Source organism: Actinomycetospora cinnamomea (genome assembly GCF_003096675.1).
GTDB lineage: Bacteria > Actinomycetota > Actinomycetes > Mycobacteriales > Pseudonocardiaceae > Actinomycetospora > Actinomycetospora cinnamomea.
The window spans coordinates 1-57,671 of sequence record NZ_QEKW01000010.1; the positions used below are offsets into that span (position 1 = coordinate 1).

Here is a 57,671-nt window from a genome sequence, read left to right on the forward strand (position 1 = left end):
GCTGCTCAACCTGCCCGCACTCCGGCAGATCGGCTTCCCCGCCAACCGACGCCTGCTCGACGTCCAACGCATCAGCCACGACCCGATCCGCGGCGCGGAAACCTTCACCGAGCTCACCGCGCCCATCGTCACCGACTCCGGCACTCGCATCCCCGGACTACGTTTCGGTCACCCCCGCGTGCACGCGCTACTGCAAGCCCTGCTCATCCACCGGCTCTTACCCCACGGCTTCACCAACCGTGAGCTGCGCACCCTGATCGCGCCCCTCCTCGGCACCACACCCCAGGACATCACCGCCGGAAAGATGACCTACGACCTGCGTCGCCTGCGCGCCCACGGGCTGATCACCCGGGTACCTCACAGCCACCGCTACCAGGTCACCAACATCGGCCTGCAACAAGCACTGCTCTTCACCCACGCCCACGACCACCTGCTACGCACCGGGCTCGCCGAGACCACCGACCCCCACCCACCCGCCCGCCCCGTCCCGACTCCGTGCCGCCGCCCGCGCCTACCAAGCCGCCTTCGACGACCTCGCTCACCGCGCCCACCTCGCCGCCTGACAACAGCCCCCCACACGACCAGAAACGACGCGAACCACACTTGACTCGATCATGACGCCGTCCCCGGCTAAGCGAGCTAAGAGGACGAGACCGTCCACCCTCGACGCTGCGCAGGGGCCGCCCCGTGTTGCTGATCAACGCAACACCATGGGTACGTACGAAGAGAATGACGGTACCGACACGACTAACGGACGGTTCGAATCGTCAAGTACAGGGATCGCGTAGAACGAAGGATACAATTCCTAAGGAATGACCTCGAATGCCTCGAGTACGCCAAGCCCGCCGTTGCACGTTACGGCGCAGCAACGGGTTTGCGGTGTCGATGTTCCGCGATTGTTGGCGGAGCGTGTGCCGAGTACCCTCGGCCTCGACCTCGCCGCTGGTCCGCGACGGGCTCCGGTGCGGCCGGCGGGACCGGTCCCCCAGAGCGGCTACACCAGCCTCGTCGAACCGATCTCTCCGCCGTAGACGGCCTGCCGCGACACGCCGTAGCGCTCGGCGACCTCATTGACCGGCGCCCCGTCGCGCACCTCGAGCCCCGCCCGGTAACGCTGCTCCACCCCACCAGTCGGACCGGCGCCCCGTCGCGCACCTCGAGCACCGCCCGGTAACGCTGCTCCACCCGCCCACCAGTCAGCGCCATCGCCCACTCGATCTCCTCCCGCCGAGGCCGGCGGGCACAAGATCATCGAAGGGGCTGGGCGTCAAGCATGTCCTGAGCACGAACTGTCAACGACCTTCTCGATCCGAAACTTCAGGTCGGGGACGGTAGGCGCGGGTCGGGGTGAGGGCGCCGGCTGGTGTTGGTCAGACGAGGTGATGCACAAGCCCAGCGACAAGAGCGCCAGGCACTCGATGCCGCTCTGGGGGGGCCTTCTTTCTCGCCCGGTCGCTGTGGAGCCAGGGCGCTCGTAGGGGCGCACAGGCCCGACGAGCGCCCTGGCGGTGAGGTGATCGAACGTTTTCACAGCTGCTCGGCGATGTCCCACCTCTGGCTAGCGTTCTGCTGGCGAGGCCTGGTCACCATCGGTCGCGAAGGCGGCTGATGGTGGTGACCGTCTAGGAACCGCGCCGAACTCAGCTGCTGGATTGAATGGGTGAAGCCGCCGAGGCGACGCACAACCCAACGCTGGGTGTCGTTGTGTTGTGGCGGTCGAGTGACGACCGCGAAGTCCCCGCTCTCGTGGGCGTCGAGCAACTTCCCGGAGTCAGCTTGCTGAATCGTGTAGACGCCGCCGACAACGTCAAGCAGCCATCGCTGGGTCTCGTTGTGCTGCGGCGGTCGAGTGACGACATCGAAGCCCCCACTCTCATAAGCATCCAGGAAGCGGCCAGTGCTCACCTGCTGCAAGGAGATGCCCTCACCGGTGCTGCTCAACTTCCACTGTTGGCTGTTGTTGTTTTGCGCCTCTCGGGTGACGACGGAAAAGGTCTGACCCTCATGCGCGTCAAGCCGCCTGGTCGAGCTCAGCTGGTACAGGGTGTAAGTCGAAAACGACCCATAGGACGGTAGGGCCACCCACCTCTGGGTATCGTCGCCCTGCCCGCCGCGAGTGACGGCCGAGAAGCTTCCACCCTCGAAGGCGTCCAGGAAGCGATTCGAGCTGCGCTGCCGAACCGTGCACACGGCCCCGACCGGTGTAAAGTACCAACGCTGGCGCTGACTGCCGTGCTCGACTTCCTGAGCAGCCAGACCAACCGATCCTGTGCCCACTGAATTATCCCCGGTCATGTAGTACCCCGTGCCCTGCCGGACCCAATACTCGCCCGCCTGGAGAGGCAAGCTCGCAGGGGCAACAAGATCGTCGAGAGTTGAACTTGACATAGCGACTCTCCTCTGGTTGAGGCGCCCGTGCTTGTGTGGCACCGGCGTGTCCGATAGCTCGGACGAAGTTGCCCCGCCTCCGGGCGGGGTAACGACGCCCTGCCGTAAGGGTGGGGGAGCGGTGGGGGGTGGCACGTCGGTGCGCGTACCTGGATTTGAGCGATGGTCTTCAGTGCGGGCCCTGATGACAGGAGCTAGGCGATCGGAGATGCTGCGACGATGGCGGGAGCTGGGGCGGCGCGGCGCAACCTCGTGCCCCGGGAGGAGCCGCGCTTGCGGGTCGCGCTGATCGAGGACGCGGCTCTGTTCCGCGAAGGCGTTGCCAGCCTGCTCACCGGCGCCGGAGTCGATGTCGTCGCCCAAGCCGACAACGCCCGCGGGGTCACCAATCTGGTGCGGGACACGAATCCCGACCTGGTCATAATGGACATCCGGCTACCCCCGAAATACCAGGACGAGGGCCTCATGGCCGGCCTCGCGCTGCGCCAGGCGCGGCCCAGCCAGGCGCTGCTGTTCCTGTCCCAGTACGTCGAGTCCGGATACGCCGTCGAGCTCCTCCAGGACGACCCCCGCGCACTCGGCTATTTGCTCAAGCAGCGGGTCACCAACCTCAACGCCCTGATGGACGCCGTGCGAAGGGTCGCCGCTGGCGGCACCGTGATCGACCCCGAGGTTGCCACCGTGTTGGTCGGGCGCCGCCGCCGGAACAACCCCCTTGACCGACTCACGGCACGAGAACACGAAGTGCTGCAGCTCATGGCCGAAGGCCGCTCCAATCAGGGCATTGTTGACCGGCTCTACCTCAGTCCGAAAACCGTAGAAACTCACGTCCGCTGCATCTTGCGAAAGCTCGACATCTCCGATGAACCCGATGACCACCGACGAATCCTCGCCGTGCTCACCTACCTCCGTAACCTCGACCACCAACCATGATTTGCGGCGTACCACGGCGCAGTTCGTCCGCTGAACTATTGCCGCGAGAGTGTCCTACGAAGGATGTAGCGGGCGTGGATGAGTCAGTTGTTGGTTGACGGGGCAACACGTCCGCGGAACGTGCTCTCGACGCGATTGGGGTCGTCTCCTGGCGGATCGACCAGCGGGCCCGACCCTTCCCGGTCGGGTTGGTAAGGCCACCCGGCATCTCCTCGTCGACGTTATCGGTGATCTTCGAGATGGTGGCCCGGCTGGCCTCCGTGCCTTAGACCTCGGCGACGCGCGTCGCCACCTCGCCGGTGTTCATCCCCGGCCAACCGCGACAGCACGCTCGCTCTCACCGATGCCGTCCAGCCGGCGTTGACGCCTCTTGACCATCACCGGCTCGGAGTATCAGTGGGCGGGCGCGAAGCTGAGTTCCAAAGCTGGTGACAGCGCCAGGTTGGCTCAGCCATGCTTCCACCGTGGCGGCTCGGGGTCTGCGAGAAAGCGTGTTCGCCGCGGTAGGTGTCGGCGGACTCGCCATCGTCGCGACGGTCGGGTACGTGCTGCTCTGGACGCGCCCGACGACCCTCACCATAAGCTCGGCGTCAGCTCTGGCAGATGTCGTTGTCGGGCTGTTATGGCTGACGGCGAGCTTAGTGGTGTTGCTGGGGAGGCCCGGCAACCGGATTGGGTGGCTGCTGCTGGCTGCCGGCGTCCTGTGGTTCGCGCAAACAGCCCGATTGAGCACCATCGGCTCCTTGTTCACGATCGGTGTCGGCCTACTCGGCAGTCACCTTGCAGTGGCTCTGCACATCGCACTCGCGCTACCAGATGGACACCTGCGAGACCGATCAGCACGCATGCTCGTGGCGGCTTCGTATGGAACGACGCTACTGCTAGCACTCGGGAAGCTCATGACGAGAGCGGTGTGCGACGGCTATCTACCGGGGTGCCCAGGTTCACGGCTCCACGTGGAAGAGCTAGCCGCCTATAGCGATACGTTCGAGATGGTACGGCTGTGCGTGTTGGGCATTCTTACGGGGGTCGGCGTCGTCCTACTGGTTCGACGACTCAGGCGTAGTGATCCGGTGACTCGGCGCGCTATAACCCCTTTGCTTGTTGCTGGTGTCGCGACGGTGCCAGTCTTTGTCGCGGGGATTGTCGACGTTCCCCCACAGGCCCCTTTGACTGTCGTCGCGGGGTACGTGTTGGCGGGGCTGCCGCCAGTAGCGGTGGTGGCTGGGTTGGCGTGGGCACGGATGCGACGCACCGAAGTCGGGCCATTAGTGCTCGCTCTCGACCAGGGCTTGGGAGCGGATGGACTGCGGGTTGCGTTGACCCGCTGCCTGGGGGATCCGAGCTTGGTCGTGGCGTTTTCAGACGGCGCCGGTGGTTTCGTCGATGGTGATGGTCGGCCGTTCCACCCGAGTGGCGACGGGTCGCGGGTGTCGACGCCGGTGGCGCGCGACGGGCGGACGATTGCGCTGCTCGAGCATCACCCCGCGCTACGCGATGATCCTCAGTTGCTCGACAGCGCGGTCGCGGCCAGTAGGCTGGCACTGGACAACGCCCGCTTGACCGCGCAGGTGCGCGCGCAGCTCAGCGAGCTGAAGGCGTCACGACGCCGGTTGGTCAATGCTGTGGACGCCGGACGGCGCCGGCTGGAGCGCGACCTCCACGACGGCGCCCAGCAACAGCTGCTCGCCGTGGCCATCGACCTGGCCCGCGTCCGTGACGCCACGCACACCGGCAACGACGCCACCTTGCAGAAGCTGCTGATCGAGACCGAGGAACACCTCGACGAAGCCATGACTGAGCTGCGCCGTCTGGCCCGTGGCATCCACCCCGCCATTCTGACCGAACGCGGCCTACCCGCCGCCGTCGAGGCGCTGGCCGACCGGGCTGCTCTGCCAGTTGAGCTCCGCGGCACCTGCCCACGGCTACCCAACGCAACAGAGGCCACCGCCTACTTCGTGATCAGCGAGGCCGTGGCCAACGCCATCCGACACGCCCAGGCCCGCTACGTCAGTGTCGATCTTGACCGTCAGGACCGTCTGCTCGTCATCGAGGTACGTGATGACGGACGGGGCGGGGCCAGCTTCGGCGACAACTCAGACTCGCCAGTCAACGGCGGCCTACAGGGCCTGGCGGACCGCGTCGCAGCCGGGGACGGACACCTTGCGATCATCAGTCCACCGGGTAACGGCACGGTTGTGCGCGCAGAACTCCCCCTGCCAGGTGCCACCGAGGCGACGAATTCTGACGAGGATGAGTGAACCTGCAGATGCACCGTGTACGCGCCTCGGAGGGCGATCCATGCTTGGTCAGCCGGCGCCCGAGCCGGGCCGCGCCGTTGACCCATAGAACTGGCACTCGGAATTGACCAAGGCGCCACGATCGCGCGCCGTATGGCATGCGACGTCGTCAAGCCCGTGGGTATCATTGTCCCGTTCGGGATTGGCGTCACCAGCCACGCGACCAGGGGGCTTTCCCGGCCGGCACCCGTAGCGAAAGGCGCGAACCCGTGGCACGACGGACTGTGGTCACCCTCCTCGATGACCTCGACCAGAGCCCCGCCGATGAGACCGTCGAGTTCGGGCTCGACGGCGTGACTTACGAGATCGACCTGTCCGCGCAGCATGCGGCCACCCTGCGCGACGCCCTGCGTGACTACGTCGAGCACGCCCGCCGCACCGGCGGGCGCCGCCGCACCAGCACCGGCGGCTCTTCGGGAGGCCGCTCGGCGACGGGTGGCGACCGCCGCAACGGCACCGGCGGGCGCGCGTCGGTGGACCGGGAGCAGAACCAGGCGATCCGGGAGTGGGCCCGGAAGCAGGGCATGACCGTCAGCGAGCGGGGCCGCATCCCCCGCGAGGTCACCGACGCCTACCACCGCAGTCACTGACCCCGCTCGATGGCCGAGCGACCGACGACACGCTCGACGCGCGGACAGGCTCCTGATCAAGCTAGACGGTAGGCCAGTCTGAGAGAAACGCGAGTGTCTCCCTCCTGCTTCACCGCGGCCGATGAGCCGTTCGAGCCCTGTAACGGCGAACGCCTCGGGAGTTCGCCTCTGGGTCTTCCTCACGCGCCGGCCGCGTCTACGTCACGCCGAACCGCAGGGCCGGGGCGTCCACGTCGTCGATGCCTTGCTGGCGGGCGTCATCGTGGCCGGCCTGGATACGCGCCTCGATCGAGGCGCGGGAGAAGTCGGCGGCGTTGGACAGCTCGGGCGGAAGGCTGGAGGTGACCACGTTCAGGTGATCGATCTTGCGGTGGCCGCGCAGCCGCTGAAAGACCGCGTCCTGATGGATCGTGCTGTCGGCGGGGAGTTCGTCCTCGATCCGCGCGAGCAGGTCGACGACGTCGTTGATCTCGTCGAAGAAGCGGCTGTCGAGGGCGAGCCGGCTGGTGTACTGCAGCTGCGCCACCCGCTGCATCACCTCGGGGAAGGTGCGCGGGATCGGCGCGTTCATCGGGAACAGCTCGACGACGATGAGCTCCCTCTCCACCGCGCGCGACCCCCCGCCCGCCTCCTCGAGAGCGTTGATCGCCGGGCCGAGCGGGGTGTTGGAGAACAACCCGCCATCCCAATAGCGCGCATCAGCGATCGGGGTCATCGGGAAGCTCGGCGGCAGGCTGGCGCTGGCGGCCACGTGCTCGAAGGTCAGCCCGCCGGGCTGGCCGCTGTGGAAGTAGTCCATGAGACCGGTGGCCACGTTGATCGCGCCCACGATCACCCGCGGCGCGTCGGCGTCGAGGCGCTGCGGGTCGACGAGGTCGGCGAGGGTGCGCTGCAGCGGTGCGGTGTCGTAGACGCTGGTCAGCCGCCACGGGGTCGTGAACAGGCTCGCCTGCGGCCAGTACATCCCCGGGTTGCCCCACAGGGCCAGCGACTGGTCGAACGGGACGGGACGCCGGCGTTGGCCCGACCACTGACGTTCCTGGGTCGCTGCCTGGCCGGTCGGGCCCCGCCCCGTGTTTCCTCGAACCCACTCGACTCTCCGCGGGTGGGCTCGACGGGCCGACCCGGTCCGTCGTTGTTCCACCCGGCCCCGGTCGGACCGACGGACCGGGCGTGCAGTGTCGTAGACGCTGGTCAGCCGCCAGGGCGCGGCGAAGGTTGAGAAGGTCGGACAAAACCGGCTCTTCGGGAAATGGAGTGCAGGTGACGGCGTGACAGTCCCGGGAGGTGGGGTCCGCGTTCCCTAAGTGAAGTGTCTGTTGGATTTCACTTGGGAGTTGCTTCTCACTAACCGGCTGCGAGACAGTTGGTCCACGGTAGGAACGACGTTCGTCAGGACGAGGAAGGTCGTCCATGGGTCAGCCGGATGATGACGAGCGTGGTACTGACACCATGGGAGTTCCGCCGGTACCTCGGGACGTGCCTCTCGTGCAGCCTCCGTTGACATCTCCGCCTCGGAACTCGCAGTCCCATCGGACATCTGAGCAACCTTGTCAACATTGGGTGCCGTGGGGACTCGGCGCCGTCGCGTCATTCGTGGCCTTTGTCCTCGGCGTAGCGGTCGGCGACTCTGGGCCAGTTGATCAGGCGGCATCGGACCCACCGACCCTGTCGTATTCAGCCCCGCCTTACCTACCTGGCTCTCACGCCTCGACGCCCGATGGGGCACCGTCGGCTTATGAGGACGGCACCTACGAAGTCGGTCTCGCGTCTGGCGAGATCGCGCCGGGCCGCTACAAGACCAGCGGCTCAGGAAGTGTTTGCTATTGGGCTCGTCTGTCCAACACCGACGAGCCGTCCATCCTCGTCGATAAGCTATTCCGGGGAACGGACCGTGTGAGAGTTCGCCGCAGCGACACAGGGATCCAGTTCCTGGGGGGCTGCAACTGGACACGTAGCGGTTCCTAATCAGCACGCATGCTCCCCCTTCTGCCCGCGTCAACCTCTGGTGTCGGCCTGCCGTGTTCCGCATACAACGCGCTGAGCTGGAAATGTAAGTGACGACTGACGCCTCTATCACACGACTTAAGGGATGGCAACCCCCCTGTTTGTTCGGGCGGCCTGGCATTCGGTGCGGGCAGCAGCAGGCGCGCCGTGAAGTGGCCGCGGAGCTGCTCGGCGTGCCCGATTCGAGCCCACACCTCATCGGGAGCACCGATTCTACTGGAGGACCACGTCCGCCGCGTCGTGGACCGCCGCGGGCCCGACCCATCGAACTGTCCCGCGCCGGTTGACCCATGGAACCGGCACTTTGGATCTACACTGGGCACATGGCTCGAGTGCGCCAAGCCCGCCGCTGCAGCGCCCGGCGCACTGATGGCAGCCAGTGTCGATGTTATGCCATTGTTGGCGGAAAGGTGTGCCGGGTGCACGGCGGCGCCGCCCCTCAGGTACGGGTCGCTGCCGAGCGGCGAATCCTGCAGGCCCGGACTAACGTGATTTGCGCCCGGGAGAACGCTCGCCATGAGCTGGACCTGATTCTGTGGCAGCAGGCGCGACGTGAATTGGTCGCGCAGCTACTCGGCCTGCCGGTCGACCAGGTGACCCGCCGCGATCTTCTCTGGTCCAACCTCCGGTTCGGGCGGCTGCCGCTGGCTCGCGAAGCCCCCGCACCGCGATGGCAGCGCGAAGCCCAGACCTCGCCGCCGGAGGCTTAGCCGGCTGGCAGCGGCATGGTGCGGAACGATCCGCCACGAGCGCGCCGCGTGCACTTGGGAAGAAGGGGCGCGTCATCACGCTGTCGATTGAGGCACGTACAGCTTGGTCATGGCGCAGTCGGTCCCGTGAATCCAAGCTGCGGGCGCGCCGGTTGCATCGACGACGATACGGCAGTCGAGCAACGCCCCAGGGAACGAAAAGACTGCAAAGCTCGGGCTTCCCCTCGGCCACCAGTGAGTACGTCCTTGGCAGGCCGAGCGCCGCTGGTGTCCAGCCCTCGGACGCTTCAACAAGCTCACAGATTTAATCATTCGATCGAGCCCTACGCCGCGATGACAAAGCCCTGGCCGGTGCGGCCGGTACCGCCAGGGCCTTGGTCGCGGCCAAGCAGTGCCAGGCAGGGGCCAGCGGCGTGGCCCACCGAGACCACGTGGCCGCAGACGGCACGCTACGGGTCGCGGTGAGACCTGCCCGACACTCACGAGCGGTGGGCCCTCGACGTGTAGCCAGGCGCACGGGTCCCGCTACTGCGCCCTCGCACGCAACTGGGCGCGAACCAGGTGTCGATGCGCGGGTGCCGCATTAGGACCGGTAGAACGCTGGCGTGCCTCAGAGACCCCATGGCCCCGTGGGCCGCCTCGACGGGGACGAAGCGGACCGTCGTTCACGGCAGTGGGAGCTGTCTCCCGAGGTGGCGGTGGGTGGACCTGGGCCGCCACGACGGCGACTTCGGCGCCCACTCGCTCCGCCGCGGCCTGACTGGTCGGTGCCGCGCGCAACGCGGTCGCTTGCGCGGCGTCACTTCAGCACTATCAGCAACGCGGTCACAGCCACGGCGACCGGCATTAGCAGCACGAGCAGGCCGAGCAGACGTGCGTACAGCTTGGTGTCGGCCAGCAGCCTCACCACCAGGTCCGTCCAGGACACGAGAACCCCCTCTGCGGTAGATGGCCGCCCAGCGCGGCCCTCGGTGCCCATCGTTCAATCGTCGACGGCTGAGATCGAGGAAGTGAGCCAAAGGGAGCCGGAGCGATCCGTTGTGAGCCGCAGCGAGCTGAACTGAGTCGGACATCCTTCCCGTGGTTGCGACGCCTCCGCCCGGCACCGCTGGGCCATACCAAGTCCATGACAGCTCAGCAGAGAGACCTCAATAACATTAGGGCAGGCGGTGACTATTGAACGATCGCTTTGGGTGCAGAAACTGCAAGAGTTGCAGGCTGTCTCTGGCAAATCATTCGCCCACCTTGCTCGTGAGGCAGAGAAAAAGAAAATCGCGGGACTGTCGAAAGCTACCGTGCAGCGAACCATCAGCAACGGGACGCTGCCGCGTTGGAAGGAGGCGTTCCTAGGTCTCGTAAAACTCCTCGAAGTCGAGGACAAGGAGATTGACGCGTTTTGGGAACACGTTCGGAAACAGGAGAACCTTCGCAGGAGGCACCAGGCCCAAGCTGTTGACGATTCGCAGTCCCTCCTGGAGGATACCGACCCTCTGATGGAGCCCGGAGAAGAAGACTGCGTGTACGTGTTCGAGGGCGACGACACGGGCGACGAGGTCCCGGTGCCAGCTCGCCCCGAGGCTCAGGCCATCGGCATTGAGTACGAGGACGACTGGCCCTACGGAGCCGACGACACCGAAATTCAGGAGAGGATGATCGCCTGGGCCCGGGCCCACCGGCTGCGTCTCGAGAAAGACCGAGTTTGTGTCAAGTGGCTACAGACAGGCCGGTGCCCGCACAGTGCGCATCTAAAGCGGGAATGGACCGACCACGTCACTGGCTGGACGCGACGCGGTGGCCGACGGTCCTTGTTTCGCAGCCGTATGGCGTTGACGGAGGGGCGCTCGCCGAGCTACTCGACATCGAGGGCACTGGTCTCCGGGTCCTCATCGACGGCACCGGCTGGTATGGACACGGAACTACTTTCATCACGATCTGGCGCGACAACCCGCAGCGGCAGATGCAGTAGAACGGGCCCCTTGGGCCCCCGTGGCGATCCGCCGAGCCCCGGCCCCGTCCCCCGACCGGCGGCTCATGCAGGCCCGCAGCAACCTGATCTGCGCCCGGGAGAACGCTCGCCAGATTCTGTGGCAGCAGGCGCGCCGCGAAGTCGCTGGGCAGCTGCTTGGCCTACCGGTCGACCAGTACCCACCGCGACCTTGTATGGGCTCATCGCTCCTCCCGCTGGTCCAGCAGGTCGTGCACTTCTTCGACGAGTTCGTCCTGAAGCATTCCGTCGTCCTCGGCACCGGCCGCTTGGAACACGGCGGCCCAGGCGCCACCTTCGGCGATTTCTTCGGCGATCAGGGCCAAGCGCTCGCGGACCGCGGTGTCGATGACGTCGGTGTGCTGTGCGATCAGCTCGAGGCGGGTGGCGGCCGGCTGGCCGGGCTCGTATCCGTCGTCACCGTTGCGGATGTGGAGATGGCCAGCTCTCCGGTCTCCTCTGGGGTCGGCGAGGTCGTCAATCGCCCGGACCTGCTCGGCCAGGGAGGCCACAGGCCGAGCCAGATGCTCTTCTTCGTCGATCACTGCTCGGGCTCCTTCTTGATTGGGCGTCCATCAGCCGAACACCTGCCTGGGGCGTGGCAAACCGGCCCCAGCGGTCGCCGAGCACCTTCGGCTGTGGCGGATCGGGGACGCCGTGAACGGCGTCGGTACGGAGGTCCTCCAGGCCCGCGGAGGCGGCTGCGGCCTGGAACTCGGGACCCGAAGGGTGCGGGCGGCACCGAGGCGAGGGAGTGGATCGAGCTCGGCGAGGGCCCTGGCCATCTCGTCTCCGCAGCGGCTCCTGGCCTGCGAGGAGGCGTCGGACCTGTCGGACGTGTCGGACGCGCGTCCGACACCCTCCCTCGTGCTCCGACCCGGAAATGCTCACCGAGCGCGCACGACGAGGGCTGTAGCTACACGGAGAGTGAGAGGGAGGGTGTTTCTCGACTCGCGCGGTGGGTTGGTGGGCGGGGGAGAGCGTCGGACGCTTTCGTCCGACAGGCGTCCGACACTGACGTGCAGGTCGTCGGACATCACGCCCCCTCGGGGCGGACTGCCCCGGGCACGTACCCGTCGTCGCCCTTCGGGTCGATGAACCCGCGCTCGATCGCCCGTTCGATGGCCACCTCGGTCAGCTCGCTCCCGTACTCGGCCCGGTACCGGGACGAGGTGGCCCTGTCGAGGTCCCGCCTCCTGCAGCCGCCGTGCTTCCAAACCCGCCGAGCGACTGTGACCGTGGCCGCGGCCTCAATCTTGGCCAGCCGGGCGTCTCGGGCGCTGATCTCGTCCTCGCGGATCAGGCGTTGCTCGACGACCTTGCGGTGGGCGTGCCGGGCGTGCTCCTGGGCCGCCGCGTGTTTCACCTCGGCGAGCACGGTCTCCCGGACCTGGCACGAGCTTTCCCAGACCTGCCGGGCGAGGCCCCAGTCCTCCTCGGTGACGTGGGCGCGGCCGTCCAGCAGGGCCAGTAGCGCGGACACCTTGACCAGGTGCAGGGGTTGGTGGGCGTTGAGGTCGGCGCGGACCAGCTCGCCGGTGTTCACCGCGCGGTCCTCGGCCCGCAGCCGCGCTCGGATCGTGTCGTCCATCGTGATCGTCTGGGAGCACGGCGGGAGCATCGAGGTGATCAAGCCCGGGAACTCCACCACGTCCTTGGGGATGGTTGGGTCCGAGGTTGACGCGAACAGGAACCGCTGGGGTGTCCCACCGGCCGCATCGTCGAACAACGGCCCAGCTTTGGTGGGCTGGAGCCCGACGACGAGCCCGAGGCTGTACCTGCCCGCGGGGATGATTCGGGTGGTTTCCTCGCTGGCATTGGCCTGCCCGATCGTCTCCGCGACCCAGGCGGAGCGAAGTGTGGGCATCAGCGTGGACCCGGACCGCTCCGCGAGCCGGAACATCTGCTCGCCCTCATCGACGTGGGCGAAGACGTTGAATCGAACCTGGCCGCGGCGCTTGACCAGCTTCGGGGAGCCGTCCTCGTTTGTCGCGGTCGGATGCCTCTCGGCCGTCATGCCCATGTACAGCTCCGGCAGGCCCTCCCCGGAGCCGAGTGGAATACCGTCGCGGTAGCCATCGCCGCGCAGCCCGTGAATCTCGACCGGAGCCTCGATGAGGTCGCGGGCGATGGCGATCCCGCTGGTTTTCCCGGCGCCGGACGGCCCGACCGCGCACACCATCATGTTCAGGCTCGCCGGGCCGAGACCAGTGTCGACCCGAGTCTCGTGGTGCTGCAGCGAGGCCAGGCGGGCGAGGACGGACAGCAGGACCACCTCGGCGCTGCGGTTGCGGGCATGGGCCGCCTGCCGAATGTTGGCCAGGACCGGTCGGGCGCTCCAGAACGACTCGTCCAGGCCCCGCGGCACGGCAGCGCCGCTCTCTCCTCGCCCGGCCGTCTCCACCACGCTCGCGCCCTCGCCGTCGTCGCTGCCCGGGTCGGCCCCAGATGGTGGCGTCGCGGCGACGCCGCCCCCGGCTTGCGCGATCTCCGGCCGCGTCCGCGACGGACTCGTGCCGGTCCACACGCCGGCGAACAACTCGGCGGGGCTGGGTTTGCCGTCATGGCGCTGGAGGCGCGCGATGCAGGCGTCGCGGGCCACCTCGAGCGCCTGGGCCACCGCCCACTGCACGATCCCGGCGTGTTCGGCGCGGGCGCCCGCGGCATCGAGAACCCGGCGGCTGCCGCCTGCACCGTCGGCCATCGCCGCCACGAACACCTCGGCGAGCGCGGCGAAGGCGTCCGCGGCCGGGTAGGCGTCGGCCAGGGCCTCCCGCGCCGCCCAGCAGCACGCGGTGACGGCCGCCGTGTGCCGGGAGCCCCCAGCGGCGACCTCCCGCTGGAAGCCTCGCACTACGGCCGCAAATCCACCCGGGCTGCGGGCCGGGGTGGTGTGCTCGGCGCAGAACGCGGCCACCGCGGCGGCGCTGGACGCCTCGGCCGTCTCGCCCGCGTCGGGCAACACCGCGGCGACCGCCGCGGGCAGCTCGGGGATGGGCCCGGTGCGTTGCCAGCGGTACCAGCCGTCCGGGTCGGGATGCCGACCCGCGACCATAATCACGCCGTTGCCGGCGCGGACGTCGCAGCCGGGCAGGGCCCCGGCCGAGAGCCCGAAGCGGCGTCCCGGGGGCGCGGTGAAGACGTAATGGCCCCGTCCCGGCACGCTGCGCCGCGTCGACTGGAACGGCGCCGCCAGACTGCCGAGCACCGCCACCGCCAGCGCCGGGGCGCCTTCTGCGAAGGCCTTCGGGTTGTCCACGTCGATGACGACGAGATCCCTGGCCCCGGTGAGCAGCGCCGCCCCGTGGTCGGTGCCGGCGAACCACTCGGCGAGCTGGTGCGGGTCGCCGGATGCCTTGGCCGGGTAGCCCGCGCCCACCACGCTGCCGGGATTCTTCGTCCCTGCCCGGACCGGCAGGACCTTGTGGCCCGCGGCCGCTAGCGCGAGGGCAATACCCAGGGTGCCGATGTCGGCGTTAGCGACCTCGTCCGGAATGGCTACCGGGCCATCCCTTCTGAGGCTGCTCAAGCTCGAACCCTCGGGCGGTCGTGGTGCCCACAGACCAACTCCACGCGCGTCGGGGCTGCCCCCGCCCTCGCCCCGCGCTGTCGCTCGTCCCATAAGTGGCCCCGTGCGTGTAGGTTCGATGCGGCCGGTCCGGGGTCAGCGACGTGGCCGCCTCTAGGTGATGGCTGTGAAAGTGTCCGGCTGGCCGGCGGTCGGGGCCGCGCGCCCTGCCCCCGCGCTCGCACCGGGGCGCCGCGAAGGCCTGGGCTAAGTCGTGCTACTTGCGGTGCAGTTCGTTTCGGCGCGCCTGCTGGACCGCGTCGCCGATGATGTCTTGCACCTCGCCGCAATTTCTGCGGACCATCTCGAGCCGGGCGCCCGTCTCCTCGCAGAAGTCGCCCAGCTGCGCCAGGCTGAGGCCCAGGAGGACCGGGAAGTGGTCCTGGGCGAACACGAGCAGCTCGTCCGACTTCTTGTCGAGGTCGACGCCACGGTCGGCGATGCCGAGCAGGACGGGCTGCTGCTCCCCGGTGGCCTCGAGCTGCATCGACTTTGGCGGGAGCGCGGGGTTGCTCACGGGCTGCGAGCGCAGCGTGGCGATGACCTCGGCACCAATGGTGGCCACGGTGTCGAGGCGGGCAGTCACCGCGCCGATGACAGTGTCGATCGCCTACTGGTCGAGCTCCTCCGGCACGTGCCGGGCGTGGTCGATGAGAAAGGCGCGCAGGTTGTCGGCCTCTTTGGCGACCCGCTCGGCCCGCTGGATGACGTCGACGGCGTCGCCTCGGGCGTAGGCCGGACCGGCGTCCTCGGCGGTCTGCGGATACCATTCTTTGGGGGTTTCGGGGACGTCGTAGGTTCGCATGGACATGGGTATCTCCTCGAGAGTTGAATTCGTTGCGGGGCGCGCCCCGCCGACGGCTCGAACCTCGGTGCCTGCCTGCCTGCTGGGCGGGTGGGGCTGAGGTGGATCAGTCCGGGGCTTGTCGTTTGAGATCCCGGCGCCGGCGCTCTCCTGGCCTTCTTCGGCTCGGGCTCCGCGGGCTCGGACTCCGGCGGCTAGTAGGTGACCTAGCCGACCATCGGGGCTTTTCTTGCCCTCTTGGGGGCCGTCCTTGACGTATCTGATGCGGATGGTCGGTCAGCTCATGCGCCGATACCGCTCCTCGTCGCGGGCGTCCTCGATACGGTTATACAAGATCCGGTACGCATCGGCGGCGGCGACCATGAGCTCGTTGAGCTTGTGCTCGTGAACCGGTTCTTCGAGGAAATCGGTTGAGCCGAGGGCGCGGGCCAGCGCGGCACCGAATCTGGGGTAGTCGTCGCCGTCCCACCTGTATCTGCAGTAGAGCTCGGCCAGGCCGTCCGTCAACCCCACCACTTCCTTGGCGACGTCACGGGCCTCCTGTTCGATCTGCTCGTCGGTCTTGTCGGGGCTGATCATTGGCCTTTCCTTTCGCTCGCATGTTTCATCGCGCGCATTTCCTTCTTCTGGCGGTGCAGGGTTGGCGTCGTACTTCTGCCGCGCTGCATCCCGGGCCCCGCGCGTATGGGGCGGTCGCACGCGACGTCCCGGCCGGTGGGCGTGGCCCGCAGTAGGACCGCGAGCCGGTCGCGCTGCTCCCGGGTCAGGGGCGGGGCGGCGGCCACGACTCGGCGGATGCGCTCTTCGAGTCGGGCCGCGACGTGGTGGGAACACCGCTCGCACGAGGGTTCGCGATCGGCGTGATTGCGGCGGGAGGGCCCGCGGGAAGAGGCGGGATCGTGTTGCCGCCCCTCCGAGTCCGCGACCTTTCGGGCCGTAGGCGTCGTCGGCGGCATCGGCGCGCCCGCTTTCATGGTGAAACCTCGACGTCGAGCGCGGCCAGGCGGCGGAGCAGAGCGGGTTCCGGGCGAGGTTGTGCCCTTTCCCGGTCGTGGGGCTTCCCGTGCGCTTCGTTGGCAGACCGAAGTAGGACCGCGAGCCGGTCGCGCTGCTCCGGGGTCAAGGGCGGGGCCTCGTCGACGACCCGCCGGATGTAGTCCTCGACCTGTTCCGGACCCCGAGGTTGCCGCGGGGTCGGGGACGCCGTCACCCGTGCCATCACGCACCGCTGCGGCTGCGCAGCCAGGCGTCGACATCCTGCGGGCGGTAGCGAACGGCGCGTGCGCCCACCCGCACGGCGCGCGGCCCACTCCCGCGACTCCGTAGACGCCGGACCGTGTCCAGACTGACCGCGAGTCGACGCGCCACCTCCCGCTCGGTCAGGAGCGGGAATTCTGCCTGTGTCGCGCTTCTCGCCGACAGGATTGCCACAGCAGCAGCATGCACGGCGTGGCTTGCCTCTGCAAGCGGGGGGGCTATACTTGCTTGTGTGGCAAGTACTGCTGAGCGAGAGATGCCGTGGCCCCAGCGACTCACCGCACAGATCGGGCGCCAGCTCAAGTACTGGCGGGCGCAGCGGGGGATTACCGCGCGTCAGCTCGCGGATCGTTGCGAGCAGCTGGGGTACCGGGTCGAGTACCAAGTGATCGCCAACATCGAGGTTGGGCGTCGCGCCTACGTCGGCGTCGCCGAGCTACTGGTGTTCGCCGCGGCGCTCGCGGTTCCACCCGCTCTGCTGCTCTTCCCGGTGGGTACGGGGGAACGTGTCGAACCCGTCCCGGGGGCCAGCCAGGGTGACGGCTGGGACGCCTACCGACTGTTCACCGGCGAGCTCGGCGTGTCCGTCCTGAGCCAGCGGGCCGACGAGACAGCGATACCCAGCGTGCAGCGCTACCCCGATGACGGGGTCCTCGCGGTGTACCGGCGCCACGACCGTCACGTCCGCGATTGGGCCCGGCACGCCCACCACAACCCCGACGCCGCGGCGGCGACCCTCGAGGCGCTCGCGGCCGTGCGCCGGGAGATGACCGCCCATGGATGGGTGCCCCCCGTCCTCGATCCCGACGTCACCTCGGCCCTCTCTGCGGTCGGCCAATGAGGCGAGAAGACCCGGATTGCCGAGGCGGTGCCTCGGGCGGGACATCTCCCTGGCCACGTTCGCGCAGCCGGTGGGCCCCCGCGCCGACCATGCGGCGCGAGCCGACTCACAAGCTGCTGGTCACGGGTCCCGATTTCCACTCGATCTCGACGGTGTCGGGGGTGAAGCGGCGGGCTCCGCGACCCGAGCGCTGCAGCGTAACGGTCATCAGGGTGTCGATGACGGCGCGCTGCTGGCTGAGCGGGAGCTCGTCCCACACGGCGCGGACATCCTGCGCGGTCACCAGCGGGGTCAGGGCACTCGTCTGGCCGGCGTCGGCGATCTGCTGCTCGACGTCGGCCAGCTTGGTGCGCAGTCGCTCGGTGGCGGCGCGGAGCTGCGCGCTGGTCAGTGTCCCGTCAGCGAATTCGGTGGCCAGCACTTCGAGGCGGGTCCGTAGGGCCGTTGCTTTGGTGCTGAGCGCGGCCACGTCGGCACGGTCGTGTGCGCCGAGGAGGTCGCGGGCGTCGTTCCGGGACAGTCGCTCCAGCACGATGCTGGTCACGTAGTCGTCGACTCCGGCCGCGCGACGGTGGATGTGGTGGCCCTCGGCGCAGCGGTACCCCGGCTGCCCGTGTCGCGGGTTGCCTTCGATCGGCCCACCACAGACCGCGCAGGTGGCGAGGCCGCCGAGCAGCGACCGGCGGGCATGCGGGGGGCGGGCGCGACTGGGGTCGGTGAGGATGTCACGCACGGCCCGCCAGGTCTCCTCCGCCACGAGGCCTTGCCATGCGGCGGGGCCGGCGACCTCGCCGTTGTGCTCCCGGAACCCGGCATACCGCGGCGAGCACAGCGCCCGAGCCACCGACGAGGACGACCGCCACAGCGCCGGGTGCGTGCCCAGCGACCGCCACCGCCGCCCGACCTCTCCGAGCGCGCCTCCGGCCAGAATCAACGAGTAGGCCTCAACAACCGCGGGCGCTTCCTGCGGGTGAGGGGTGACCCGGTCATCGAGGTAGCCGAACGGTCGAGTCCGGCCCCCGTGGTGGGGCAGACCGCGCTCCGCGAGCTGCGCGTAGGCGGCCTTCTGGCGCGCGGACTTGCGCTCGACCTCGCCGCGAGCCACTGACGCGAGGATGCGCGCCACCAGCCGGCCCTGGTCGGTGGACAGGTCGAGGTCGCCGCTGACCGTGGCCAGCTTGACCCCCGAGCGTTCGCAGCGAGCGATGACGTCCTCGAGGTCGACGAGTCGGCGCACGAGGCGGTCGGCGGCCCAAACCACCACGACGTCGACCGCGCAGGCGTCAATCAGTCCCAGGAGTCGCGCGAACCCGGGGCGGCCGCCCTTCGTGGCGGAGACGTCGTTCTCGACGATTGTGTCTATGAGGGTCCACTCGCGGGCGGCGGCGAGGGCGGCGCACTCGCGTCGCTGGCGCTCGACGCCCAACCCCTCGCCGGTCGCGTCCCGGCTGATCCGCACATAGATAACAGCCCGCATGGCGGCAGCGTAGCGCAACATGCATGGTTCATGGACGTTCGCAGGACTCGCCGGCGCCCCGCACGTCGCCGCGGTGATCACGAACCTGGCCGACGACCTCGGCCTCGTCGACCGGATGCAGGACGCGCTCGCCGGGGAGATGCAGCGCCGCCAGGAGATGCTGCGCGCCGCGGGCAACCTCGCGAACGTCGGCGAGTACGAGCGCGCCCGGGAGAACGGCGCGCCCCTCGAGCCGCTGCCGACGCTGTTCGTCGTCGTCGACGAGTTCTCCGAGCTGCTGAGCCAGAAGCCGGACTTCGCCGAGCTGTTCGTCGCCATCGGACGCCTCGGACGGTCGCTGCAGATCCACCTGCTGCTGGCCTCGCAGCGCCTCGAGGAGGGCCGGCTGCGGGGGCTCGATTCGCACCTGTCGTACCGGATCGGGCTCAAGACCTTCTCGGCGTCGGACTCCCGCGCCGTGCTCGGGGTGCCCGACGCCGCCGAGCTGCCGCCGGTGCCCGGCTCCGGCTACCTCAAGACCGAGTCCTCGACGATGGTCCGGTTCAAGGCCGGCTACGTGTCCGGGCCGCACCGGACGGCCGAACGGGTCGCGCCCGACCCCTCGCCGCGGCCCCGCGAGGTGCGCCCGCGCCCGTTCACGGCGGCGTGGGTGGAGCCCGCGGAGACGGAGCGCAGCGGAGCTCGACCATCCGGGGGCGCACGGACGGTGCTCGAGGCCGACGGGTACGACGGCGACGGGGCCGGTCTCCCCGGGCCGCCCGCGGTGATCGGCCCGCACGGGCCGTCCCGGCCCCGGACCGGCGGGGCGCCGTCGGTGCTCGACGTCGTCGTCGAACGGCTCCGCGGCCAGGGCCCGCCGGCGCACGAGGTGTGGCTGCCGCCGCTCAGCGACCCGGCCACGCTGGACGCCCTCCTCCCGCCGCTGTCCGAGACCCCGGACCGCGGGCTGACCGCACCCGGCTTCCCCGCCAACGGGCGGCTCGCAGTGCCCGTGGGGATCGTCGACCGGCCCTACGACCAGCGCCGCGACGTGCTGTGGGCCGAGCTCGCCGGCGCCGCGGGGCACGTCGTGGTCGCGGGCGGCCCGCAGTCGGGCAAGTCGACGCTGCTGCGCACGCTCATCGCCGCCGCGGCGCTGACCCACACCCCGGCCGAGGTGCAGTTCTACGCGGTCGACCTCGGCGGCGGCACCCTCGCCGGGCTCGCCGGGCTCCCGCACGTCGGTAGCGTCGCCGGACGCGGCGAGCCCGACCTGGTCCGCCGCACCGTGGCCGAGGTCGCCGCCCTGCTCGCCGCGCGCGAGCGGTGGTTCCGCGAGGCCGGCGTCGAGTCGATGGCCGACCTGCGGGCCCGCAGGAGACGGAGCGGAGCGGAGCTCGACCATCTCCTCCGCCTCCGCGGCGACCTCCCGCCCGGCGCGGGCGGCAGCGACCTCCCGGGTGACGTCTTCCTCGTCGTCGACGGCTGGCACGCCTTCCGCTCCGAGCACGAGCAGCTCGAACAGACGGTGATCTCGCTGGCGACGGGCGGGCTGTCCTACGGCGTGCACGTCGTCATCGCGGCCAGCCGGTGGGCCGAGCTGCGCCCGGCGCTCAAGGACCTCCTCGGGACGCGGTTCGAGCTGCGCCTCGGCGACCCGTCGGAGTCCGAGGTCGACCGCCGCGTCGCCGCCGTGGTGCCGGCCGGGCGGCCGGGGCGCGGGCTGTCCCGGGACAAGCTGCACGTGCTCACCGCGCTGCCGCGGCTCGACGGGGTCGCCGACGTCGCCGACCTGGGCCGCGCCACCGGCGAGCTCGTCGCCCGTGTCGCCGCGGCGTGGGGCGGGCCGGGGGCGCCGCGGGTCCGGCTGCTGCCCGACCGCGTCGACGTCGAGGCGCTGCCCGGGCCCGACGAGGGCGCGCCGCACCTGCTGCCGCTGGGCCTGTCGGAGGAGCGGCTGGAGCCGGTGCTGCTCGACGTGGCCGCCGACCCGCACTTCCTCTGCTACGCCGACGCCGAGGGCGGCAAGACCGCGCTGCTGCGGGCGCTGGCGCACCAGATCGTGGCCCGGTACCGACCCGAGCAGGCCCGGCTGGTGATCGTCGACTACCGACGCTCGCTGCTCGGGGCCGTCGCCGGCGACCACCTCATCTCCTACACCTCGTCGTCGGCCGCGGCGACGCAGGCGATGGGCGAGCTCGCCGAGTCGCTGCAGCGCCGCCTGCCCGGCCCGGACGTCACGGCCGACCAGCTGCGCGCGCGGTCGTGGTGGACGGGCCCGGAGGTGTTCGTGCTCGTCGACGACTACGACCTCGTCGCCGGGAGCTCCACCAACCCGGTGACCGCGCTTCTCGACCTGCTGCCCCAGGCGCGCGACGTCGGCCTGCACCTCGTCGTCGCCCGACGCACCGGCGGGGCGGGCCGGGCGGTCTTCGAGCCGGTGCTGGCGCGCCTGCGCGAGCTGTCCTCGCCGGGCATCGTCATGAGCGGCAGCCGCGACGAGGGCGTGCTGCTGGGCACGGTCCGGCCCGGACCCCAGCCGCCGGGCCGCGGGTGGCTGGTCGGGCGGCGCCACGGCGAGCGCCTCGTCCAGGTCGGCTGGCGCGCGCCCGACCCGCCGATCACCGAGCCCGCGCGCCGCGACCCGCCGGGCGGTCCCCCGGACGGCGGCCCGTGAGCGACGGCCCCGCGATCGCCGTCGACCTCGGGGTGACCACGGTGGCGGCGGCGGTCGACGTCGCGCCCGCGGGCGACCTCGCCGACGGCCGCACCCCGACGGAGTCCGTCGAGCCGGTCGACGTGCCCCTCGACCTCGCGGCGGTGTTCGTCCCGGCCGACGGGTCCGCGCTCGTCACCGGCGCCGCGGCCCGCCGGCGCGCGCCCGCCGACCCGTCGCGCTACGAGCCGACGCCGCGGCTGCGGGTGGACGAGGCCGACCTCCTGCTGGGCACCCGCGCCGTGGGCGTGGCCGAGGCGTGGGGAGCCGTGCTCGCCGGGGTGCTCGCCCGCGCCGGCCCGCTGCTGCGCGGGGGCCGCCCGCGCCACCTCGTGCTCACCCACCCCGCCGGCTGGGACGCCGGGCGTCGCGAGGTGTTGCGACGGGCCGGGTCGGGGCTCGCCGCGGAGCTCACCCTGCTCGCCGAGCCGGTCGCGGCCGCCGCCCACGCCGCCTGGATGCGTCCGCGGGGGGCCGGTGGGACCCGGCCCGCGCCGCTCGCCGTCCTCGACCTCGGCGCGCGGGGCGCGGCGGCGACGGTGCTGGCCCCGTCGGCGCAGCGCTGTGGCGGTGCCCGGGTCCTCGCCCGCCGCGCCGACGACCGCTTCGGCGGGGACGACGCCGACGAGCTCCTGCTCGGGCACCTGCTGTCGACACTGGACGAGGACGCTCCCGCGGGGGATCCGGCGGACCCCGAGGTCCGGCGGGAGGCCGACCGGGTCCGCGAGGTCGTCGCCGCCACGACGCTGGCCGACCGCCGCCATCGCCAGGTCCTGCTCGACGACGTGCGCGCGGCCAAGGAGACGCTGTCGGACGCCGAGCAGGCCGCGGTCCCGCTGCCCGGGCGCACGACGGCCGCGTGGCTCTCGCGCGGCGAGCTGACCGACGTCCTGCGCCCGGCGCTGCGCGGGGTGGTCGACCTGCTCGCCGAGACCCTCGCCGACGCCGGCACCGGGCCCGAGCACCTCGACGGGGTGTGGCTGACCGGTGGCGGGGCGCGGATGCCGCTGCTCGCTGGCCTCGTGCACCGCGAGCTGGGCGTGCCGGCCACTGTGGCGCCCGAGCCGCGCCTGGTCGTCGCCCGCGGGGCGCTGGTGGTCGCCCGCGAGGACGAGGCGTCGCGGCGGGGCGGGGCGGCGCGCGCGCCCAGGGTGGCCTCCTGGGCCGCCACCGCCACCGCCACCGCCACCGCCAGAGCCACCGCCACCGCCACCGCCGCGCCCTCCGCCGTCCGGGACCCGGCCCCGGGATGGCTCCCGCCGCACCCGGGCCCCTTGCTCGACCCGCCCACGGTGGAGCTCCCCCCGGCCGAGCGCGCAGCTCCCCGGCCCCCGGCGCCCGACCCGGAGCCGACCGACGACCTCGGCCCGCCCCACGACGACACGGCCTGGGTGACGCCGACCTCGCCCGGCCCCGCCGGCCCCGCGCCGCGCGGCGAGGACGCCACGGCGCCGGGGGCGCCGGTCCGCGTGGCCGGTGACCCCCACCGGCTCCCGGCGCGGCGCCCGCGTCCCCCCGCGTCACCCCGGCGCGGGGTGGGCGTCGGCGCGGTCGTCGCCGCGGTCCTCGTCGTGCTCGCGCTGGTCACCGGCGTGGTGCTCGGGGTCCGCGCCCTCGGCGGCCCCACCGGCACTCCCACCGGCGTGGGCGGCCAGGTCTTCGTCGCCCCGGTCGGCTGGGTCGCCGCCGGCGGCGACGCCACCGCGCGCCGGGTCCTGCTGCGCCCCGCGGGCGCGCCGCGGGGGACCGACCTCCTCGCCGTCCAGGAGAACCCCCTGGACGCCGCGGCGGCCGAGGACCCCGAGCGGGCGCGGGCCCAGCTCGCCGCCCGGTACGAGGCCGCACGGGCCGCGGGCGACCCGGTGTCGGGCTACGAGCCGGTCGCGCGCTTCGGCGAGCGCCAGGTGGCGCGCTACCGGCAGGACCCCGCACCCGGCGTGCGCGTCGACTGGTTCGTCGTGCTCTCGCCGCCGTCGATGGTCAGCGTCGGCTGCCGCCACGCCACCGACGACGCCGACACCCGTCGCGTGCTCGCCGCGTGCGCGCAGGTCGTGGGGACGCTCGAGCCCGCCGGCTGACCCGCGGGTCCGGATTCCCCGAAACGGCCACCACGGCCCCGGAGCGGTCGTCATGCTCGATCCGTCCGCAGGACACGGGGCGATCGGCCCCCGACAGGAGAGGAGAGCGACGATGGCCGGACAGTTCGGCACCCAGACCGACACGATGATCGCCGCCGGGCAGCGCATCCAGGACATCCAGCAGTCCATGCAGGGCCAGATGCGGTCCCTGCAGTCGCAGCTCGCGCCACTGGCGGGCACCTGGCGCGGCCAGGCGTCCGTCGCCTTCCAGCAGGTGATGACCCGGTGGAACGAGGACGCGGCGCGCATCAACACCGCGCTGGACGACATCGCCACCAAGGTGGCCGAGGGCGGGCGCCACTACGCGGCCTCGGACGAGGAGAACCGCCAGGCGATCAACCGCCTCGGCGGGGCCGGCGGCGGGGCCGGCCCGACGGGCGGGACGGCACCCGCCGGTGGCGGCCTCGGCCAGTACCTCTGACCCACCCACAGCACCGAGAACGGAGCCACCATGAGCGAGATCCGGGTGTCGTTCGGCGAGATCGAGGGAGCCCAGGCCAGCATCGCCCGGGGCGCCTCGGCCATCGAGCAGCAGCTGGCCGACCTCGACGGCGCCATCGCCCAGCTCCAGGTCTGGGACGGCGGCGCCGGCGACTTCTACCGGCAGCGTCAGCAGCAGATCCGGACGTCGTGGGAGGACATGAAGGCCCTCCTCGCGCAGATCGGGACCCAGACCGGCACGGTCAACGCCAACTTCCAGCAGACCGAGGGCGCGGTGCGCAACATGTTCACCTGAGCGCCGCACCGCGCTCCCGTCCACCCCGGCAGGGGGCGGTCGGCGTCCCCCGCGAGGGGACGCGTACTCTGGACGATCGTTGCGCGGTGCACGTCCCGCGCCCGCTCGACCACACCCGGCCCCGAGCCGACCGCCCAGCCGTCCGTGACGAGGTAGCTTCCGTGCGCACGTTCAGTCCGAAGCCCGGCGACATCGATCGCGCCTGGCACGTCATCGACGCGTCCGACATCGTGCTCGGTCGCCTGGCCAGCCAGAGCGCCCAGCTGCTGCGGGGCAAGCACAAGCCCACGTACGCGCCGCACGTCGACACGGGTGACTTCGTGATCATCGTGAACGCGGAGAAGGTGGCCCTCACCGGCGGCAAGCGCGACGACCGCATGGTGTACCGCCACAGCGGCTACCCGGGCGGCCTCAAGGCCCGCACGGTGGGCGAGGAGCTCGAGCGCTTCCCCGCGCGGCTGGTGGAGAAGGCGGTCAAGGGCATGCTCCCGAAGAACCGTCTGGGCCGGGCGATGGGCAGCAAGCTCAAGGTCTACGCGGGGCCCGAGCACCCCCACGCCGCGCAGAAGCCGGTGCCGTACGAGATCCGACAGGTGAGCCAGTGACCAGCCCCGACGACCAGCCCGACCTGCCTGCCGAGGACGCCGCGCAGACGCTCGCCGAGGCTGCGGACCTGCCCGAGGGCGCCGTCGGCGGCACGCCGACCGCCGCCACCGACGACCTGGGCGCCGACGACCTGGGCGCCGACGCCGACACCGACGCGGATGCGGACGCCGACACCGACGTCTTCGGTGAGGCCCCGGTCGCCCCGGTGTTCGCCTCCATCGACCGGCCCATCCAGACCGTCGGCCGGCGCAAGGAGGCCGTCGTCCGCGTGCGCCTCGTCGCGGGCAGCGGCCGCATCGTGTGCAACGACAAGGCGTTCGAGGAGTACTTCCCGAACAAGGTCCACCAGCAGCTCATCCGCGAGCCGCTGGTGACCACCGAGCGCACCGAGCAGTTCGACGTCTTCGCCACCCTCACCGGCGGCGGCACGTCGGGCCAGGCCGGCGCCCTGCGCCTGGCGCTCGCCCGCGCCCTCACCGAGGTCGACCCGGACGACCGCCCGGGCCTCAAGAAGGCCGGCTTCCTCACCCGTGACGCGCGGGCCAAGGAGCGCAAGAAGTACGGCCTCAAGAAGGCCCGGAAGGCGCCGCAGTACTCGAAGCGCTGATGGCGAGGCTCTTCGGCACCGATGGTGTCAGGGGCCTGGCCAACGCCGACCTCTCTCCGGAGCTGGCGACCGCGGTGTCCGCGGCGGCCGCGGGCGTGCTCGCCGAGCACGCCCGCGCCGGTGGTCGGCGGGGCGCCGGGCCGGACGACGCGACCCGGCGGCCGGTGGCCGTCGTGGGTCGTGACCCCCGGGCCAGCGGCGAGATGCTCGAGGCGGCCGTCACCGCCGGCCTCAGCGCCGCGGGCGCGGACGTCCTGCGGGTCGGCGTGCTGCCGACGCCCGGCGTCGCGTACCTGACCGGCGCGCTGGACGCCGATCTCGGTGTCATGATCTCCGCGTCGCACAACCCGATGCCCGACAACGGCATCAAGCTCTTCGCCGCGGGCGGGCACAAGCTCCCGGACGCGGTCGAGGACGAGATCGAGGCGCACGTCCGCGAGGCCGCCGCTCACCCGCCCGTCGGCGCGGTCGCGCGTCCCACCGGCCGGGGGATCGGCCGGGTGCGCGACGTCCCGGACGCCCTCGAGCGCTACGCGGCGCACCTCGCGGCGGCCACGCCCACCCCGCTCGGCGGCCTGCACGTCGTCGTCGACTGCGCGCACGGCGCCGCCTCCGCGGCCGCGCCCCGCGCGTACGCCGCGGCCGGCGCCCGCGTCACGGCCCTGCACGCGGAGCCGGACGGCTGGAACATCAACGACGGCGTGGGCTCGACGCACATGGACGCGCTCGTCGCCGCGGTCACCGAGCACGGCGCGGACCTGGGCATCGCCCACGACGGCGACGCCGACCGCTGCCTGGCGGTGACCGCCGACGGTGGCGTCGTCGACGGCGACCAGATCCTCGCGATCCTCGCCCTCGACCTGCTCGAGCGCGGTGAGCTCGCCGACGCCACGCTCGTGGTCACCGTGATGAGCAACCTCGGGCTGCACCTCGCGATGGCCGACGCGGGCATCGCGCTGCGCACCACCGCCGTCGGCGACCGCTACGTCCTCGAGGAGCTGCGGGCCGGGGGCTTCTCCCTCGGCGGCGAGCAGTCGGGGCACGTCGTGCTCCCCGCGCACGCCACCACCGGCGACGGCCTGCTGACCGCGCTGCGGCTGATGGCGCGGATGGCGCAGAGCGGCCGGACGCTGGCCGACCTCGCCGCGGTGATGACGCGCCTGCCCCAGGTGCTGGTCAACGTGCCGGTCGCGGACAAGGCGGCCGTGGGCGCGTCACCCGAGGTGGCCGACGCCGTGGCCGCCGCCGAGGCCGAGCTGGGCGGGAAGGGCCGCGTGCTGCTGCGCCCGTCGGGCACCGAACAGCTGGTGCGGGTCATGGTCGAGGCGCCGACGCAGCGGGTGGCCGGCGAGGTCGCCGACCGCCTCGCGGGGCTCGTCTCCACCGTCCGCTGACGCCCCGTCACACCGCGGTGGCCGGATGGCGCCGCCGGGCGACGGGACCCGCTGTCCGGGCGGGCCGGGACGGGGTTCGGGCCCACGGGGGCGTCACCACGCGTTAGCCTGACGGTGGTCCCGCCGACCCGGGGTGCGGGGCGGCAGACATCGGTGCATCCCGCCGTGGCGCGGGGGAGACGCGGAGGACGCGGATGGACTCGTTCCCGCCCGCGCAGGAGCCCGCGCGCCACCTCGACGACCTCCTCGCCGGCCTCGACGAGGAGGACACCGGCGCCGACCCGTCGGGTGCCCCGGACCTCCCCGAGGTGGCCGAGGCCGTCACCGGCCGCGCCCGCGACCTGCACCGCCTGGCCGACCGCCTCAGCGGTGACGCCGACGCCGGGACGGAGGGCACGACGCTCCCGGCGGTCGCCCTGCTGCGCGCCCACGCCGGCGCGGTCGACGCGCTCGCCGAGCACCTCCTCGCCGCCGGCACGCAGGACGCCCCGGCCGGGAGCCCGGACACGGTCCACGGTCCCGCCCGCGACGGCGGCGGGGCCACCGACGAGCCGCGCGGAGCGCCGCGCGGCGTCGGGTGACCCGCCCCGACCGTCCGCTCCGGCTCGTCCCCGCGGCCGGTCCGGTCGACCTCGCGGGGCCGCCCCGCGCGGCCCTGCTCGGCGCCGTCGACCTCGCCGTCGGGCTGCTCACCGCGCACCTGCCGCGGTGGTCGGCGGTCCCGCCCCGCTGGCGCGGCGTCCCCTCCGGCCCCGACACCGACCCGGAGACCGTGCGCCGGGCGGGCGCCGAGGCCCGGGAGCTGCCCGACCCCGCGGCGCTCGCCGCCCAGGCCGAGGCCCTGCGGGAGGCCGCCACGCTCGTGCGCCGCCAGCACGTCGAGACCGCCGACGACCTCGGGCCGCTGTGGGACACGTGGGCCGGCCCGTCGGCGGACGCCGTGCAGAAGCGGGTGTCGGCGTTGGCGCGCTCGGCGCACGGGCTGGTCGGGGAGCTCGGCGACACCGCCGACGTGTTCGAGGTCGCCGCCGCCCGGGTGGCGGCTGCGGTGCGCGACCTCGCGGCCGGCGCCGCCGCCGTGCGCCCCGCCGACCCCGTCGGCGGGCTGCCGCCCGCGCAGGTGGACGCGCTGCTGGCCGCGGTCCGCGTCGACGCCGGCGTGGAGACGCCGCTGCGGGCCTACGCCGCCGACCTCGAGGAGCGGCTGCACCGCTTCCTGGGGGCGGCGTCGCGCAGCCGCGCCGCCGGGCGGGAGGCGGGCGCGCGGGTCCGCGAGCGGCTGGCCGCCGGCGGGGGTGACCCGCTCAGGTCGAGCGGACCTGGGGCGAGCGGACCTCCGTCTGTTTGATCGCGCCGTCGAACGCCGAGGCGTAGCGCGTCTCGCCCGCGAGGCGGTGCAGCAGGAACGCGGTCAGCAGGGCTTTCACCAGCGAGCGCGTCGAGGGCTCCCCCTTGCCGTCGAGCACGGCGTCGGTCCAGTGCCGGCCCTCGAGCACGCCGAGGTGGGTGGCCTTCTTCAGGGTGCGCAGGGACGACTCGCCGCCCCAGGCGTCGGCGACGAGATCGGCGCCGGCCGCGGGCGGCGACACGAGGTCCTTGCCGAACGCGAGGTGCATGCCGGGCAGGTGCACGGCCCGCGCCGCGTCGACGGCCGACGGCTTGGTGTCGGTGAGCGCGATCGTGGCGACGGCCTGCAGGTCGACGCCGTGGCCGACCTCCCAGTACGGCTCGCCGACCGCCTGCACCTGCGTGTCGGCGGCGGGCACCGCCGCGGCGAGGACCGCCGCGCCCGCGCCCATCCCGTGGCCGGCGACGGCGAGCTTGCGCGGGTCGACGCTCACGGCCGGGGCGCGGGAGTTGCCGCCCAGGCGCACGCCGGAGCAGACGCCGAGCGCGGTGCGCAGGTCGTGGGCGAGGCCGCGGTGGGAGCCGAACGGCCCGCGCTGGGTGTCGGGGGCCGCGGCGACGATGCCCCAGGAGGCGAGGTGGCGCAGCAGCCCGAGGTAGCGCGACGCGGGCTGCAGCCAGTCGTGCGCGATCGCGACGGCGGGCAGGCCCTGCCCCGACGTCGGGGTGAACACCACCCCGGGCAGGCCGACGAGCGCCAGCTCACCACGCAGCACCGCGTACGGGCCGGGCCGCGACAGCTCTGCGACGACGGCCTTCGGCGCCAGCGCCTTCCCGGGGATCACGCTCGCCATGGCACGGCAACCTATCGGAGCGGCGCGGCCACGGCCCGTCGTGACCCGCGCGGGGTGGGGCGAGCCCGCCGGGTCGACGGGGCGCGCGCGGGCCGTCGTTACCCTGAGGCCCGTGTGCGGGATCGTGGGATACGTCGGCTGGCGCGGTGCCCAGGAGGTTCTCGTCAACGGTCTGCGACGTCTGGAGTACCGCGGGTACGACTCGGCCGGGGTCGCGATGGTCGACGGGCGGGGCGGCCTCGAGGTGCACCGGGCGGCCGGGCCGCTGGACAACCTCGTGGCCGTGCTGCCCGAGGGCTCGACGGACGGCGGCGCGGCCGGGGGTGGCACCACCGGCATGGGCCACACCCGCTGGGCCACCCACGGGCCGCCGACCGACCGCAACGCCCATCCGCACCGCGACGTGACCGGCAAGGTCGCCGTGGTCCACAACGGCATCATCGAGAACTTCGCCGCGCTGCGCGCCGAGCTCGAGGCCGACGGCGTGGAGCTGGCCAGCGACACCGACACCGAGGTCGCGGCCCACCTCGTGGCGCGGGCGGTCGAGGCGCAGGCGGGCGACGGCGCCGACGGGCTGACGGCGGCTGTGCGCGCCGTCGTGTCCCGGCTCGAGGGCGCGTTCACGCTGGTGTTCACCCACGCCGACCGGCCCGACGAGATCGTCGCCGCGCGCCGGTCGTCGCCCCTGGTGGTCGGCGTCGGCGAGGGCGAGATGTTCGTGGCGTCGGACGTCGCGGCGTTCATCGACCACACGCGCGAGGCGGTCGAGCTCGGCCAGGATCAGATCGTGACGCTGACCCGGGACGGCGCCGTCGTCACCGACTTCCTCGGCGAGCCGGCCCGCACCCGTCCCTTCCACGTCGACTGGGACATCGCGGCCGCCGAGAAGGGCGGTCACGACTTCTTCATGCTCAAGGAGATCGAGGAGCAGCCGGCGGCGCTCGCCGACACGCTGCGGGGGCACCTCGTCGACGGCCGGGTCGTGCTCGACGAGCAGCGCCTGTCCGACCAGGAGCTGCGCGACATCGACAAGGTGTTCGTCGTCGCGTGCGGCACCGCCTTCCACGCGGGGCTGCTGGCGAAGTACGCGATCGAGCACTGGTGCCGCATCCCGGTCGAGGTCGAGGTGGCCAGCGAGTTCCGCTACCGCGACCCCGTGCTCGACCGCTCCACGCTGGTCGTCGCGATCTCCCAGTCGGGCGAGACCGCGGACACCCTCGAGGCCGTGCGCCACGCCCGCGAGCAGAAGGCCCGCGTGCTGGCGATCTGCAACACCAACGGCGCCCAGATCCCGCGCGAGTCCGACGCGGTGCTCTACACCCACGCCGGGCCCGAGGTCGGCGTCGCGGCGACCAAGACGTTCACCGCCCAGGTGATCGCCTGCTACCTCGTGGGGCTCGCGCTGGCGCAGACGTTCGGCACCAAGTACGCCGACGAGGTCGCCCGCGAGTACGCCGAGCTCGAGTCCAGCACGCACGCGGTGGCCCGGGTGCTCGAGGCGGTCGTCGAGCCGACCCGCGCCCTGGCCCGCGAGCTCGCGCCGTCGAAGGCGGTGCTCTTCCTCGGCCGGCACGTCGGGTTCCCGGTGGCCCTCGAGGGCGCGCTGAAGCTCAAGGAGCTCGCGTACATGCACGCCGAGGGCTTCGCGGCGGGCGAGCTCAAGCACGGCCCGATCGCCCTGATCGAGCAGGACCTGCCGGTCGTGGTGGTGATGCCCTCGCCCAAGGGCCGGGCGATCCTGCACCAGAAGCTGCTCTCGAACATCCGCGAGATCCAGGCGCGCGGTGCGCGGACGATCGTGGTGGCCGAGGAGGGCGACGAGACCGTGCGCCCGTTCGCCGAGCACCTCATCGAGGTGCCGGCGGTGTCGACGCTGCTGCAGCCGCTGGTGTCGAGCATCCCGCTGCAGGTCTTCGCCGCCGAGGTCGCCCGCGCCCGCGGCTACGACGTCGACAAGCCCCGCAACCTCGCGAAGTCCGTCACGGTCGAGTAACCCTACGTGCGTGATCTTCTGAGCTATAGCTCAGAAGATCACGCACGTGTCGACGGAGGAGGCCACCCACGTGTACGGCGTGTGGACGCCCGAGCAGGTGCGGGCCGCCGAGGAGCCGGTGCTCGCGCGCACGCCGGAGGGCGCGCTCATGCGCCGCGCGGCCCGAGGTGTCGCGCAGGTGGCGCTGGCCGAGCTCGCCCGCCGCACGGGCGGGGTCACCGGCCGGCGCGTCGTCGTCCTCACCGGCGCGGGCAACAACGGCGGGGACGGGCTCTGGGCCGGCTACGAGCTGCGGCGCCGGGGCGTGGCCGTCACCGCCGTGCTGCTGAGCCCCGACCGTGCCCACCCCGCGGGGCTCGCCGCCCTGCGCAAGCAGAAGGGCCGCGTCGTCACCGCCGTCGAGCACGGGGTCGCCGCTGTCGACCGCGCCGACCTCGTGCTCGACGCGATCGTCGGCACCGGCGCCAGCGGCGGCCTGCGCCCCGAGGCCGCGACGCTGGCCGACGCCGCGGCGACCGCGGGCGTCCCGGTCGTCGCCGTCGACATCCCCAGCGGGGTCGACCCGCTCACCGGTGTGCCCGGCGAGCGGTCGGTCCACGCCGCGGCGACGGTGACCTTCGGCGCCCGCAAGCCGGTCCACGTCCTGGCCGCGCCCCGCTGCGGCCCGGTGACCCTGGTCGACATCGGCCTCGGCCCCGAGCTGCCGCCGGCCCCGGTCACCGTCCTCGAGGCCCCCGACGTCGGCGCGCGCTGGCCCGTCCCCGCGCCCGGCGACGACAAGTACACCCAGGGCGTCGTGGGTGTCGCCGCCGGCTCGGCGACCTACCCCGGCGCCGCCGTGCTCGCGGCCGGTGCCGCGGCCCTGGCCACCAGCGGCATGGTCCGCTACGCGGGCTCCGCCGCCGACGAGGTCCGCGCCGCGTGGCCCGAGGTCGTCGCCACCGACACCGTGGGCGAGGCCGGGCGCGTGCAGGCCTGGGTCGTCGGCCCCGGGCTCGGCACGGACGACGCCGGCGCGCAGACCCTCGCCGACGTGCTCGACGCGGGGCTGCCGGTGCTCGCCGACGCCGACGCGGTGACGCTGCTCGGGCAGCACGCCGAGCTCCGCGAGAAGGCCGCGGGCGCCCCGGTCCTGATCACCCCCCATGCCGGTGAGTTCGCCCGCGTCGCCGAGCTGTCCGACGACCGTGTCGGCTCCACCCGCCGCGCCGCCGCCGACCTCGGGGTGACGGTGCTGCTCAAGGGCAACGCCACGGTCGTCGCCGCCCCGGACGGGCGCGTGCTCGTGCACCCCGCCGGCAGCGCCTGGCTGGCCACCGCCGGCACCGGCGACGTGCTCTCCGGCGTCGCCGGCGCCCTGCTCGCCGCCGGCCTCGACCCCTGGTGGGCCGCCGGCTGCGCGGCGTTCGTCCACGCCCGGGCCGCGGAGATCGGCGCCGACGGCGCACCCGTCCCCGCCTCCGGGGTCCAGCGCGCGCTGCCCGCGGCGATCCGGGCCGTGCGGGAGGAGGCCCGGTGACCACGACCGTCCGGCGGGCGACGCGGCCCCGCGTCGAGGCCCGCGTCGACCTCGACGCCCTCGCCCACAACGTCGGCCTGCTCGCGGGGCTCGCGCGCGGCTCCGGCGCGGCGACGATGGCCGTGGTCAAGGCCGACGGCTACGGCCACGGCGCGGTCGACGTCGCCCGCACGGCGCTGGCGAGCGGCGCCACCTGGCTCGGCGTCTGCACGCTCGAGGAGGCCGCGGAGCTGCGCGCCGCCGGCATCCGCGCCCCCGTCCTCTCGTGGCTGCACCTTCCCGACGAGGACTTCGCCCCGGCGGTCGCCGACGAGGTCGACCTCGGCGTCTCGTCCCGGGCGGAGCTCGAGGGCGTCGTCGCGGGTGCCGGGCGCGCCGGGCGCCCCGCCCGCGTCCACCTCAAGATCGACACGGGGCTCAGTCGCAACGGCTGCCCGCCCGAGGCGTGGGGCGACCTCCTCGACGCCGTGGAGGCCGCCCGCCTCGCGGGTGACGTCGAGGTCGCGGCCGTCTGGTCGCACCTCGCGCACGCCGACGCGCCCGCCCACCCGACGATCGACGTCCAGGCCACCCGTCTCGACGGCGCCTGGCGCACGGCCGCCGAGCGTCTCGGCGGGCCGCGTCCGTGGCGCCACCTGGCCAACTCCGCGGCCACGCTCACCCGCCCCGACCTGCACCTCGACCTCGTCCGCCCCGGCATCGCCGTGTACGGCCTCGACCCGCTCGACGCCCCCGACGGTCACGGACTGCGCCCGGTCATGACGTTCCGCACCCACGTCGCGCTGGTCAAACGCATCGCCGCGGGAGAGGGTGTCTCCTACGGTCACGAGTGGGTGGCGCCGGACGACCGGGTGCTGGCCCTCGTGCCCACGGGATACGCCGACGGGGTGCCGCGACGGCTCGGAGGGATGATGACGGTGCAGCTCGCCGGCCGGCGCCGGCCGGTCGTGGGCCGCGTGTGCATGGACCAGGTCGTGGTCGACCTCGGGCCCGCCGCCGGTGACGTACCCCCGGTCGCGCCCGGCGACGAGGTGGTCCTCTTCGGTGCCGGCGACGCGGGGGAGCCCACCGCCGCCGAGTGGGCGCGCTGGCTCGACACCATCCACTACGAGGTGGTCACGGGCGTCGGCTGCCGTCCGCGCGTGACCCGGACCACCGCCGGAACCTCTCCGTGACCTCGGACGGCCGGCACCACCACCACCTCTCGCCGGGCGGGGTGGCCGGCGCCGTCGCGGGGGCCGTCATCGGCGGCGCGGCGGCGGCCGGTGCGGTCGGCGCCGGACGGGCCCGGTCGCGGATCCTGCGCCAGCGGGCGCGGCTGTCCGAGGAGGAGAAGGCCCACCCGTCGCGGTTGGGGCTGCTGCCCCCGGGGCGCGAGTCGTCGGTCGCGGCCGACGACGGCGTGCGGCTCTCGGTCGAGGAGGTCGACCCGGTCACCGAGGGGGCGACGCCCGAGCTGACCGTCGTCCTGGTCCACGGCTTCGCGCTCGACCGCAAGTGCTGGCACTTCCAGCGACGCATGCTCTCCGAGCTCACCGAGCCCGCGGTGCGCACCGTCCTCTACGACCAGCGCCGCCACGGCCGCTCCGGCCAGGCCAGCGCGCGGTCGTGCACCATCGCCCAGCTCGGCGCGGACCTCGACGCCGTCCTGCGCGCGGTCGTCCCCGAGGGCCCGATCGTGCTGGTCGGGCACTCGATGGGCGGCATGACGATCATGGCGCTGGCCGAGCGGAACCCGAAGCTGTTCACCGAGCGCGTCGTCGGGGTGTCCCTGCTGTGCACGTCGGCGGGCGACGTCATGGCCGGTGGGCTCAAGCAGGCGGTGCTGTCCCACCGCAACCCCACGGTCAACGTGCTCGGCCGCATCGCGCACGCCCAGCCCGCGTTCGCCGACCGGGTGCGCCGCGTGGCCGGCAACATCATCTGGGCGTTCGTGCAGGCGCTGTCGTTCGGCGACCGCGACACCGACCCGGCCCTGGTCGACCTCGTCGACCGGACGATCGCGGCCACCCCGCTCGACGCGCTGACCTCGTTCGCGAACACCCTGTCGACCCACGACCGGCGGGCGGCGCTGGCGGGCCTGTCGCAGTGCGAGGTGCTGGTCGCGGGCGGGACGCTGGACCGGATGATCCCGTACGAGCACTCCGAGCTCATCGCCGCGGAGATGCCGCACGCCGAGCTGCTGCCGCTCGAGGGCGCCGGGCACATGGCGATGCTCGAGCAGCCCGGGGAGTTCGACGCCGCCCTGCTCGAGCTGCTGCGCCGCTGCACCCACCGCAGCCAGGTCCTGCGTCGCCTGCGCCCGGGCCGCGGGGCGGGGCCGGACCGCCCCCGCCGCGGCCTGCGCCGACCGCGGCGGCGCGCATGAGCACGGATCTGGCCGGCGAGCGCCGCGTCGCCCTGCCCACCGCCGCCGACACCGCCGAGCTCGGGCGCGAGATCGGCACGCGCCTCGCCCCGGGCGACCTCGTCGTGCTGTCCGGGCCCCTGGGGGCGGGCAAGACGTGCCTCGCGGCGGGCATCGGCGAGGGGCTCGGGGTCGAGGGACCGGTCACGTCGCCGACGTTCGTCATCGCTCGCGAGCACCCGCCGCTGCCCGGACCGCTCGGCGGGCGCGGGGTCGTCCTGGTGCACGTCGACGCCTACCGGCTCGGGGTGGGCACGCAGGGCGATCCGGACCCCCGCGACGTCGCGGCCCAGCTCGACGACCTCGACCTCGACACCGATCTCACCCGCGCCGCGGTGGTCGTCGAGTGGGGCGAGGGGGTGGCCGAGCACCTCGCGCCCGAGCACCTGCTGGTCCGGCTGGACCGGTCGGACGCGAGCGAGGCCCGCGAGGCGTTGCTGCGCGGCCCGGCGCGACTGGTGGGCACGGCGCGTCCGTAGGGTCGCACCCGTGCTCGTCCTGGCCCTCGACACCGCCACCGCCCGCATCACCGCGGGTGTCGTCGAGCTCGGCGCCGACGGCCCGCCGGTCGTGCTCGCGGGCCGGGACGCCGTCGGCGCGCGGGCCCACGCCGAGCTGCTGGCCCCCGCGGTGGCGGAGGCGCTCGCCGAGGCGGGGCGTACCCGCCGCGACCTCGACGCCGTCGTCGTCGGGCTCGGCCCCGGCCCGTTCACCGGCCTGCGCGTCGGGCTGGTGACCGCCGCGGCGATGGGCGACGGCCTCGGCCTGCCCGTGCACGGCGTGCCGACCCACGACGCGGTCGCCGCCGGGTCGGCGGGGCGCGTGCTGGTCGTCACCGACGCCCGCCGCCGCGAGGTCTACTGGAGCCTGGTCGTCGACGGGGTCCGCACCCACGGGCCGGAGGTGACGGCCCCGGCCGAGCTGGCCGCCCGCCTTGGCCCCGACGGCGACATCGGTCCCGTCGACACCGTCGTGGGCGACGCCGCGCACCAGGTCTGCGGCGGCGACGGCACCCCGGGCCCGACCCCGGCGGGACTCGTCGCCGTGGCCGCGCCGGCGCTGCGGGCCGGCACCGCGCCCGGCCCGCTCGTTCCGCTCTACCTGCGCCGCCCCGACGCGGTGCCGCCGGGCGCGCCCAAGACGGTCACCCGCGCGTGACCGTCGTCCTCGACGCCCTCACCCCCGACGACGCCGAGCGCTGCGCCGAGCTCGAGGCGATCCTCTTCCCGGGCGATGACCCGTGGAGCGCGCGGGCCTTCCGCGAGGAGCTCCGTGCCGGCCACCGCTACCTCGCCGCGCGCGAACGGGGGGAGGACGCCGAGCGGTGGGTGCTGGTCGGTTACGGCGGCGTGGCACTCCTGCCCGGACGGCTCGGGCAGCCGGCCGAGGCCGAGATCCACACGATCGGCGTCGACCCCACCCACCAGGGCCGCGGCACCGGGCGCGCGCTGCTCGCCGGGCTGCTGGCCGCCGCGGACGCGATCGGCGCGACGACCTACCTCGAGGTCCGCACCGACAACGAGGCCGCCCTGCACCTCTACCGCTCCGCGGGCTTCGAGGTCCTCGGCACCCGGCGGCGCTACTACGCCTCCGGGGCGGACGCGTACACGATGCGGCGGCTCCCGCCCGGCGACACGCCCCGATCCGCCCAGGCGCCCGACCCTCGTTGATGACCTGGCACTCTCGGCGCTAGAGTGCCAACCAGCACGGCGTCGGAGCCGCTCCGGCACCCGCGACGACGGGGCGGACCCGCCGGCGCCGTGGAGCCGACACAGGCGCCCAACTGCTCCGACCCCAGACAGGTGGAGGTCACCGACGTGGCCAGCGTGAACATCAAGCCGCTCGAGGACAAGCTCGTGGTGCAGGCCAGCGAGGCCGAGACCACGACCGCTTCCGGCATCGTCATCCCGGACACGGCGAAGGAGAAGCCCCAGGAGGGCAAGGTCCTCGCCGTGGGCCCGGGCCGCGTGGACGACAACGGGAACCGCATCCCGCTCGACGTCGCGGTGGGTGACGTCGTCATCTTCTCGAAGTACGGCGGCACCGAGGTCAAGTACAACGGCGAGGACTACCTGATCCTCTCCTCGCGCGACGTGCTCGCGGTCGTCAACTAGGACCGGCCCGCGCACGCACAGATCGATCGCCGCCCCGGTGGCCCCACGGGGGCACCGGGGCGGTGTCGTTCCGCGTCGTTCCGCGGAGTCGGAGAGGAAGGAAGTCAGTGCCCAAGCAGATCACGTTCGACGAGGACGCCCGCCGCGCGCTCGAGCGGGGTGTCGACCAGCTGGCCGGAGCGGTCACCGTGACCCTCGGGCCGCGGGGGCGCCACGTCGTGCTGGAGAAGAAGTTCGGTGGTCCGACGATCACCAACGACGGCGTCACCATCGCCCGCGAGATCGAGCTCGACGACCCGTTCGAGGACCTCGGGGCGCAGCTGGCGAAGAGCGTCGCCACGAAGACCAACGACGTCGCGGGTGACGGCACCACCACGGCCACCGTGCTGGCGCAGGCGCTCGTGTCCGAGGGCCTGCGCAACCTCGCCGCGGGCGCCAACCCCTCCTCGCTCGGCGCGGGCATGCTCGCCGCCACCGAGAAGGTGACCGAGGTGCTGCGTGAGCGCGCCACCCCCGTCAACGGCCGCCAGGGCATCGCCGCCGTCGGTGCGGTCGCCTCGCGCGACCAGACGATCGGCGATCTCATCGGCGAGGCCATGGAGTCCGTCGGCGAGGACGGCGTCATCACCGTCGAGGAGGCCTCGACGCTGGCCACCGAGCTGGAGATCACCGAGGGCCTGCAGTTCGACAAGGGCTACATCTCGCCGTACTTCGTCACCGACAACGACTCCATGGAGGCGGTGCTCGAGGACGTCCAGATCCTCCTGCACCGCGAGAAGATCAGCGCCATCGCCGACCTCCTCCCGCTGCTGGAGAAGGTCGTCGAGGGCGGCAAGCCGCTGCTGATCATCGCGGAGGACGTCGAGGCGGAGGCCCTCTCCACGCTCGTCGTCAACTCGATCCGCAAGACCGTGCGGGTCGCCGCGGTCAAGGCGCCGTTCTTCGGCGACCGCCGCAAGGCGTTCCTGGACGACCTGGCGGCGGCCACCGGCGCGACGGTGGTCAACCCCGAGGTCGGCATCAAGCTGTCCGAGGTCGGTCCCGAGGTGCTCGGCACCGCGCGCCGCGCGGTCGTCACCAAGGACGCCACCACCCTCGTCGAGGGTGGCGGCCGTCGGGAGACGGTCGACGCCCGCGTCGCCCTGATCCGGCGTGAGATCTCCGAGACCGACTCCGACTGGGACCGCGAGAAGCTCCAGGAGCGCCTCGCCAAGCTCGCCGGCGGGGTGGCGGTCGTCAAGGTCGGCGCGGCCACCGAGACCGAGATGAAGGAGCGCAAGCACCGCATCGAGGACGCCATCGCCGCCACCCGCGCCGCCGTGGAGGAGGGCATCGTCCCCGGCGGCGGCAGCGCGCTGCTGCACGCCGCGGCCGAGCTCGAGGGCGGACTGGGCCGCACTGGTGACGAGGCCACCGGCGTGGCCCTGGTGCGTCGGGCGCTCTCCGCGCCGCTGCGCGCCATCGCCCACAACGCCGGGCTGGAGGGCTCGGTCGTCGCGGCCCGCGTCGCGGAGTCCGACTGGACCCACGGCTACGACGCCGCGAGCGAGACCTACGGCGACCTCATGGACGCCGGGATCATCGACCCCGTGAAGGTGACCCGGTCCGCCCTGGAGAACGCCACCTCCATCGCCCGCATGGTGCTCACCACGGAGAGCGCCATCGTGGACAAGCCCGAGGAGGAGGAGCCCCAGGCCGCCGGCGGCCACGGGCACGGCCACGGGCACGGCCACTAGCCGGTCGCACGCACACGGGCCCCCACGGCGCCAGGCGGTGGGGGCCCGTGTGGTCTCCCGGGGGTCAGCGCCCCACGGCGCGGCGCGGGCGGCCGGTCACGACGGCCACGCGCTCGGACTCCGACATCCCGCCCCAGATGCCGTAGGGCTCGCCCGCGGCGATGGCGTGGCGGCGGCACGGCTCGATGACCGGGCACTCGCGGCAGACCGCCTTGGCCCGGCGCTCCCGGTGGGCGCGCGCGGGACCCCGCTCACCGTCGGGGTGGAAGAAGAACGCGCTGTCCATGCCGCGGCACGCGCCGAGGCGCTGCCAGTCCCAGATGTCGGCGTTGGGCCCGGGCAGCCGGCGGACGTCGGCCATGTGCCACCTCCTCGTCGCGCGTTGACCGGTGGGCGGTCGTCACTCTTCGTGCGCACCGGGGTGCGGACCGCGACCACCGTGGTGGACCTTATGGCGGTACCGCGCGACACGACAAGGCCTTGCGACGTGCGCCATTCCGCACCACCGATCGCGCCCTACATGTCATGGTGCTTGCCGAGACGGCTCCGATCCGTGATCATTCGCCGCACGCGGAGTACAGGCGGGTGTCGCCGGACGGTCGTATCCGGTGGATCTCCGGTCGTCACCGTAGGGTCGTCCGCACGTTGGACAGGGGGAGGGTCGCCACGACCGCCGGTCCCGAGGGACCGGTCGGTGCCGATCGGCCGTGAGGCCCTCGGCCCCATCGAGGCGTGGTGTCCTGCGCCCGTCGTGAGGAGAGCGCATGGACCGGCACGTCGGCCCCGGAACCGACCGCGGACGCGGTGCGGTGGCCGGTCGGTTTCCCGAAAACGGGGCCGACGGCGGGTCAAGCTCGGCGGCCCGCACGCCGATGGGGGAGAGTGCTCGCTCATCGGCTGCAGGGTCGCTGCAGAAAGGAGCTCCCGTGACCACGGTGCTGATCTGCGACGACCGTCGCAGCGTCCGTGAAGGCCTCACCAGGGTGATGTCCGCGGTCCCGGGTGTCCACCGCATCGACTGCGTCGCCCACGGCGACGAGCTGCTCACGCGCTTCTCGCGGCAGACCGTCGACGTGGTGCTGGTCGGCACCCAGCGCGCCGTGCCCACGGGCGTCGAGGCCACCCGCCGGCTCGTCGCCGCGCACCCCCAGGCCAACGTCATCGTCTTCGGCGCGCCCGACGACTCGGGCAGCATCGCCGCGGCCATCGCCGGTGGCGCGCGCGGCTACCTGCGCTGGGACGCCTCCCGTCCGGAGCTCGTGGCCGCCCTGGCGCACACGCTGGCCAGCACGTCGGTGCCCGCGCCCCGCACGCCCGCCGACTCCGGGGTCCAGCTCACCGAGCGTGAGCTGCAGGTCCTGCGCGGCATGGCGCAGGGCAAGAGCAACGGCCAGATCGGCCGCGAGCTCTACCTCTCCGAGGACACGGTGAAGACGCACGCGCGCCGGTTGTTCCGCAAGCTCGGCGTCCGTGACCGTGCGCAGGCCGTGGCGCACGGCTTCCGGCGAGGTCTGGTCTCCTGACCGCGTCCCGGAACGACGGCCGCTCCGGGGGCCGCGCCGACGTCACCCACCGGGTGCCCGTCGACGACCTCCCGACGCCGGTGATCGGCATCCCGCGCGCGGTCCACCGTGCCGCGGACCGGTGGCGTGCGCCGGATCGGGCGAACGCCGCTCCTCCCCCGCCCGGTGCGGGACCCGCCCGTTACGCTGCACGGACCATGCCGTCGCCCGGCCCCCTCACCTCGGCCGGGACGTCGGACCGTCCGGCGGTGGAGCCCGTGCCGACAGCCGTGCCGACGACACAGGCGTCACCGCCCCGCGTAACACCGGGGCCACGTGCAGCGATGACCGACGCAGGGAACGATCTCGAGGGCCTGGTGGCCGCCGCCAACGACGGCGACCGTTCGGCGCTCAACCGCGTTCTCGCGATCATCCGGCCGCTGGTCGTGCGGTACTGCCGCGCACGCATCGGCCGACACGAACGGTCGTCGGCCTCGGCCGACGACGTGGCCCAGGAGGTGTGTCTCGCCGTGCTGACCGCACTGCCGGGCTACCGCGACCAGGGCCGTCCGTTCCTCGCGTTCGTCTACGGCATCGCGGCCCACAAGGTCGTCGACGCGCACCGGTCGGTGGCGCGCAGCCGGTCCGAGCCGGTGGAGGAGCTCCCCGAGGAGCTCGATCCCCGGGACGGACCCGAGCAGCGGGCACTCAACGGAGCGCTGTCCGTCCAGATGGGTCAACTCCTCGACACACTGCCGCCCAAACAGAGGGAAATCCTCGTGCTGCGTGTCGTCGTTGGATTGTCGGCGGAGGAGACCGCGGAAGCGGTCGAGTCCACTCCCGGTGCGGTGCGGGTGGCTCAGCACCGGGCCCTGTCGAAGCTGCGGACCGCGGTGTCCGCGATCTCGGAAGAGGTGAGTTGAGTGGGCGGCCACCGGGCGTCGGGCGGGTCCGAGGGTGACCTCGTCGACGGCCCCGTCGACCTCGCGGCGGTCCGGGCGGACGACGCCCTGATCGACGCGCTCGCCGGCGGTGCCGGCGCGGCGGGTGATCCGGGCACCTACGGCTTCGGCGGCACCGACGACGACCGGCTCGCCGCGATCCTCGCGGCGTGGCGCGCCGACATCGAGGCCGACCCGATGCCGGAGCTCGTGACCCTCGACGAGGCGGCCGAGGCCGTCGCGGCGGGTCACGAGTCGCGCGACCGGCTGCGGTCCCGCAGCCGCCGGCGCATGCCGTTCGCCATCGCCGCGGTCGCCGCGGCCGTCGCCTGCGCGGGCCTGACGGTCGCCGTCCACGGCGCCATGCCCGGCGACACCCTCTGGGGTGTCTCGAAGGTCTTCTTCTCCGAGCGCGCCGAGAGCGTCGAGCGTGTCGAGGAGGTCCGCACCCGCATCGAGGCCGCCAACGGCGCGCTGGCGCGGGGCGACACCCAGGCGGCCCGCAGCGAGCTCGCCCAGGTCAACATCGTGATCCCGCAGGTCGAGCCGGAGCAGCGCGCCCCGCTGGTCGCCGAGCGCGACCGGGTGCAGAGCTCGCTCGCGAACGACCCGACGCCGACGACGCGCCAGCCCACCGCGGGCTCGACCGAGTCGAGCACGCCGGAGTCACCGGCCCCAGGGCCCGACACGTCCGACGACGCGGTCACCCCGACGCCGGCGCCGGAGGAGTCCCCGGCGTCGCCCGCCGACGAGACCCCGGCCGACCCCGATACCCGCGACGCGGACGAGCCGTCGTCGACCACCACCAACGGGATGTCGTCCACGCCTGGGACAACCCCCACCGGCTGACGGTCCCATCGGACGACGAACGGCCCGGCTCCCGCCAGGGGGCCGGGCCGTTCGTGTGTGGGGAGTCGGCTACTCCGCGAGCGTCGCGTCCGCGAAGCCCCGGCAGTACTCCCACGTGACGTAGGCCGCCGGGTCCGGGTCGAACGGGGGCTCGTGCGGGCGCATGTGGCCCTCGTCGAGCAGCTGTTGCAGGCTGGCGCGCAGCAGGTCCCAGTCGTGGTAGTGCTGCTCGGAGCAGTCCTCGCAGTCGACCACGACGCCACGGATGCCGCGCGGGGCGAGCAGGGCCTCGAACACCGCGAGGTCCCCGAGGTCGGCGACGACCTCGTCGCGCTCGGCCTCGTCCAGGGGCGCGTCGTCGGCGGCGTCCGCGTCCTGCCCCCCGAGCGCACGGGCGGGGTCCGCGGGATCCCCCGCGAACGGGTCGGGCGGCAACGCTTCGAACGGCACGACCAGCAATTTACCCGCCGGGCGGCGGGCGTCACGCCCCGGCGGCCCGCGCGCCCGGGGGACCTCGTACGGGGGCGGACTACGATCGGGGGCATGGTGCTGACGGAGCCCGGCCTGCCGGAGAAGTTCGCCCTGCTCGGCCTGACCTTCGACGACGTCATGCTCCTGCCGGCCGAGTCCGACGTGGTGCCGTCCGAGGCCGACACCTCGGCCCGCCTGACCCGCCGGGTGACGCTGCGCGTGCCGCTCGTGAGCTCGGCGATGGACACCGTCACCGAGTCGCGCATGGCCATCGCGATGGCGCGGCAGGGCGGCATGGGCGTGCTGCACCGCAACCTCCCGGCGGAGGAGCAGGCCGCGCAGGTCGAGGTGGTCAAGCGGTCCGAGGCCGGCATGGTCACCGACCCGGTGACGTGCTCGCCCGACGACACCCTCGCCGACGTCGACGCGCTCTGCGCGAAGTTCCGCATCTCGGGGCTGCCGGTGGTCGACGAGGGCGGGCGCCTCGTCGGCATCATCACCAACCGCGACATGCGCTTCGAGGTCGACCACTCGCGGCGTGTCCGTGACGTCATGACCGCCGAGGACCTGGTCACCGCGCAGGTCGGCGTCACCGCGGAGGCCGCGCTCGGCCTGCTGCGCCGCCGCAAGATCGAGAAGCTGCCGCTGGTCGACGGCGCCGGCATCCTGCGCGGGCTCATCACGGTCAAGGACTTCGTCAAGACCGAGCAGTACCCCATGGCGACCAAGGACCCCGACGGCCGGCTGCTCTGCGGCGCCGCCGTGGGCGTCGGTGACGACGCGTGGACGCGGGCGATGACGCTGGTCGACGCCGGGGTCGACGTGCTGGTGGTCGACACGGCGCACGGGCACTCGCGGGCGGTCACGGCGATGGTCGCGAAGCTCAAGCAGGAGCTCGGCGAGCGGGTCGAGGTCGTCGGCGGCAACGTCGCCACACGGGCCGGGGCGCAGGCGCTGGTGGACGCGGGCGCCGACGCGGTGAAGGTCGGCGTCGGGCCGGGCTCGATCTGCACCACCCGTGTCATCGCCGGGGTCGGCGTCCCCCAGATCACCGCGATCCACGAGGCCGCCGCGGCCGCCGCCCCCGCCGGGGTGCCGGTCATCGGCGACGGCGGGCTCCAGTCGTCGGGCGACATCGCCAAGGCCCTCGCCTCGGGCGCCGGCACGGTCATGCTCGGCTCGCTGCTCGCGGGCACCGCGGAGACGCCGGGCGACCTCGTGCTGCTCGACGGCAAGCAGTACAAGACCTACCGGGGCATGGGCTCGCTGGGGGCCATGCGCACCCGCGGGCAGCAGGGCTCGTACTCCAAGGACCGCTACTTCCAGGACGACGTCCTCTCCGACGACAAGCTGGTGCCCGAGGGTGTCGAGGGCCGCGTACCCTTCCGGGGTCCGCTCGCCCAGGTGGCCCACCAGCTGGTGGGCGGGCTGCGGGCGGCGATGGGTTACACCGGGTCGCGGAGCATCGAGGAGCTGCAGCGGGCGCACCTCGTGCGCATCACCGCCGCCGGGCTCGCCGAGTCGCACCCGCACCACGTCACGATGACCGCCGAGGCGCCGAACTACGGCGCGCGCTAGCGGTACTGGTCGGAGAGGGAGGGCCTCCGCGTGCGCGAGCAGGTCGAGATCGGTCGGGGCCGCAGCGCCCAGCGCAGCTACGTCTTCGACGATCTCGACATCGTCCCGTCGCGGCGCACACGCTCGTCGTCGGCGGTGTCCACGGCCTGGCAGCTCGACGCCTACCGCTTCGAGCTGCCGCTGCTGACCCACCCGACCGACGCGGTGGTCAGCCCGGTCACCGCGGCACGCGTCGGCGAGCTCGGGGGCCTCGGCGTGCTCAACGCCGAGGGCCTGTGGGCGCGCCACGCCGAGGCGGAGAAGGCGCTGGCGGAGGTCGCGGCCCGTGCGGCGGTCGACCCCGCGGACGCCGTGGCCGAGCTGCAGCGCCTGCACGCCGCGCCCGTCCAGCCCGCGCTGCTCACCGAGGCGCTCGAGCGGGTGCGCGCCGCGGGGGCCACCGTCGCGGCCCGGGTCAGCCCGCAGCACGCCCGCGAGCTCACGCCGACCCTGCTCGCCGCCGGGGTCGAGGTGCTCGTGGTGCAGGGGACGATCATCTCCGCGGAGCACGTGGCGGGTGCGCACGCGGAGGCCGAGGGCCCGCTGGACCTCGAGGACTTCATCGAGGCCCTCGACATCCCCGTCGTCGCGGGCGGGGTGGGTGACTACCGCACCGCGATGCACCTCATGCGCACCGGTGCCGCCGGTGTCGTCGTCGGCTACGGCCAGGCCGCGGCGACCTCCACCGACGCGGTGCTCGGCATCGGTGTGCCGATGGCCACGGCGCTCGTCGACGCCGCCGCCGCGCGCCGCGACTACCTCGACGAGACCGGCGGGCGCTACGTCCACGTCATCGCCGACGGCGCCATGGGCTGCTCGGGCGACATCGCCAAGGCGATCGCCTGCGGCGCCGACGCGGTGATGCTCGGCGAGCAGCTCGCCGCCGCGGAGGAGGCCCCGGCGGGGGGCTGGTACTGGACCGCGTCGGCGGCCCACCCGTCCCTGCCCCGCAGCGGCATCACCCGCGTGCCGACCGTCGCGCCGGACCTCGGCACGGTGCTCACCGGGCCCGCGCGCTCCGGGGCGGGCACGGCGAACCTCTTCGGCGCGCTGCGCCGCGCGATGGCCAAGACGGGCTACTCCGACCTCAAGGAGTTCCAGCGCGTGGGGTTGTCCGTCCGGCGCTGATCGTGCACATCTCCGCTGGTCGGGCACGGTGTGCGATCGTCCGGTCTCCCACGGGAGTCGACCTGGACAGGGCCGTGGAGGGTGCGCTCTCGTCGGGGGATGACGACCCGCCACGAGCCCGGGTGGCGCCCCCGCGCGGTCGCCGCGCCGGTGTTCGTGGGGCGGCGGGACGCGCTCGCGGTGGTCGACGAGGCGTGGGAGGCGGCGCGGGCGGGCGAGCCGCGCATCGTGTGGGTCGAGGGCGAGGCCGGCACCGGCAAGACCGCGTTCCTCACGCGCGCCACCGCCGGGCGGCGCGCCCCCGCCCTGCTCGCCGCCACCGGGGACGCCGCCGAGACGGGCCTGGGGCACGGCCTGCTCGACCAGCTCGTCGCGGGCCTGCCGCCGGCCCTGGTCGACCGGTTCGCCCTGCTGCGCCCCGACCGGGATCCCCGCGCCGATCCGCTCGCGGTCGGCGCCGACCTGCTCGGCGCGCTCGGGGCGCTGCCGAACGGCGAGCCGGCCGAGGACCCGGTCCTCGTCGTGCTCGACGACGTGCAGTGGGCCGACCCCGCGTCGGTGCGCGTGCTGGTGTTCGCGCTGCGGCGGCTGCACCACGACCGGGTCCTCGTGCTCGCCGGCTTCCGCCCGCCGGACCACCCCACCGGCGACGCGTGGTGGGAGCGCCTGCCCCCGACCTCGCGGGCCGTGCACCGCGTCCGGTTGGAGGGACTGGACCCGGGCGAGCTCTCCGAGCTGGCGGCGGCGCTCGGTCGGCCGCTCGGCGCGACCGGCGCCGCCGACCGGCTCTGGCGCCACACGCGCGGGCACCCGCTGCACGCCCGGACCCTGCTCGAGGAGCTGCCGCCCGACGTACTGGCGGGCACCGCGGACACGCTGCCGGCGCCGCGGAGCCTGCCGTCGGTGGTGCTCGTGCGCCTGGCCCGCGCCGCACCGGCCACGGAGGCGCTGGTGGTGGCGGTGTCGGTGCTCGGGGAGAGCACGTCGCCGGCGCTCGCCGCCGCGGTCGCGGGCCTGCACGACCCCGCGCCGGCGCTCGACGAGGCCGTCGGGCTCGGGCTGCTCGAGGAGATCCCGGGCGGGGCGCCGGCCCGGATCGGCTTCGTGCACCCCCTGGTCCGCGCCGCCGTGCGCGACGACCTGCCGCCCGCGCGCCGCCGGGCCCTGCACGCCGCCGCGGCCGGGCTGCTCGGGGGCCGCGCGGCGCTCGACCACCGCGTCGCGGCCGCCGCGGGCCCGGACCCCGCGCTGGCCGACGCGCTCGAGGCGCTGGTGGCCGAGCCGGGCGGGACGCTGTCGGGCACCGAGGCCGCCGACCTGCTGCGCGCGGCCGCGGACCTCAGCACGGAACCGGACGAGCGCGGGCGCCGTCTGCTCGCGGCCGCGTCCCGGCTGCTCGCCGAGGGCGAGGTCGCGCGGGCCGTGGCGCTCGAGCCCGCGGTCGAGGCGTGCCCACCGGGGCCGTGGCGCACGTCCGTCCTCGGCCAGCTGGCCCTGCTCTCGGGGGGCTTCGGGGTGGCCCGCGAGCGCCTGGAGGCCGCCGTCGCCAGCGCACCCGAGGGCCCCGGGGAGGGTCGGCCGGGGGACCGGGCGCGGGCCGGCGCGGCCGCGCACCTCGCGATCCTGCACCTCCTGCAGGGCGACGCCGCCGCGGCCGTGGCGACGGCCGGGACCGCGCTGGCCCCCGGCGCCCGCGGCGACGACGTCCGCTTGCCGGGGGGCCTGGCGCTGGTCCTGGGGCTCGCGGCGAGCGGGCGCGGCGCCGACGCCCACGCGGTCCTCGCCCGCGCGACGGCGGACGGGCGGCCGCCGCCGGTGGACGCGCTGATCCTGCGCGGGGTGCTCGCCGCCCTCGCCGGCGACGACCCCGCGGCCGCGGTCGACCTCGACGAGGCCGTGCGGCGGGCCCGCGCCGGCGAGCCCGTGCGGGGGCTGGCGCTCGCGCTGGCCTTCCGGCCGGCCGTGCAGGACCGCGTCGGCGTGCCCGACGGGGTCGTCGAGGGCTTCGAGCTCGCGGTCACGCACGCCCGCGACGGCGGGACGGCGCTGCCCGGCGCGCTGGCGCACGCGTTCGCGGCCGAGGCACTGGCCCTGCGCGGCCGCGCGGACGCGGCGCGGGCGCACCTGGACACCGCCGCGTCGCTCGGCCCGCGGTGGTGGGGCGTCGAGATGTGCACGGCGGTCGCGGCAGCGGTGCTCGCCGAGGTCGCCGACGACCCGGACGGCGTCCTGCGGGCGCTCGCCCCGGCGTGCGTGCCCCGGGTGCGCGCTCTCGCCGACGGGCTCGGGGTGCTCGCGCCGCGCGTGCTGGAGGCCGACGCGCTGCTGGACCTGGGCCGCGTCGACGAGGCCCGCGGGGCCGTCGCGGACCTGGCGGGCCGGGCCCGCGGGCGCCACGCCGTCGACGCCGCGCGGCTGCGGGTGCGCCTCGGCGCCGCGACCGGGGAGCCGCCGCCGCGCTCGGCCGCCGAGGCCGGGGCGGGCGGGCGGACCGCCCCGCTCGCCACGGCCCGCCTCGAGGCCGAGATCGGGCGCGGGCTGCTGGCCGTCGGTGAGCGCCGCGCCGGCGTGGACCTGCTGCGTGGCGCCCGCGACGCGCTCGCCCGCCAGGGGGCAGCGCCCTGGCGGCGGCGGTGCGAGGAGCTCCTGCACGGCGCCGGGCTGACGCCGGGCGGGACCGACACCGACGCCGGCGCCCTCGGCCTCACCCCGCACGAGGAGGCCGTCGTCGCCCTCGTCGTCCGCGGTCTGACCAACCGCGAGGTCGGCCGCGACCTCTACATCACCCCGCGCACCGTCGCCTACCACCTCAGCAACGTCTACGCGAAGCTCGGCGTGACCTCGCGCCACGAGCTGCGCGACCGGGTGCGCCCCCGGCGCACGTGAGCATTTCCGACTGCTCCAGCACTTCGGAGTGCTCACGTGCGCGGAGCGCACTGGAAGCCCGACTGGAAGGTCCGATCGGGGCGCCCGGCCCGGGTCCGTCGCACGCTCGAGCGCGACGGGAGGAGGGCACCGTGCAGCTGACGGTCGACCTCCTCCGCCGCGCCGACGGGCGGCTGGAGGGCACCGTGATCACCGAGACGGGCAGCGAGCAGGCGTTCTCGGGCACGCTCGACCTGCTGCGCATCCTCGAGGACCTGCAGCCCGAGCGCGCCGCGGACGACCGGGGACCGCGGTGAGGCCCGCGACCCCACGGTTCGCCGCGGTCCTGGGCCTCGTCTTCGCGGCCCTCTTCGTGGCCGCGCTGGTGACGGTGAACGGCGCGCCGCACCTCGACGCACCGGTCGCCGACTACGCGGCGTTCTACGACGGCGCCGGCGACACCGTGGTGACCGCCGTCGCGATCTACCTCGTGCCGCTGGCCGGCATCGCGTTCCTGTGGTTCGCCGTCGCGCTGCGCTCGGTGCTCGACACGCTCGGGACGCCCCCGTCGGGCCTGGCCCACGGTCTCAACCTGCTCTCGGGCGTCGTGTTCGTCGCGCTGCTCTTCGCCGGCACCGCGGCCATGGCCACCCCGGTGCTGCTGACCACGATCGGCGGCGGGGCGCCGCTGGCCCCGGACACCGCGCGGGCCCTGAGCGCGCTCGGCTACGGCCTGGTCTTCCTCTTCTCGGTCCGCGGCGCCGGCATGTTCGCGGTGACCACGACGACGCTGCTGCGCGGCGCCGGGGTCATGCCGCGCGGTGTCGCGGTCGCGGCCTACGCGCTCGCGACCTGGCTGCTGGTCACCGCGACCGACCATCCCGTGAGCCTGCTCGTCCTGCCCGCCTGGGTGCTGCTGGTCGCCGTCGTCCTCCTGCGCCACGACCGCCGGACACGCGCCGCCACCGGGCCGTCCGCCACCGACCCGATGCCCACCTCGACCGCCGACACCGCGCGCCGACCCGCGAGGAGCGAACCGTGACCACGACCGACCGCCCCGCCGCCGTCCGGCCGCTCTCCGGCGTCCCCGGCCCGAAGCCGCTGCCCGTCATCGGCAACGCCCGCGACATCGACACCTCGCGACTCATCCAGAGCGTGATGGAGCTCGCGGAGCGGTACGGGCCGATCTTCGCGATCCACCGGCCGGGCGGGGCGAGCTACGTCGTGTCCGGGCTCGAGATGGTCCAGGACCTCTGCGACGACACCCGGTTCGACAAGCTCGTCGGCACCGGGCAGCGCGAGATCCGCAAGACCCACCGCAGCGCCGGACTCTTCACCGCCGACACCGACGATCCGCTGTGGAAGTCCGCCCACGACATCCTGCTGCCCAGCTTCAGCACGTGGGCGATGAAGGGCTACCTCGACCCGATGGTCGACATCGCCCAGCAGCTGATGCTCAAGTGGGAGCGGCTCAACCCGGACGAGTCGATCGACGTCGCGGCGGACATGACGCGGCTGACGCTCGACACCATCGCGCTCTGCGGGTTCGGGTACCGGTTCAACTCGTTCTACCGCGACTCCCAGCACCCGTTCGTCGCCGCGATGATGGAAACGCTCGCGGAGAGCCTGAAGCGCCAGCGGATGCTCCCGGCCCAGATCAAGCTCCGCCGGGGCGCCCAGCGGCGTTTCCTGGCGAACGCGAGGTTCATGGACGACACGATCGAGGAGATCCTCCGGGCGCGGCGCGCGTCGGGGGACCCCGGTACCGACCTCCTCGGGCACATGCTCGTCGGCACCGACAAGCAGGGGAACACGCTGCCCGACCACAACATCGTCGCGCAGTGCGGCACGTTCCTCATCGCCGGCCACGAGACCACCAGCGGGCTGCTGTCGTTCGCCGTGTACTACCTGCTCAAGCACCCCGAGGTCGTCGCCCGCGCCCAGGAGGAGGTCGACCGGGTGCTCGGGACCGACCCGGGCGCGGCGCCCACCGTCGCCCAGATCGGCAAGCTCGGCTACATCCGCCAGATCCTCGACGAGACGCTGCGGCTGTGGCCGACCGCCCCCGCGTTCACCCGCCAGGCGCGCACCCCCGGGGAGACCGTCGGCGGGTGGGGCCCGTTCGACCCCGGGACCTCGATCATCGCGCTGACCCCGATGCTGCACCGGCTCCCGGAGGTCTGGGGCGAGGACGCGCGGGAGTTCGACCCCGACCACATGGCCCCGGAGCGCCTCGACGCGCTGCCGCCCAACGCCTACCGGCCGTTCGGGTCCGGGCAGCGCGCGTGCATCGGGCGCCAGTTCGCGCTGCAGGAGGCGACGCTCGTGCTCGGGATGCTCCTGCAGCGCTTCGAGCTGGTCGACCACGCGGACTACCAGCTGAGGATCAAGGAGACGCTGACGATCAAGCCCGAGGGGCTGACGATCACCGTGCGGCCCCGCGAGGGACGGACGTGGGGGTCGGCGCCGCGCCCGGTCGCCGTCGCGGTGGCCGAGCCGCGCGCGCCCGCGCTGCCCGTCACGCGGGGCGACCGCCACGGCACCCCGCTGCTCGTGCTGTTCGGCTCCAACCTCGGGGCCGCCGAGGACCTCGCCACCCGCATCGCCCGCGACGCCGGCGACCGCGGCTACACCGCCCGCACCGCGGCGCTCGACGACGCGGTCGGCGAGCTGCCGACCGAGGGCGCGGTGGTCGTGGTGACCTCGTCGTACAACGGCGAGCCGCCGGACAACGCCGGCAGGTTCTGCGCGTGGCTGGACTCCGACGCCGCCTCGGCGTCGGGGGTGCGCTACACCGTCTTCGGCTGCGGCAACCGCGACTGGGCCGCGACGTACCAGGCCGTGCCGACCCGTGTCGACGCCGCGCTCGAGGCCCGCGGCGGGACGCGGGTGTACCCTCGCGGCGAGGGCGACGCCCGCGGCGACTTCGACGCCCAGTTCTCCGACTGGTACCGCGGGCTGTGGGACGCGCTGGGCGTGGCCCTCGGCCTGGACGCCTCGGCGACCGCCACGGCCGGGGGTGGCCCGCGTCTGTCGGTCCACCTCGAGCAGCGCCGCACGGCGAGCCCCATCCTGCAGTCCTACCGCGGGCGGGCGGCGACCGTGCGGGTCAACCGCGAGCTCACGGCCCGCGCGGGGACGCCGGGCGGGCGGTCCGTGCGCCACCTCGAGATCGCCGTGCCGGCCGGCACGACCTACGCCACCGGCGACCACCTGGGCGTGCTGCCGCGCAACCCGATCGACCTGGTCAACCGGGTCATCGCCCGGTTCGGCCTCGACGGGGGCCAGTTCGCCACCCTCACCGCGACCGCCAGTGCCCCGACCCACCTCCCCGTCGGCGAGCCCTACCCGCTCCTGGGCATCCTCGCCGGCAGCGTCGAGCTGCAGGACGTGGCGAGCCGCGCCGGGCTGGCGGCGGTGGCGGCCGCCTTGCCCGAGGGACCCGCCCGCGACGACCTCGCGCGCCTGGCCGGCAGCGACGACGAGGCCAAGGCGCGGTACCGGGAGGAGATCGCGGGGCCCCGCCGCACGCTGCTCGAGCTGCTCGAGGCGCACCCGGAGTGCGAGCTGACGTTCGCGGCGTTCCTGGACCTGCTGCCCCCGCTGCGTCCGCGCTTCTACTCGATCTCCTCGTCACCGCAGGTGTCGTCGGACGTGGCGCTGACCGTCGGCGTGCTGGAGGGCCCGGCGCGCTCGGGCGACGGCTCCACGTACCGCGGCGTGTGCTCGGGGCACCTGGCGCAGGTGCCGGAGGGCGGCACGGTGTTCACCTTCGTCCGCTCGCCCAGCATCGCGTTCCGGCCGCCGGAGAACCCGCACCTGCCGATGATCATGGTGGGTGCGGGGACGGGCATGGCGCCGTTCCGCGGGTTCCTGCAGGAGCGCGAGGCGCTGCGGGCGCACGGCGTGCCGATCGCGCCCTCGCTGCTCTTCCTCGGTTGCCGCGACCCCGAGGACGACCTGCTCTACGCCGACGAGCTCGCGGCGTTCGAGAAGGCCGGCGTCGCCACGCTCCACCCGGCGTACTCTCGGGTGCCCGGGTACCCCTACCGCTACGTCCAGCACGCGCTCGAGGGCGCGGCCGACGACGTGTGGGCGGCGCTCCAGCAGGACGCGGTGGTCTTCGTGTGCGGCAACGCCTCGACGATGGCGCCGGGGGTGCGCGCGGCGCTGGTCTCGGTGTTCCGCGCGAGGACGGGCGCGGGGGAGGCCGACGGGGCGGCGTGGCTCGCGGGCCTGCGGGCCTCGAACCGCTACCTCGAGGACATCTGGGGCGAGACCGCGTTGGTGTGAGGGTGGTGTGAGGTCGGCCTGCGGACGAACGAGGGCCCCTTCGATCTCCTCGATCGAAGGGGCCCTCGGCTCGGGTGCGGCAGGTCTCAGGCGTCGAGGTCCGAGGCCAGCAGCTCCGCGAGGGTGTCGACGCTGGTCTGGGCGCCGGCCTGGGCGGCGTCGGCGGTCAGCGTGACCTCCTGGCCGCCACGGACCCCGAGGCCCAGGACCGAGAGCATGCTGCGGGCGTCGGCGCTCTCGCCGGCGGTGGTGCCGATGGTGACGCGGGCGGGCTGCGCGGCGGCGGCCTTGCAGAACACCATGGCGGGCCGGGCGTGGAGCCCGATCGACGTCGCGACGACGACCTGACGAGTGATCACGGTCTGCTCCTCGGTGGGTTCGGGTGCGGCGCTCACGCGGTGGCCCCGGCGGTGGTGGACGCGGTGGTGGACGCGGTGGTGGACGCGGTGGTGGACGCGGTGGTGGACGCGGCCGTGGTGGCGGCGGTGGTGGACGCGGCCGTGGTGGTGGCGGTCGGCGCGGCCTCGGTCGGCGCGTCGCCCACGCTGCCGGCGACGTCGTCGGCGCTGCGTCGCCGGCCGAACGACTTGAGGGCGAGGACGAGCGCCGTGGCGACGAGGGTCCCGATCACGACCGCGGCGAGGAAGCCCAGCGGGTTGCCCATCAGCGGCACCACGAACAGCCCGCCGTGCGGCGCGCGCAGCGTCGTGCCGAAGGCCATGGACAGGGCCCCGGTCACCGCGCCGCCGGCCATGATCGACGGGATGACCCGGAAGGGGTCGGCCGCGGCGAAGGGGATGGCGCCCTCGGAGATGAAGGAGGCACCCAGCAGCCAGGCCGCGCGGCCGTTCTCCCGCTCGACCTCGGTGAACAGCGAGCCACGCACGACCGTGGCCAGGGCCATCGCCAGTGGCGGCACCATGCCCGCGGCCATGACGGCCGCCATGATCGTCAGGGCGGTCGGTGAGGGCGTGGTGAGCCCGGCGACGGCGAAGGTGTAGGCCGCCTTGTTGACCGGGCCCCCCATGTCGAAGCACATCATCAGCCCGAGCAGCAGGCCGAGCAGGACCGCGTTGGTGCCGGACAGCCCGTTGAGCCAGTTCGTGAGGCCCTCGGTGGCGGCGGCGATCGGGCGGCCGACGACCACGTACATCAGCAGGCCGACCACGGCGGACGACAGCAGCGGGATGACGACCACCGGCATGATGCCGGCCAGGGCCCGGGGCACCCGCCAGGTCTTGATCCACATGACCAGTCCGCCGGCGACGAACCCGGCGACGAGGCCGCCGAGGAAGCCCGCGCCCGTGGTGACGGCGATCGCGCCGCCGACGAAGCCGGGGACGAGGGCCGGCCGGTCGGCCATCGCGTAGGCGATGTAGCCCGCGAGGACCGGGACGAGGAAGCTGAACGCCGCCGAACCGATGCCGAACGCGAGCGCGCCCCACGCGGTGAGCGAGCCGGCGTCGAAGCTCCCCGAGAGGATCTCCTCGTAGAGCGGGGCGTCGTCGGGCAGGTTGATCTGGTAGCCGCCGAGCGCGAAACCCAGGGCGATGAGCAGGCCGCCGGCGGCGACGAAGGGGATGACGAAGCTGACGCCGGTCATCAGCCAGGCGCGCACCCGCGACGCGACGCCGGGACCGGCCGGGGCCTTCGCGCCGGCCGGGGCGGCCGGACCACCGGACGTCGCGGACGCCGGCGCAGCCGCGCGGGCCGGCGCGTTCGCGGCGGCCTCCTCCGCCTGGGTGATGAGCCCCGGCGCGCCGGAGATCGCCTTCTTCACGCCGACCGCCACCAGCGGCAGGTGGGCGAAGCGCTCCTTGTCGCGGACCTCGACGTCGGCGGCGAAGATCGCGGCGTCGGCCTCGGCGAGCTGGCTCTCGGTCAGCGGCGTCGAGCCGGCCGAGCCCTGGGTCTCCACCGTGATGGTGTGCCCGGCCTCCTCCGCGGCGACCTCGAGGGCCTCGGCGGCCATGTACGTGTGGGCGATGCCCGTCGGGCACGCGGTGACGGCGACGATCTTCACGCCGACACCTCCTTCGCGATGAAGTCGGCGGCCTCGGCCGGGTCGGTGGCCGAGCGCAGGGTGTCCTTGAAGTTCTTCCGCATGAGCCGGCGGGCCAGGGCGGCCAGGACGGTCATGTGCTCGTCGCCGCCCCCGGCGGGCGCGGCGATGAGGAAGACGAGGTCGGCCGGGCCGTCCTCGGCGCCGAAGTCGACGCCGGCGGCGCTGCGCCCGAAACCGAGGGTGGGGGCGGTGACCGCCGCGGAGCGGCAGTGCGGGATGCCGATGCCGCCCTCGAGGCCGGTCGGCATCTGGGCCTCGCGGGCCTCGATGTCGGCGAGGAACTGGTCGAGGTCGGTGACGCGGCCCGCGGCGACGAGGCGCTGCGCGAGCGCGCGCACGACGGTCGCGCGGTCGGCGGCCGGCAGGTCGAGGTCGACGAGGTCGACGGTGATGAGCGCGGTGTCGGTGGTCATGTTGCCTCTCCGGTGAGGTCCAGGGACTCGGGCGGCGCGGACGCCGGTTTCACGGACGTGGTGTCGACGTCGTCGGGCCCGGGGACCGCGGTCCCGGGCAGGCCGACGGCGGCGGCCCCGCAGGCCACCGCGTGCACGAGCGCGTCGGCCGGGGACGCGGGGTGGGTGGGCCACGGCGCGGTGCGGGCGAGCAGGTAGCCGGCCAGGGTCGAGTCGCCCGCGCCCACCGTGCTGCGCACCGTCACGCCGGGGACGCTCGCGGTGTGCCAGGCGCCCTCGGGGGCCACCACCAGGGCGCCCGCCGCGCCCATGCTCACGAGCACGGTCTCGACGCCGCCGCTGCGCAGGTCCGCGCACGCGGCCAGGACGTCGGCGAGGCGGGGCAGGGGGTGGCCGACGAGCTCGGCGAGCTCGGCGACGTTGGGCTTGACGAGGTCCGGGCCGGCGGCGACGGCGGCGGCCAGGGCCGGGCCGCTGGTGTCGACCGCGACCCGCGCGCCGCCACGCCGCGCCGACGTCACGACGCGGGCGTGCAGGTCGTCAGGGGCGCCGCGCGGCACGCTGCCCGCGGTGACCACCCACGCCGCCGGAGCGGCGTGCACGCCGACGGTGTCGACGAGCGCGGCGACCTCCTCGGCGGACAGCTCGACGCCGGGCTCGTTGACCTTGGTCGTGGTGCCGTCGGCCTCGACCAGCGCGGTGTTGACGCGGGTGGCGCCGCGCGCCGGCGTGCTCACCGGCTGGATGCCGGCCGCACGCAGCAGGTCGGCGAGCTCGCCGGCGCCGCCCGGCATCACCGCGAGCGTCGGGCGTCCGAAGCGGGCGAGGACCCGCGAGACGTTGACGCCCTTGCCGCCGGGGTCGACGCGGTGCGCCGTGGCGCGCAGGACCGCGCCGCGGGTGAGGGTGGGGACCTCGACGGTGCGGTCGATGCTGGGGTTGGGGGTGACGGTGACGACCGTGCCCCCGCGCGCCGCCGTCACGCGATCACCAGCTCGGGTCCCGCGGCGCGCAGGGCCTCGGGCGCCTCGGGGTGGTCGGCGGCGAGGCGCGCGTCGGTGACCAGGGTGTCGACCTGCTCGAGGGTGGCGAACCGCGAGAACGAGTCGGCGCCGTACTTGCCCGCGTCGGCGACCACGATGCTCCGGGCGCCCGCGCGCAGCATCGCGCCCTTGACCGCCGCCTCGGCGACGTCGGGCGTCGTGAGGCCCCGGTCCACGGAGAAGCCGTTGGTGCCGAGCACCGCCACGTCGACGTTGACGCTCTCCAGCGTCTGCAGGGCCCACCGGTCGACCGCGGAGAGCGTCGTGCCGCGGACCCGGCCGCCGATCATGTGGACGGTGATGCGGTGCCGGGGCGCGAGCAGCGACGCGATCGGCAGGGCGTTGGTGACGACGGTCAGCGGGGTGTCGTCGGGCAGCAGCGCCGCCATGCGGGCGGTGGTCGTGCCCGCGTCGAGGAGGATCGTCGACGCCGGGCCCAGCTCGGCGACCGCGGCCTTGGCGATGCGGTCCTTCTCCTCGCTCGCGGTGGCGTCGCGCTGCGCGACGCCGGGCTCGACCTCGAGCCGGCCGGCGGCGATCGCGCCGCCGTGCACGCGTTGCAGCAGGCCCTGGCGCTCGAGGGCGGTGAGGTCGCGGCGGATGGTCTCGGTGGTGACGCCCAGCTCCGCGGCGATCGCGGTGACCTCGAGACGCCCGAGCTCCTGTGCCCGGCGGACGAGGACCTGGTGGCGCTCCGCGGCGTACATGCCCGATCACCTCCGCTTCTGTGTTGGATTGATTGGAAGTTTGTGGGTTTGCCTGTGGACGGTCAAGGGGTCGGTCTCGTAGCGTTCTCGGCGGCGACACACCGACGTCACCCGCGAGCCCGACGAGGGGAGCCGACGATGAGCACGACCGACACGCGCCAGCAGGACGAGGAGATGCGCCTGCGCGGCACCCCGGCGAGCCGCGGCGCCGCGGTGGGACCGGTCGTGCGGGTGCCCGCGCCGCTGGGCGAGCCTGCCGCGGGCCCCGAGGTGCCCGGCGAGCGCCGCGAGACCGAGGCCGCGCGGATCGCGCCCGCCGCGGCCGAGGTCGGGGCGCGGCTCATGGCGCTGGGCGGCCGTCCCGGGCTCGACCCGGAGGTCGCGAACGTGCTGTTCGCGACCTCGATGATGGCCGAGGACCCGGCGCTGCTCGACGCGGCGACCGCCCAGGTGCGCGAGCACGGCACGCCGCCGGCCCGTGCGGTGTACGAGGCCGCCGCCCGCTTCGTCGCGCAGCTCCGGGCCGCGGGCGGCTACATGGCCGAGCGCGCCGGCGACGTCGCCGACGTCCGCGACCGCCTCGTCGCCGAGCTGCTCGGGGTGCCCGCACCCGGGGTGCCCCCGCTCGACGGGCCGTCGGTGCTCGTGGCCCGCGACCTCGCCCCGGCCGACACCGCGACGCTCGAGCCGGCCACCGCGCTCGCGCTGGTCACCGAGGAGGGCGGCCCGACCAGCCACACCGCGATCCTCGCCCGCTCGCTGGGCGTCCCG

52 protein-coding genes and 2 pseudogenes (1 of these 54 running past the window's edge) are annotated in these 57,671 nt (G+C 73.8%); 34 read left to right on the forward strand and 20 right to left on the reverse strand.

Annotated features, from left to right (window positions below; all coding sequences use genetic code 11):
* The coding region (locus C8D89_RS30785) for a hypothetical protein (RefSeq protein WP_207787293.1) at nt 1-607 on the forward strand (607 nt) is incomplete at its 5' end.
* A 319-nt stretch (nt 608-926) separates the two neighbouring features.
* Here C8D89_RS30785 and C8D89_RS31175 read toward each other — a convergent pair.
* Together C8D89_RS31175 and C8D89_RS18170 are read right to left on the reverse strand one after the other, a co-directional pair.
* Nucleotides 927-1,206: pseudogene (locus tag C8D89_RS31175) on the reverse strand (helix-turn-helix domain-containing protein); the annotation flags it as partial.
* 321 nt (nt 1,207-1,527) lie between these two features.
* Entirely contained in the window at nt 1,528-2,277 is a 750-nt protein-coding gene (locus C8D89_RS18170; protein ID WP_165825785.1) for an RICIN domain-containing protein, read from the reverse strand.
* A 384-nt stretch (nt 2,278-2,661) separates the two neighbouring features.
* On the opposite strand from C8D89_RS18170, the gene C8D89_RS18175 reads away from it, so the two are divergent.
* From C8D89_RS18175 to C8D89_RS18185, 3 genes are all read left to right on the forward strand, one after another.
* Nucleotides 2,662-3,321: a LuxR C-terminal-related transcriptional regulator gene (locus tag C8D89_RS18175; protein ID WP_116709685.1), complete on the forward strand. Its 660-nt coding sequence runs from the start codon at nt 2,662-2,664 to the stop codon at nt 3,319-3,321.
* Between the two features lie 1,352 nt (nt 3,322-4,673).
* Complete coding sequence (locus C8D89_RS29370) at nt 4,674-5,582, forward strand: sensor histidine kinase (RefSeq protein ID WP_243418235.1); 909 nt, start codon at nt 4,674-4,676, stop codon at nt 5,580-5,582.
* Between the two features lie 248 nt (nt 5,583-5,830).
* The gene (locus tag C8D89_RS18185; RefSeq protein WP_116709549.1) at nt 5,831-6,211 is read left to right on the forward strand and encodes a histone-like nucleoid-structuring protein Lsr2; all 381 of its coding nucleotides are present in this window, start codon (nt 5,831-5,833) and stop codon (nt 6,209-6,211) included.
* A gap of 196 nt (nt 6,212-6,407) precedes the next feature.
* Here C8D89_RS18185 and C8D89_RS18190 read toward each other — a convergent pair whose 3' ends face one another.
* Nucleotides 6,408-7,355, reverse strand: coding sequence for a patatin-like phospholipase family protein (locus tag C8D89_RS18190; protein WP_279323393.1), 948 nt, complete (start codon nt 7,353-7,355; stop codon nt 6,408-6,410).
* 1,282 nt (nt 7,356-8,637) lie between these two features.
* On the opposite strand from C8D89_RS18190, the gene C8D89_RS18195 reads away from it, so the two are divergent.
* Complete coding sequence (locus C8D89_RS18195) at nt 8,638-8,928, forward strand: hypothetical protein (protein ID WP_116709551.1); 291 nt, start codon at nt 8,638-8,640, stop codon at nt 8,926-8,928.
* A gap of 799 nt (nt 8,929-9,727) precedes the next feature.
* Here the strand turns inward: C8D89_RS18195 and C8D89_RS30790 are convergent.
* The 8 genes from C8D89_RS30790 to C8D89_RS31180 all read right to left on the reverse strand — a co-directional run bounded on the left by C8D89_RS30790 (nt 9,728) and on the right by C8D89_RS31180 (nt 16,821).
* Nucleotides 9,728-9,856, reverse strand: a complete 129-nt coding sequence (locus C8D89_RS30790; RefSeq protein WP_279323394.1) for a hypothetical protein — start codon at nt 9,854-9,856, stop codon at nt 9,728-9,730.
* Between the two features lie 418 nt (nt 9,857-10,274).
* The gene (locus tag C8D89_RS18205; protein WP_116709553.1) at nt 10,275-10,601 is read right to left on the reverse strand and encodes a hypothetical protein; all 327 of its coding nucleotides are present in this window, start codon (nt 10,599-10,601) and stop codon (nt 10,275-10,277) included.
* Between the two features lie 493 nt (nt 10,602-11,094).
* Nucleotides 11,095-11,457, reverse strand: a complete 363-nt coding sequence (locus tag C8D89_RS18210) for a hypothetical protein (protein ID WP_133251961.1) — start codon at nt 11,455-11,457, stop codon at nt 11,095-11,097.
* Nucleotides 11,458-11,948: 491 nt separating this feature from the next.
* Nucleotides 11,949-14,441: a bifunctional DNA primase/polymerase gene (locus C8D89_RS18215; RefSeq protein WP_165825787.1), complete on the reverse strand. Its 2,493-nt coding sequence runs from the start codon at nt 14,439-14,441 to the stop codon at nt 11,949-11,951.
* 256 nt (nt 14,442-14,697) lie between these two features.
* Complete coding sequence (locus tag C8D89_RS18220) at nt 14,698-15,066, reverse strand: hypothetical protein (protein ID WP_116709556.1); 369 nt, start codon at nt 15,064-15,066, stop codon at nt 14,698-14,700.
* A 24-nt stretch (nt 15,067-15,090) separates the two neighbouring features.
* Nucleotides 15,091-15,291 carry a hypothetical protein gene (locus C8D89_RS18225; protein WP_116709557.1) on the reverse strand — a complete coding sequence of 67 codons (201 nt, stop codon included), beginning with the start codon at nt 15,289-15,291 and terminating at the stop codon, nt 15,091-15,093.
* Nucleotides 15,292-15,561: 270 nt separating this feature from the next.
* Nucleotides 15,562-15,864 (reverse strand): hypothetical protein, encoded by a 303-nt coding sequence (locus C8D89_RS18230; RefSeq protein ID WP_116709558.1) that lies wholly within the window; start codon nt 15,862-15,864, stop codon nt 15,562-15,564.
* A gap of 639 nt (nt 15,865-16,503) precedes the next feature.
* The gene (locus C8D89_RS31180) at nt 16,504-16,821 is read right to left on the reverse strand and encodes a helix-turn-helix transcriptional regulator (RefSeq protein WP_423717164.1); all 318 of its coding nucleotides are present in this window, start codon (nt 16,819-16,821) and stop codon (nt 16,504-16,506) included.
* Between C8D89_RS31180 and C8D89_RS18240 the strand changes: the two genes are divergently transcribed.
* Nucleotides 16,775-17,383 carry a helix-turn-helix domain-containing protein gene (locus C8D89_RS18240; RefSeq protein WP_133251962.1) on the forward strand — a complete coding sequence of 203 codons (609 nt, stop codon included), beginning with the start codon at nt 16,775-16,777 and terminating at the stop codon, nt 17,381-17,383. The two genes, C8D89_RS31180 and C8D89_RS18240, sit on opposite strands and share 47 nt — an antisense overlap.
* Nucleotides 17,384-17,489: 106 nt before the next feature.
* Here C8D89_RS18240 and C8D89_RS18245 read toward each other — a convergent pair whose 3' ends face one another.
* Entirely contained in the window at nt 17,490-18,881 is a 1,392-nt protein-coding gene (locus tag C8D89_RS18245) for a recombinase family protein (RefSeq protein ID WP_116709560.1), read from the reverse strand.
* A gap of 4 nt (nt 18,882-18,885) precedes the next feature.
* Here C8D89_RS18245 and eccCb point away from each other — a divergent pair.
* The 9 genes and pseudogenes from eccCb to C8D89_RS18290 form a co-directional block, all read left to right on the forward strand.
* A pseudogene (gene eccCb, locus C8D89_RS18250) lies at nt 18,886-21,516 on the forward strand (type VII secretion protein EccCb); the annotation flags it as partial.
* Nucleotides 21,513-23,633: a type VII secretion-associated protein gene (locus tag C8D89_RS18255; RefSeq protein WP_116709562.1), complete on the forward strand. Its 2,121-nt coding sequence runs from the start codon at nt 21,513-21,515 to the stop codon at nt 23,631-23,633. The pseudogene eccCb and the gene C8D89_RS18255, both read left to right, overlap by 4 nt.
* 112 nt (nt 23,634-23,745) lie before the next feature.
* A complete protein-coding gene (locus C8D89_RS18260; protein ID WP_165825788.1) occupies nt 23,746-24,114 on the forward strand; it encodes a WXG100 family type VII secretion target in 369 nt (122 codons plus the stop codon).
* Nucleotides 24,115-24,144: 30 nt separating this feature from the next.
* Nucleotides 24,145-24,429 carry a WXG100 family type VII secretion target gene (locus C8D89_RS18265; protein ID WP_116709564.1) on the forward strand — a complete coding sequence of 95 codons (285 nt, stop codon included), beginning with the start codon at nt 24,145-24,147 and terminating at the stop codon, nt 24,427-24,429.
* A gap of 161 nt (nt 24,430-24,590) precedes the next feature.
* Nucleotides 24,591-25,034 (forward strand): 50S ribosomal protein L13, encoded by a 444-nt coding sequence (gene rplM, locus C8D89_RS18270; RefSeq protein ID WP_116709565.1) that lies wholly within the window; start codon nt 24,591-24,593, stop codon nt 25,032-25,034.
* A gap of 131 nt (nt 25,035-25,165) precedes the next feature.
* The gene (gene rpsI / locus C8D89_RS30375) at nt 25,166-25,642 is read left to right on the forward strand and encodes a 30S ribosomal protein S9 (RefSeq protein ID WP_423717187.1); all 477 of its coding nucleotides are present in this window, start codon (nt 25,166-25,168) and stop codon (nt 25,640-25,642) included.
* Complete coding sequence (gene glmM / locus C8D89_RS18280; protein WP_116709566.1) at nt 25,642-27,036, forward strand: phosphoglucosamine mutase; 1,395 nt, start codon at nt 25,642-25,644, stop codon at nt 27,034-27,036. Before rpsI ends, glmM begins: the two co-directional genes overlap by 1 nt.
* A gap of 194 nt (nt 27,037-27,230) precedes the next feature.
* Nucleotides 27,231-27,617: a hypothetical protein gene (locus C8D89_RS18285; protein WP_116709567.1), complete on the forward strand. Its 387-nt coding sequence runs from the start codon at nt 27,231-27,233 to the stop codon at nt 27,615-27,617.
* On the forward strand, nt 27,614-28,384 hold the full coding sequence (locus C8D89_RS18290) for a hypothetical protein (protein WP_116709568.1): 771 nt from the start codon (nt 27,614-27,616) through the stop codon (nt 28,382-28,384). Before C8D89_RS18285 ends, C8D89_RS18290 begins: the two co-directional genes overlap by 4 nt.
* Here C8D89_RS18290 and C8D89_RS18295 read toward each other — a convergent pair.
* Nucleotides 28,341-29,237: a dienelactone hydrolase family protein gene (locus tag C8D89_RS18295; RefSeq protein ID WP_116709569.1), complete on the reverse strand. Its 897-nt coding sequence runs from the start codon at nt 29,235-29,237 to the stop codon at nt 28,341-28,343. The two genes, C8D89_RS18290 and C8D89_RS18295, sit on opposite strands and share 44 nt — an antisense overlap.
* A 112-nt stretch (nt 29,238-29,349) precedes the next feature.
* Between C8D89_RS18295 and glmS the strand changes: the two genes are divergently transcribed.
* From glmS to groL, 9 genes are all read left to right on the forward strand, one after another.
* Nucleotides 29,350-31,230: a glutamine--fructose-6-phosphate transaminase (isomerizing) gene (gene glmS / locus C8D89_RS18300; RefSeq protein WP_116709570.1), complete on the forward strand. Its 1,881-nt coding sequence runs from the start codon at nt 29,350-29,352 to the stop codon at nt 31,228-31,230.
* Between the two features lie 70 nt (nt 31,231-31,300).
* Entirely contained in the window at nt 31,301-32,749 is a 1,449-nt protein-coding gene (locus C8D89_RS18305) for an NAD(P)H-hydrate dehydratase (RefSeq protein WP_116709571.1), read from the forward strand.
* Complete coding sequence (gene alr / locus C8D89_RS18310) at nt 32,746-33,924, forward strand: alanine racemase (protein ID WP_116709572.1); 1,179 nt, start codon at nt 32,746-32,748, stop codon at nt 33,922-33,924. Before C8D89_RS18305 ends, alr begins: the two co-directional genes overlap by 4 nt.
* Nucleotides 33,921-35,117: an alpha/beta fold hydrolase gene (locus C8D89_RS18315; RefSeq protein WP_116709573.1), complete on the forward strand. Its 1,197-nt coding sequence runs from the start codon at nt 33,921-33,923 to the stop codon at nt 35,115-35,117. Before alr ends, C8D89_RS18315 begins: the two co-directional genes overlap by 4 nt.
* Nucleotides 35,114-35,635, forward strand: a complete 522-nt coding sequence (gene tsaE, locus C8D89_RS18320) for a tRNA (adenosine(37)-N6)-threonylcarbamoyltransferase complex ATPase subunit type 1 TsaE (protein WP_116709574.1) — start codon at nt 35,114-35,116, stop codon at nt 35,633-35,635. Before C8D89_RS18315 ends, tsaE begins: the two co-directional genes overlap by 4 nt.
* Nucleotides 35,636-35,645: 10 nt before the next feature.
* Complete coding sequence (gene tsaB, locus C8D89_RS18325; protein ID WP_116709575.1) at nt 35,646-36,314, forward strand: tRNA (adenosine(37)-N6)-threonylcarbamoyltransferase complex dimerization subunit type 1 TsaB; 669 nt, start codon at nt 35,646-35,648, stop codon at nt 36,312-36,314.
* Nucleotides 36,311-36,826, forward strand: a complete 516-nt coding sequence (rimI, locus tag C8D89_RS18330) for a ribosomal protein S18-alanine N-acetyltransferase (protein ID WP_116709576.1) — start codon at nt 36,311-36,313, stop codon at nt 36,824-36,826. Before tsaB ends, rimI begins: the two co-directional genes overlap by 4 nt.
* A gap of 132 nt (nt 36,827-36,958) precedes the next feature.
* Nucleotides 36,959-37,270 carry a co-chaperone GroES gene (gene groES, locus C8D89_RS18335; protein ID WP_116709688.1) on the forward strand — a complete coding sequence of 104 codons (312 nt, stop codon included), beginning with the start codon at nt 36,959-36,961 and terminating at the stop codon, nt 37,268-37,270.
* Between the two features lie 107 nt (nt 37,271-37,377).
* The gene (groL, locus tag C8D89_RS18340) at nt 37,378-39,006 is read left to right on the forward strand and encodes a chaperonin GroEL (protein WP_116709577.1); all 1,629 of its coding nucleotides are present in this window, start codon (nt 37,378-37,380) and stop codon (nt 39,004-39,006) included.
* Between the two features lie 64 nt (nt 39,007-39,070).
* On the opposite strand, the gene C8D89_RS18345 is transcribed toward groL, so the two are convergent.
* Entirely contained in the window at nt 39,071-39,367 is a 297-nt protein-coding gene (locus tag C8D89_RS18345) for a WhiB family transcriptional regulator (RefSeq protein ID WP_116709578.1), read from the reverse strand.
* Nucleotides 39,368-39,932: 565 nt separating this feature from the next.
* Between C8D89_RS18345 and C8D89_RS18350 the strand changes: the two genes are divergently transcribed.
* From C8D89_RS18350 to C8D89_RS18360, 3 genes are all read left to right on the forward strand, one after another.
* Complete coding sequence (locus C8D89_RS18350) at nt 39,933-40,529, forward strand: response regulator transcription factor (RefSeq protein WP_116709579.1); 597 nt, start codon at nt 39,933-39,935, stop codon at nt 40,527-40,529.
* Nucleotides 40,530-40,852: 323 nt separating this feature from the next.
* Nucleotides 40,853-41,431: a sigma-70 family RNA polymerase sigma factor gene (locus C8D89_RS18355; protein ID WP_116709580.1), complete on the forward strand. Its 579-nt coding sequence runs from the start codon at nt 40,853-40,855 to the stop codon at nt 41,429-41,431.
* Nucleotides 41,432-42,298 (forward strand): anti-sigma-D factor RsdA, encoded by an 867-nt coding sequence (locus C8D89_RS18360; protein WP_116709581.1) that lies wholly within the window; start codon nt 41,432-41,434, stop codon nt 42,296-42,298. It abuts the gene before it with no gap.
* A 69-nt stretch (nt 42,299-42,367) separates the two neighbouring features.
* Here the strand turns inward: C8D89_RS18360 and C8D89_RS18365 are convergent, their stop codons facing one another.
* Nucleotides 42,368-42,748 (reverse strand): DUF5319 domain-containing protein, encoded by a 381-nt coding sequence (locus C8D89_RS18365; protein ID WP_116709689.1) that lies wholly within the window; start codon nt 42,746-42,748, stop codon nt 42,368-42,370.
* A 93-nt stretch (nt 42,749-42,841) separates the two neighbouring features.
* On the opposite strand from C8D89_RS18365, the gene guaB reads away from it, so the two are divergent.
* The 6 genes from guaB to C8D89_RS18390 all read left to right on the forward strand — a co-directional run bounded on the left by guaB (nt 42,842) and on the right by C8D89_RS18390 (nt 52,672).
* Complete coding sequence (gene guaB / locus C8D89_RS18370) at nt 42,842-44,347, forward strand: IMP dehydrogenase (RefSeq protein ID WP_116709582.1); 1,506 nt, start codon at nt 42,842-42,844, stop codon at nt 44,345-44,347.
* Nucleotides 44,348-44,377: 30 nt separating this feature from the next.
* The gene (locus tag C8D89_RS18375; RefSeq protein WP_116709583.1) at nt 44,378-45,514 is read left to right on the forward strand and encodes a GuaB3 family IMP dehydrogenase-related protein; all 1,137 of its coding nucleotides are present in this window, start codon (nt 44,378-44,380) and stop codon (nt 45,512-45,514) included.
* Nucleotides 45,515-45,613: 99 nt separating this feature from the next.
* The gene (locus tag C8D89_RS18380) at nt 45,614-48,400 is read left to right on the forward strand and encodes an ATP-binding protein (protein ID WP_116709584.1); all 2,787 of its coding nucleotides are present in this window, start codon (nt 45,614-45,616) and stop codon (nt 48,398-48,400) included.
* Nucleotides 48,401-48,531: 131 nt separating this feature from the next.
* On the forward strand, nt 48,532-48,696 hold the full coding sequence (locus C8D89_RS29375; protein WP_165825789.1) for a hypothetical protein: 165 nt from the start codon (nt 48,532-48,534) through the stop codon (nt 48,694-48,696).
* The gene (locus C8D89_RS18385) at nt 48,693-49,421 is read left to right on the forward strand and encodes a hypothetical protein (protein WP_116709585.1); all 729 of its coding nucleotides are present in this window, start codon (nt 48,693-48,695) and stop codon (nt 49,419-49,421) included. Before C8D89_RS29375 ends, C8D89_RS18385 begins: the two co-directional genes overlap by 4 nt.
* On the forward strand, nt 49,418-52,672 hold the full coding sequence (locus C8D89_RS18390) for a bifunctional cytochrome P450/NADPH--P450 reductase (protein ID WP_116709586.1): 3,255 nt from the start codon (nt 49,418-49,420) through the stop codon (nt 52,670-52,672). The genes C8D89_RS18385 and C8D89_RS18390 overlap by 4 nt, the downstream gene beginning before the upstream one ends.
* Before the next feature lie 86 nt (nt 52,673-52,758).
* Here C8D89_RS18390 and C8D89_RS18395 read toward each other — a convergent pair whose 3' ends face one another.
* The 5 genes from C8D89_RS18395 to C8D89_RS18415 are packed head-to-tail and all read right to left on the reverse strand — an operon-like array spanning nt 52,759 to nt 56,900.
* Nucleotides 52,759-53,031 carry an HPr family phosphocarrier protein gene (locus tag C8D89_RS18395; RefSeq protein WP_116709690.1) on the reverse strand — a complete coding sequence of 91 codons (273 nt, stop codon included), beginning with the start codon at nt 53,029-53,031 and terminating at the stop codon, nt 52,759-52,761.
* A 32-nt stretch (nt 53,032-53,063) separates the two neighbouring features.
* The gene (locus tag C8D89_RS18400; RefSeq protein ID WP_116709587.1) at nt 53,064-54,695 is read right to left on the reverse strand and encodes a PTS fructose transporter subunit IIC; all 1,632 of its coding nucleotides are present in this window, start codon (nt 54,693-54,695) and stop codon (nt 53,064-53,066) included.
* Entirely contained in the window at nt 54,692-55,150 is a 459-nt protein-coding gene (locus C8D89_RS18405) for a PTS sugar transporter subunit IIA (protein WP_116709588.1), read from the reverse strand. The genes C8D89_RS18400 and C8D89_RS18405 overlap by 4 nt, the downstream gene beginning before the upstream one ends.
* Nucleotides 55,147-56,133 (reverse strand): 1-phosphofructokinase, encoded by a 987-nt coding sequence (gene pfkB / locus C8D89_RS18410; RefSeq protein WP_116709589.1) that lies wholly within the window; start codon nt 56,131-56,133, stop codon nt 55,147-55,149. Before pfkB ends, C8D89_RS18405 begins: the two co-directional genes overlap by 4 nt.
* Nucleotides 56,130-56,900, reverse strand: a complete 771-nt coding sequence (locus C8D89_RS18415; RefSeq protein ID WP_116709590.1) for a DeoR/GlpR family DNA-binding transcription regulator — start codon at nt 56,898-56,900, stop codon at nt 56,130-56,132. The genes pfkB and C8D89_RS18415 overlap by 4 nt, the downstream gene beginning before the upstream one ends.
* A 138-nt stretch (nt 56,901-57,038) precedes the next feature.
* Here C8D89_RS18415 and C8D89_RS18420 point away from each other — a divergent pair, with 138 nt between their 5' ends.
* Nucleotides 57,039-57,671: the 5' portion of a phosphoenolpyruvate--protein phosphotransferase gene (locus C8D89_RS18420; protein WP_165825790.1), read on the forward strand. It continues 1,083 nt past the right edge of the window; 633 of the gene's 1,716 nt are visible here — the first part of the coding sequence; its start codon is at nt 57,039-57,041; the stop codon falls past the right edge of the window.

Coding starts and splice junctions, on each gene's coding strand:
- C8D89_RS18230 (WP_116709558.1), bottom strand. CDS start 15,864: ATGATCAGCCCCGACAAGACCGACGAGCAGATCGAACAGGAGGCCCGT.
- C8D89_RS18405 (WP_116709588.1), bottom strand. CDS start 55,150: ATGACCACCGACACCGCGCTCATCACCGTCGACCTCGTCGACCTCGAC.
- C8D89_RS18295 (WP_116709569.1), bottom strand. CDS start 29,237: ATGGCGAGCGTGATCCCCGGGAAGGCGCTGGCGCCGAAGGCCGTCGTC.
- C8D89_RS18260 (WP_165825788.1), top strand. CDS start 23,746: ATGGCCGGACAGTTCGGCACCCAGACCGACACGATGATCGCCGCCGGG.
- guaB (WP_116709582.1), top strand. CDS start 42,842: ATGGTGCTGACGGAGCCCGGCCTGCCGGAGAAGTTCGCCCTGCTCGGC.
- C8D89_RS18380 (WP_116709584.1), top strand. CDS start 45,614: ATGACGACCCGCCACGAGCCCGGGTGGCGCCCCCGCGCGGTCGCCGCG.
- C8D89_RS18245 (WP_116709560.1), bottom strand. CDS start 18,881: ATGTTGCGCTACGCTGCCGCCATGCGGGCTGTTATCTATGTGCGGATC.
- C8D89_RS18355 (WP_116709580.1), top strand. CDS start 40,853: ATGACCGACGCAGGGAACGATCTCGAGGGCCTGGTGGCCGCCGCCAAC.
- C8D89_RS18345 (WP_116709578.1), bottom strand. CDS start 39,367: ATGGCCGACGTCCGCCGGCTGCCCGGGCCCAACGCCGACATCTGGGAC.
- C8D89_RS18285 (WP_116709567.1), top strand. CDS start 27,231: ATGGACTCGTTCCCGCCCGCGCAGGAGCCCGCGCGCCACCTCGACGAC.
- C8D89_RS18265 (WP_116709564.1), top strand. CDS start 24,145: ATGAGCGAGATCCGGGTGTCGTTCGGCGAGATCGAGGGAGCCCAGGCC.
- tsaE (WP_116709574.1), top strand. CDS start 35,114: ATGAGCACGGATCTGGCCGGCGAGCGCCGCGTCGCCCTGCCCACCGCC.
- C8D89_RS18415 (WP_116709590.1), bottom strand. CDS start 56,900: ATGTACGCCGCGGAGCGCCACCAGGTCCTCGTCCGCCGGGCACAGGAG.
- C8D89_RS18225 (WP_116709557.1), bottom strand. CDS start 15,291: ATGTCCATGCGAACCTACGACGTCCCCGAAACCCCCAAAGAATGGTAT.
- glmM (WP_116709566.1), top strand. CDS start 25,642: ATGGCGAGGCTCTTCGGCACCGATGGTGTCAGGGGCCTGGCCAACGCC.